Origin of the sequence: Polaromonas sp. (assembly GCF_049790275.1) — a bacterium.
Classification (GTDB): domain Bacteria; phylum Pseudomonadota; class Gammaproteobacteria; order Burkholderiales; family Burkholderiaceae_C; genus Polaromonas.
This window is the reverse complement of the sequence record NZ_JBAQYR010000117.1, coordinates 112,997-169,555: the sequence shown is the minus strand read 5'-3', so window position 1 is coordinate 169,555 and position 56,559 is coordinate 112,997. Positions and strand designations below refer to the sequence as shown.

General features: G+C 60.9%; 53 protein-coding genes (2 of these 53 only partly in view). 7 read left to right on the top strand and 46 right to left on the bottom strand.

The features are described from left to right. The 7 genes in view from WA904_RS16135 to WA904_RS16105 are tightly spaced (at most 24 nt apart) and all read right to left on the bottom strand, a layout consistent with a single transcriptional unit that may run on beyond the window. A protein-coding gene (locus WA904_RS16135) for an acyl-CoA dehydrogenase family protein (RefSeq protein ID WP_425198141.1) crosses the window boundary here: on the bottom strand, positions 1-1,094 show its 5' portion. 61 nt of this gene lie to the left of the window's left edge; the window shows 1,094 of its 1,155 coding nt (coding positions 1-1,094); the start codon lies at positions 1,092-1,094; its stop codon lies off the left edge, out of view. Further along, positions 1,094-3,034, bottom strand: coding sequence for a biotin carboxylase N-terminal domain-containing protein (locus tag WA904_RS16130; RefSeq protein ID WP_425198140.1), 1,941 nt, complete (start codon positions 3,032-3,034; stop codon positions 1,094-1,096). The genes WA904_RS16135 and WA904_RS16130 overlap by 1 nt, the downstream gene beginning before the upstream one ends. Then, entirely contained in the window at positions 3,031-3,819 is a 789-nt protein-coding gene (locus tag WA904_RS16125; protein ID WP_425198139.1) for an enoyl-CoA hydratase/isomerase family protein, read from the bottom strand. Before WA904_RS16125 ends, WA904_RS16130 begins: the two co-directional genes overlap by 4 nt. Before the next feature lie 11 nt (positions 3,820-3,830). Then, complete coding sequence (locus WA904_RS16120) at positions 3,831-5,012, bottom strand: acyl-CoA dehydrogenase family protein (protein WP_425198138.1); 1,182 nt, start codon at positions 5,010-5,012, stop codon at positions 3,831-3,833. A gap of 24 nt (positions 5,013-5,036) precedes the next feature. Continuing rightward, positions 5,037-6,680: an acyl-CoA carboxylase subunit beta gene (locus tag WA904_RS16115; protein ID WP_425198137.1), complete on the bottom strand. Its 1,644-nt coding sequence runs from the start codon at positions 6,678-6,680 to the stop codon at positions 5,037-5,039. Next, positions 6,677-7,561 carry an SDR family oxidoreductase gene (locus tag WA904_RS16110; RefSeq protein ID WP_425198136.1) on the bottom strand — a complete coding sequence of 295 codons (885 nt, stop codon included), beginning with the start codon at positions 7,559-7,561 and terminating at the stop codon, positions 6,677-6,679. The genes WA904_RS16115 and WA904_RS16110 overlap by 4 nt, the downstream gene beginning before the upstream one ends. Next, a complete protein-coding gene (locus tag WA904_RS16105; protein ID WP_425198135.1) occupies positions 7,558-8,286 on the bottom strand; it encodes a TetR family transcriptional regulator in 729 nt (242 codons plus the stop codon). The genes WA904_RS16110 and WA904_RS16105 overlap by 4 nt, the downstream gene beginning before the upstream one ends. Before the next feature lie 173 nt (positions 8,287-8,459). Between WA904_RS16105 and WA904_RS16100 the strand changes: the two genes are divergently transcribed. Then, a complete protein-coding gene (locus WA904_RS16100; RefSeq protein ID WP_425198134.1) occupies positions 8,460-8,858 on the top strand; it encodes an RcnB family protein in 399 nt (132 codons plus the stop codon). A 114-nt stretch (positions 8,859-8,972) separates the two neighbouring features. On the opposite strand, the gene WA904_RS16095 is transcribed toward WA904_RS16100, so the two are convergent. The 23 genes from WA904_RS16095 to WA904_RS15985 all read right to left on the bottom strand — a co-directional run bounded on the left by WA904_RS16095 (position 8,973) and on the right by WA904_RS15985 (position 30,608). Continuing rightward, positions 8,973-9,386, bottom strand: a complete 414-nt coding sequence (locus WA904_RS16095; protein WP_425198133.1) for a DCC1-like thiol-disulfide oxidoreductase family protein — start codon at positions 9,384-9,386, stop codon at positions 8,973-8,975. Positions 9,387-9,408: 22 nt separating this feature from the next. After that, complete coding sequence (locus WA904_RS16090; RefSeq protein ID WP_425198132.1) at positions 9,409-10,200, bottom strand: SDR family NAD(P)-dependent oxidoreductase; 792 nt, start codon at positions 10,198-10,200, stop codon at positions 9,409-9,411. Positions 10,201-10,260: 60 nt separating this feature from the next. Then, entirely contained in the window at positions 10,261-11,544 is a 1,284-nt protein-coding gene (locus WA904_RS16085) for an RNA polymerase sigma factor (protein ID WP_425198131.1), read from the bottom strand. 139 nt (positions 11,545-11,683) lie between these two features. Beyond that, a complete protein-coding gene (locus tag WA904_RS16080; protein ID WP_425198130.1) occupies positions 11,684-12,076 on the bottom strand; it encodes a VOC family protein in 393 nt (130 codons plus the stop codon). 41 nt (positions 12,077-12,117) lie between these two features. Beyond that, positions 12,118-12,657 carry an SRPBCC family protein gene (locus tag WA904_RS16075; RefSeq protein ID WP_425198129.1) on the bottom strand — a complete coding sequence of 180 codons (540 nt, stop codon included), beginning with the start codon at positions 12,655-12,657 and terminating at the stop codon, positions 12,118-12,120. A gap of 8 nt (positions 12,658-12,665) precedes the next feature. Beyond that, positions 12,666-13,091 (bottom strand): YciI family protein, encoded by a 426-nt coding sequence (locus tag WA904_RS16070; protein ID WP_425198128.1) that lies wholly within the window; start codon positions 13,089-13,091, stop codon positions 12,666-12,668. Positions 13,092-13,234: 143 nt separating this feature from the next. Continuing rightward, complete coding sequence (locus WA904_RS16065; RefSeq protein WP_425198127.1) at positions 13,235-13,588, bottom strand: YciI family protein; 354 nt, start codon at positions 13,586-13,588, stop codon at positions 13,235-13,237. A 50-nt stretch (positions 13,589-13,638) separates the two neighbouring features. Continuing rightward, on the bottom strand, positions 13,639-14,838 hold the full coding sequence (locus WA904_RS16060; protein ID WP_425198126.1) for a tetratricopeptide repeat protein: 1,200 nt from the start codon (positions 14,836-14,838) through the stop codon (positions 13,639-13,641). A 51-nt stretch (positions 14,839-14,889) separates the two neighbouring features. Continuing rightward, positions 14,890-15,729, bottom strand: coding sequence for an SDR family oxidoreductase (locus tag WA904_RS16055; RefSeq protein WP_425198125.1), 840 nt, complete (start codon positions 15,727-15,729; stop codon positions 14,890-14,892). 178 nt (positions 15,730-15,907) lie between these two features. Beyond that, positions 15,908-16,684 (bottom strand): enoyl-CoA hydratase, encoded by a 777-nt coding sequence (locus WA904_RS16050; RefSeq protein WP_425198124.1) that lies wholly within the window; start codon positions 16,682-16,684, stop codon positions 15,908-15,910. A 55-nt stretch (positions 16,685-16,739) separates the two neighbouring features. Next, positions 16,740-17,552 (bottom strand): acyl-CoA thioesterase, encoded by an 813-nt coding sequence (locus WA904_RS16045; RefSeq protein WP_425198123.1) that lies wholly within the window; start codon positions 17,550-17,552, stop codon positions 16,740-16,742. Between the two features lie 27 nt (positions 17,553-17,579). Continuing rightward, a complete protein-coding gene (locus WA904_RS16040; protein ID WP_425198122.1) occupies positions 17,580-18,476 on the bottom strand; it encodes an alpha/beta fold hydrolase in 897 nt (298 codons plus the stop codon). Positions 18,477-18,659: 183 nt separating this feature from the next. Continuing rightward, positions 18,660-19,859 (bottom strand): acetyl-CoA C-acyltransferase, encoded by a 1,200-nt coding sequence (locus WA904_RS16035; protein ID WP_425198121.1) that lies wholly within the window; start codon positions 19,857-19,859, stop codon positions 18,660-18,662. Between the two features lie 21 nt (positions 19,860-19,880). Continuing rightward, positions 19,881-20,387 (bottom strand): DUF4442 domain-containing protein, encoded by a 507-nt coding sequence (locus WA904_RS16030; RefSeq protein ID WP_425198120.1) that lies wholly within the window; start codon positions 20,385-20,387, stop codon positions 19,881-19,883. A gap of 160 nt (positions 20,388-20,547) precedes the next feature. After that, on the bottom strand, positions 20,548-22,971 hold the full coding sequence (locus tag WA904_RS16025) for a 3-hydroxyacyl-CoA dehydrogenase/enoyl-CoA hydratase family protein (RefSeq protein WP_425198119.1): 2,424 nt from the start codon (positions 22,969-22,971) through the stop codon (positions 20,548-20,550). Positions 22,972-22,973: 2 nt separating this feature from the next. Continuing rightward, on the bottom strand, positions 22,974-23,846 hold the full coding sequence (locus tag WA904_RS16020; protein WP_425198118.1) for an alpha/beta hydrolase: 873 nt from the start codon (positions 23,844-23,846) through the stop codon (positions 22,974-22,976). Between the two features lie 24 nt (positions 23,847-23,870). Next, positions 23,871-24,305, bottom strand: coding sequence for a DUF2147 domain-containing protein (locus WA904_RS16015; RefSeq protein ID WP_425198117.1), 435 nt, complete (start codon positions 24,303-24,305; stop codon positions 23,871-23,873). A gap of 38 nt (positions 24,306-24,343) precedes the next feature. Then, entirely contained in the window at positions 24,344-26,140 is a 1,797-nt protein-coding gene (locus WA904_RS16010) for an acyl-CoA dehydrogenase C-terminal domain-containing protein (RefSeq protein WP_425198116.1), read from the bottom strand. A gap of 21 nt (positions 26,141-26,161) precedes the next feature. Next, on the bottom strand, positions 26,162-26,929 hold the full coding sequence (locus tag WA904_RS16005) for a TetR/AcrR family transcriptional regulator (RefSeq protein WP_425198115.1): 768 nt from the start codon (positions 26,927-26,929) through the stop codon (positions 26,162-26,164). 146 nt (positions 26,930-27,075) lie between these two features. Next, on the bottom strand, positions 27,076-27,924 hold the full coding sequence (locus WA904_RS16000) for a fumarylacetoacetate hydrolase family protein (protein ID WP_425198114.1): 849 nt from the start codon (positions 27,922-27,924) through the stop codon (positions 27,076-27,078). Positions 27,925-27,978: 54 nt separating this feature from the next. Continuing rightward, positions 27,979-28,725, bottom strand: a complete 747-nt coding sequence (locus WA904_RS15995) for an SDR family NAD(P)-dependent oxidoreductase (RefSeq protein WP_425198113.1) — start codon at positions 28,723-28,725, stop codon at positions 27,979-27,981. Then, complete coding sequence (locus WA904_RS15990) at positions 28,722-29,465, bottom strand: SDR family oxidoreductase (RefSeq protein WP_425198112.1); 744 nt, start codon at positions 29,463-29,465, stop codon at positions 28,722-28,724. The genes WA904_RS15995 and WA904_RS15990 overlap by 4 nt, the downstream gene beginning before the upstream one ends. Positions 29,466-29,489: 24 nt before the next feature. After that, on the bottom strand, positions 29,490-30,608 hold the full coding sequence (locus WA904_RS15985; RefSeq protein WP_425198111.1) for a mandelate racemase/muconate lactonizing enzyme family protein: 1,119 nt from the start codon (positions 30,606-30,608) through the stop codon (positions 29,490-29,492). A 123-nt stretch (positions 30,609-30,731) separates the two neighbouring features. On the opposite strand from WA904_RS15985, the gene WA904_RS15980 reads away from it, so the two are divergent. From WA904_RS15980 to WA904_RS15955, 6 genes are all read left to right on the top strand, one after another. After that, on the top strand, positions 30,732-31,454 hold the full coding sequence (locus WA904_RS15980; protein WP_425198110.1) for a FadR/GntR family transcriptional regulator: 723 nt from the start codon (positions 30,732-30,734) through the stop codon (positions 31,452-31,454). A 53-nt stretch (positions 31,455-31,507) separates the two neighbouring features. Next, complete coding sequence (locus WA904_RS15975) at positions 31,508-32,494, top strand: sialic acid TRAP transporter substrate-binding protein SiaP (protein ID WP_425198109.1); 987 nt, start codon at positions 31,508-31,510, stop codon at positions 32,492-32,494. Positions 32,495-32,580: 86 nt separating this feature from the next. Continuing rightward, entirely contained in the window at positions 32,581-33,150 is a 570-nt protein-coding gene (locus WA904_RS15970) for a TRAP transporter small permease (RefSeq protein WP_425198108.1), read from the top strand. Positions 33,151-33,158: 8 nt separating this feature from the next. Continuing rightward, positions 33,159-34,553: a TRAP transporter large permease gene (locus tag WA904_RS15965; protein WP_425198107.1), complete on the top strand. Its 1,395-nt coding sequence runs from the start codon at positions 33,159-33,161 to the stop codon at positions 34,551-34,553. Between the two features lie 114 nt (positions 34,554-34,667). Beyond that, positions 34,668-36,194, top strand: a complete 1,527-nt coding sequence (locus tag WA904_RS15960; RefSeq protein WP_425198106.1) for a UxaA family hydrolase — start codon at positions 34,668-34,670, stop codon at positions 36,192-36,194. A 75-nt stretch (positions 36,195-36,269) separates the two neighbouring features. Further along, a complete protein-coding gene (locus WA904_RS15955) occupies positions 36,270-37,331 on the top strand; it encodes a malate/lactate/ureidoglycolate dehydrogenase (protein WP_425198105.1) in 1,062 nt (353 codons plus the stop codon). Between the two features lie 60 nt (positions 37,332-37,391). On the opposite strand, the gene slmA is transcribed toward WA904_RS15955, so the two are convergent. The 16 genes from slmA to WA904_RS15875 form a co-directional block, all read right to left on the bottom strand. Then, complete coding sequence (slmA, locus tag WA904_RS15950; protein ID WP_425198104.1) at positions 37,392-38,027, bottom strand: nucleoid occlusion factor SlmA; 636 nt, start codon at positions 38,025-38,027, stop codon at positions 37,392-37,394. A 150-nt stretch (positions 38,028-38,177) separates the two neighbouring features. Continuing rightward, positions 38,178-39,599, bottom strand: coding sequence for an ATP-binding protein (locus tag WA904_RS15945; protein WP_425198215.1), 1,422 nt, complete (start codon positions 39,597-39,599; stop codon positions 38,178-38,180). Positions 39,600-39,672: 73 nt separating this feature from the next. After that, a complete protein-coding gene (locus WA904_RS15940; protein ID WP_425198103.1) occupies positions 39,673-40,365 on the bottom strand; it encodes a response regulator in 693 nt (230 codons plus the stop codon). Between the two features lie 99 nt (positions 40,366-40,464). After that, positions 40,465-41,376 carry an acetylglutamate kinase gene (gene argB / locus WA904_RS15935; RefSeq protein WP_425198102.1) on the bottom strand — a complete coding sequence of 304 codons (912 nt, stop codon included), beginning with the start codon at positions 41,374-41,376 and terminating at the stop codon, positions 40,465-40,467. Positions 41,377-41,433: 57 nt separating this feature from the next. Further along, positions 41,434-43,314, bottom strand: coding sequence for a polysaccharide biosynthesis protein (locus WA904_RS15930; RefSeq protein WP_425198101.1), 1,881 nt, complete (start codon positions 43,312-43,314; stop codon positions 41,434-41,436). A gap of 70 nt (positions 43,315-43,384) precedes the next feature. Then, positions 43,385-43,945 carry a sugar transferase gene (locus WA904_RS15925; RefSeq protein WP_425198100.1) on the bottom strand — a complete coding sequence of 187 codons (561 nt, stop codon included), beginning with the start codon at positions 43,943-43,945 and terminating at the stop codon, positions 43,385-43,387. Between the two features lie 83 nt (positions 43,946-44,028). Beyond that, entirely contained in the window at positions 44,029-44,853 is an 825-nt protein-coding gene (locus WA904_RS15920; protein WP_425198099.1) for an NAD-dependent epimerase/dehydratase family protein, read from the bottom strand. A gap of 63 nt (positions 44,854-44,916) precedes the next feature. After that, positions 44,917-46,770, bottom strand: coding sequence for an NAD-dependent epimerase/dehydratase family protein (locus tag WA904_RS15915; RefSeq protein WP_425198098.1), 1,854 nt, complete (start codon positions 46,768-46,770; stop codon positions 44,917-44,919). Between the two features lies 1 nt (position 46,771). Next, positions 46,772-47,323, bottom strand: a complete 552-nt coding sequence (epsC, locus tag WA904_RS15910; RefSeq protein ID WP_425198097.1) for a serine O-acetyltransferase EpsC — start codon at positions 47,321-47,323, stop codon at positions 46,772-46,774. Beyond that, positions 47,320-48,774 (bottom strand): hypothetical protein, encoded by a 1,455-nt coding sequence (locus tag WA904_RS15905; RefSeq protein ID WP_425198096.1) that lies wholly within the window; start codon positions 48,772-48,774, stop codon positions 47,320-47,322. Before WA904_RS15905 ends, epsC begins: the two co-directional genes overlap by 4 nt. Before the next feature lie 8 nt (positions 48,775-48,782). Further along, positions 48,783-50,063, bottom strand: a complete 1,281-nt coding sequence (locus WA904_RS15900) for a hypothetical protein (RefSeq protein ID WP_425198095.1) — start codon at positions 50,061-50,063, stop codon at positions 48,783-48,785. Between the two features lie 145 nt (positions 50,064-50,208). After that, on the bottom strand, positions 50,209-51,342 hold the full coding sequence (locus tag WA904_RS15895; RefSeq protein WP_425198214.1) for a glycosyltransferase family 4 protein: 1,134 nt from the start codon (positions 51,340-51,342) through the stop codon (positions 50,209-50,211). 105 nt (positions 51,343-51,447) lie between these two features. Further along, entirely contained in the window at positions 51,448-52,776 is a 1,329-nt protein-coding gene (locus WA904_RS15890; protein WP_425198094.1) for a hypothetical protein, read from the bottom strand. Continuing rightward, on the bottom strand, positions 52,754-54,754 hold the full coding sequence (gene asnB, locus WA904_RS15885; RefSeq protein WP_425198093.1) for an asparagine synthase (glutamine-hydrolyzing): 2,001 nt from the start codon (positions 54,752-54,754) through the stop codon (positions 52,754-52,756). The genes WA904_RS15890 and asnB overlap by 23 nt, the downstream gene beginning before the upstream one ends. Before the next feature lie 55 nt (positions 54,755-54,809). Further along, positions 54,810-55,664 carry a class I SAM-dependent methyltransferase gene (locus WA904_RS15880; protein ID WP_425198092.1) on the bottom strand — a complete coding sequence of 285 codons (855 nt, stop codon included), beginning with the start codon at positions 55,662-55,664 and terminating at the stop codon, positions 54,810-54,812. A 12-nt stretch (positions 55,665-55,676) separates the two neighbouring features. Continuing rightward, positions 55,677-56,559, bottom strand: partial view of a glycosyltransferase gene (locus WA904_RS15875; RefSeq protein ID WP_425198091.1) — the 3' portion only. 254 nt of this gene lie beyond the right edge of the window; only the last 883 of its 1,137 coding nucleotides appear in the window; its start codon lies off the right edge, out of view; its stop codon occupies positions 55,677-55,679.

Here is a 56,559-nt window from a genome sequence, read left to right as displayed (position 1 = left end):
ATCATGACCTTGACCTCGCGGTAAATGCGCTCGCTTTTGGTGCCGCGCATGAAACCCATGCCGCCCAGGATTTGCACCGCCTGGTCGGCGCAGAACTGCATGGTTTGCGTCGCGTGGTTCTTCAGCATGCAGACATGGGCCACCCAGTCAGGGCCCTGGTCGCCGGCGTCGGCGCGGTCCGCCACCGCATCGACCCAGGCCTGGGTGGAGGCGATGCGCATCTGCATGTCCACCAGCTTGTGGCGAATCACCTGCTTGTCGACCAGCATGCTGCCGAAAGTCTTGCGCTGGCGCGCCCAGTCCAGTGCCTCGTCGTAGCAGGCTTGGGCAAAGCCCAGGGCCGCGGTCGACATGGCCATGCGTTCGCCGTTGAAATTGCCCATGATGATCTTGAAGCCGCTGCCCTCTTCGCCAAGCAGATGGCCGGCCGGCACCCGCACATTGTCAAAACGCAGGTGGGCTGTGTCCGAACACCACCAGCCCATTTTTTCCAGCCGGCTGCGGGACAGGCCCGGGCTGTCGCCCGGCACAAGGATCATCGAGATGCCTCCGGAGCCTTTGCTGCCGGATTCACCGGTGCGCACTGCCACCGTGATGAAGTCGGCGCGCATGCCCGAGGTGATGAAAACCTTCTCACCGTCGATCACATAATTGGCCCCATCGCACCGCGCTGTCGTTTGCAGCGCCGCGACGTCCGAACCGCCACCGGGTTCGGTAATCGCCAGCGCCGCAATTTTTTCACCGCGCAGGACCGGCGGAATCACCACCTGCTGCAGGGCTGCAGATCCATGGGCCAGCACCGGCGGCAGACCGATGTTGTGTGAAAACAGACTGGCCAGCACACCTCCGCTGCCGCCATAACGGCACAGGGCCAAGGTCATCGCATTGCGCAGGCGCCAGGAAGCCGGTGTGCCGCCCAGCGCTTCCGGGTAGCCGAGCGCCAGCAGGCCCAGTTCAGCCGCCTGGCGGTACAGGGCACGCGGGAATTCACCGGCATCGTCCCACTGGCCGACATGCGGCGCAATCTCCCGCTGGGCAAAACGCTTGACCGACTCCGTGATGTCGGCCCATGCCTCCATATCAGCGACCGACATCATGCTTCGAACCTCAGCAAGACCTGACCCGGCGCCGTCTGCTGGCCGGGCTCCACCGCAACGGCTGCCACGACGGCATCACGCGTCGCACAGACCGCATGTTCAAGCTTCATCGACTCAATCACGAGCAGCGTGTCGCCGCGCTTGATTGACACCCCGGCAGCGACCCTGACCGCGATCACCTTGCCGTTGAAGGGGGCCTTCAGTTCCATCGCCGGGCTGCCGGAAGAAGCCCCTGCCGCGGGTTCAAAACTCGCGTCTTGCAGCCAGACGTCGGTGGCACCGACCTGCACATGCCAGCGCCCATCGGCCACCCGGCAAGCCTGCACCGTGCTGCCGAGACCATCGACCGTGACCCACGTCTGCCCGGGACCGATGCGCACACAGGTGGCCGCGTGCTGCGCCGCGCCGGCAGAAACCTCCAGCCGGCCCTGGCCGGTTTCCGTCACGCGGACAGCGAACACCTGCTCGCCGAGCAAAACGCGCAGGGTTTTGCCAAACGGGCATGGTAAAAATTGCGCCGCACCATCGCCAAAATGCAGACCCAGCACGGCAGGCAGCAACAGCTGCACCTGCCGCTCCTGCAAGCTTGCGCGGATGCTGTCGCCATGCTCAGCCAGAAAGGGAATCAGCGCCTGGCCTGCGCGGAACACCGGATGTGCCAGGCAGGCTGCCAGGAAGGCACGGTTGGTCGGCAAGCCCAGCACCTGCGTGCCGTCCAGCGCGGCCAGCAGCCGGTTGATGGCTTCGGCCCGCGTGGCGGCGTGCACGATCAGCTTGCCTAGCATGGAGTCATAAAACGGCGTGACCTCGCAACCGGCCTGCAGCGCATGGTCAAAACGCGCATGCCCGGGCTCGGTGAAATGCTGAACCCGTCCGGCACGCGGCGCAAAGTTGTCGTCCTCGGCGCAGAGGCGCACTTCGATCGCATGGCCTTGAAAAACCACGTCTTCCTGGCGCAGCGGGAGCACCTCGCCTTGCGCGATGCGCAGCTGCCACTCCACCAGGTCCAGGCCAGTCAATGCTTCAGTTACCGGGTGCTCCACCTGCAGCCGAGTATTCATCTCCATTAGAAAGAATTCACTCTGCTCATCGAGCAGAAATTCCACCGTCCCAGCGCCCACATACCCGGCCGCCTGAGCCAGTGCCACCGCACAGGCGCCCATGCGCTCACGCAAGTCAGCGTTCACTGCGGGACTTGGCGACTCTTCCACCAGCTTCTGGTGGCGCCGCTGGACCGAGCAATCGCGCTCACCCAGATGAATGCAGTGGCCGTGCGCATCGGCAAACACCTGCACCTCGATATGACGCGGCTGCAGCAGTGCGCGTTCGAGCAGCAGGTCGCCGCTACCGAAAGAGGACAGCGCTTCAGAGCGTGCACTTGCCAGCGCTGCCTGCAGTTGGGACGGCTCCAGCACCAGGCGCATGCCGCGGCCTCCGCCGCCCGCCGTGGCCTTGACCATCACCGGGTAGCCGATGCGTTCGGCCTCCGCGACCAGGCGGGCATCCGACTGGTCCGGCCCCTGGTAGCCCGGCAGGCAAGGCACCTTCCTTTCGAGCGCCACTTCCTTGGCGCTGGCCTTGTTGCCCAGCGCGCGAATGGCGGCCGGCGGCGGGCCGACCCAGATCAAACCTGCGTCCAGCACTGCCTGCGCAAAATCGGCGTTCTCGCTGAGGAAGCCGTAGCCTGGATGTACTGCATCGGCACCTGCCGCCCTGGCTGCAGCCAGCAGTTTGTCTATACGCAAATAGGAGTCGGACGATAGCGCACCGCCCAGCGCCACCGCGTTGCCCGCTTCCTGCACATGCAGGGCCTGCGCGTCGGCATCGGAATACACCGCAACTGTGGCCATGCCCATGCGGTGGGCGGTACGGATGATGCGGCGCGCGATCTCACCGCGGTTGGCGATCAGCAGGCGGCGGAGGGTTGTGCCTGTCATGCCGCCCACCCGGGTTTGCGCTTGCCGGCAAACGTCGCCAAACCCTCGGCGGCCTCGGCACTGCGCAGACTTGCTGCAAATTTGATAGCCGCCTGCGCAGTCAGGTCCTGGGCCGGAGTCTGATTGAGCATATGAAGCAGAGCCTTGGTATGGGCCACGGCGCCCGGTGCTGCACGGCGCAGCGTGGCGATCTGTTGGGCCAGCGCAGCCGGCAGGTCATCGGCCAGCTGGTCCACCAGGCCCAGCGTCAGTGCCTGCTGCGCGGAATACTTTTCCCCGGACAGCAACATCTGCCGCGCCAGCCTGTCGCCGAGCCGGCGATGCACAAAAGGCGCGATCTGCGCCGGCACAATACCCAGCGTCACTTCCGGTGTGGCAAACACGGCCGATGGCGTGGCCAGCACAAAGTCGCCGCAACACACCAGCCCCAGGCCCCCGCCCATGGCCGGTCCGTCCACCGCCACCAGCAGCATCTGCGGCAACGCGCACAAGGCATTGAGCAAGTTGCCGAAGCCGGCATTCATGACGATCAGGGGATCGGTTTCTCCGGCTGGCAGCGCCTGACCTATCGATTCGGCAAAACCGCCCAGGCTGCCGCCCGCGCAGAAGGAGCCGCCGCTGCCTTGCAGCACGACAAAGCGCAAGGCCGTGTCCTGCGTTGCGCGTTCGCAAGCCTGTGCCAGTGCATCGACCAGCTCGCCGGTCAATGCATTGCGTGTGGCCGGGTCGTGGAGGGTCCAGTGTTCGGTCTCGCCGGAACGGGTGACCTGCAGCTTGCCTGTCATGGCGGCGCCCATCAGGCCGAAGGCTTTTTGCTGGTTTTGGCCAGCCCCATGTACTTGGCGATGATGCCCATCATCACTTCGTCGGCACCGCCGCCTATGGAGGCCAGCCGGCCGTCGCGGTACATGCGGGCCACCTTGTTCTCCCAGGTGAAACCCATGCCGCCCCAGAACTGCAGGCAGGTATCGGGCACCAGACGGTTCAGCCGCCCTGCCTTGAGCTTGGCCATGGAGGCCAGTTCGGTTACGTCCTGGCCCTGCACATAGAGCTCGCAGGCGCGGTAAGTCATGGCGCGCAGGCCTTCGACCTCGGTTTTCATCTCGGCCAGCTTGAACTGCACCCACTGCTGGTCGGCCAGGGTGGCGCCGAACAATTTCCGGTCGTGGGCCCACTCCACCGTCCAGTCAATGCAGTTGGTGAGCGACTGGATGCAGCTGGCCGCGCACCAGAGCCGCTCTTCCTGGAACTGCATCATCTGGTACATGAAGCCCGAGCCTTCGGCGCCTATCAAGTAGCGTTGCGGCACACGTACTTCGTCGAAATAAATCAGGCCGGTGTCGCTGGCGTTCATGCCTATCTTTTTGATCTTCTTGCCGACTTCGATGCCCTTGCGCAGCTTGCCCTTCTCGCGCATGGGCACCATGACCAGGCTTTTGTTCTTGTGCTGCGGCCCCTCGCCGGTATTGACCAGCATGCACATCCAGTCGGATTGCAGACTGTTGGTGATCCACATCTTCTGGCCGCTGATCACATAGTCGCCGCCGTCCTTGCGGGCATGGCTCTTGATGGAGGCCACGTCGCTGCCGGCGCCAGGTTCGCTCACGCCGATGCAGCCGACGGTGTCACCCGCGATCGCTGGCGCGAGGAATTCGCGCTTGAGTTCGTCACTGCCGAAACGCGCCAGCGCCGGTGTGCACATGTCGGTCTGCACGCCGATGGCCATGGGAACACCGCCGCAGTCGATGTGGCCCAGGGCTTCGGCCATGGCCACGCCGTAGGAGTAATCGAGTCCGGCGCCGCCGTAAGCCTCGGGCTTGGTCAGCCCCAGCAGGCCGAGATTGCCGAGTTTTTTGAAAACTTCATGGGCAGGAAAAATCTCGGCCGCCTCCCACTCATCGACATGCGGGTTGATCTCGGCCTCGATAAAACGCTTGAGGGTTTTCTGGATTTCGAGATGTTCGTGGGTGTATTGCATTTTTTGTCTCCTTGGGAATCCGTTTCACATGCGCGCCACGCCGAACTGCAGGGGCCGCAAGGCGCGGACTTCGGCCTCGGCACACATGGCCAGGCACTGCACCAGCACCGCACGCGTATCGCGCGGATCAATCACGCCGTCGTCCAGCAGCAGGCCCGAGGTGTAAAAAGCGTCGGCCTGCGCCTCGAACACGGCCACGATCTTGTCGAACTGCGCCTGCGATTGCGCAGCATCAATCGGGATGCCCTTGCGTGCCATTCCAGCCTCAGTGACGATCTGCATGGTGCGCGCCGCCTGCTCGCCACCCATGACCGCGGTTTTCGCGCTCGGCCAGCTGAATAAAAAACGCGGCGCATAAGCTCGCCCGCACATGCCGTAGTTGCCGGCGCCAAACGAAGCGCCACACTGGATGGTGATCTGCGGCACGCTCGCGTTGGTCACTGCCTGGATCATCTTGGAGCCGTGCTTGATCATGCCGCCCTGCTCGCTGTCCTTACCCACCATGTAGCCGGTGGTGTTCTGCAGATAGACGATGGGATGGCCCAGCTGACACATCATCTGGATGAAATGCGTGGCCTTGTTCGCGCCCGCCACGTCGATCGGGCCGTTGTTGCTGATGATGCCCACCGCATGGCCGCCAATCGCCGCCTGCACGCACAGCGTAGCGGCGCCATACAGGGCCTTGAAGGGCAAGAAGTCCGAGCCATCGACCAGGCGCGCCATCACCTCGTGCATATCCACCGGCTGGCGCAGGTCATCGGCCATCAGTCCGAGCAGATCATCGGCCGGGTACAGCGGCTCGTTTGCTCCTGAATTAATAGCTGCTTGCGCCCGCGCTATATGGGGAGAAACCCGATTTGACCATGCTGTCCGGGCCACCTGCTGCCTGGCCAGACCCAGCGCCTGGCGGTCATCTTCGGCCAGTTGCTCGCCCAGGCCGGACACACCGGTATGCATCTCGGCGCCGCCGAGTTCTTCCTCGGTCGCTACCTCGCCGGTGGCCGCCATCAACAGCGGCGGCCCTGCCAGGAAAGCGCGGGAGCGGTTCCGCACCATGATGACCACGTCGCTCAGGCCCGGCATGTAGGCGCCACCGGCCGTGCCCGAGCCATGCTGCACAGTAATGACGGGTATGCCCGCGGCCGACAGGCGTGCCAGGTTGCGGAACAGGGCGCCGCCATGAATAAAACCTTCCACGCGGTAACGCATGAGGTTGGCGCCGGCACTCTCCACCAGGTGAATGAAAGGCAGCTTGTTCTGCAGTGCGATTTCCTGCACACGCAAAATCTTGTCCAGCCCCATGGCCTGGATGGCACCGGCCTCGATGCCGGAGTCACTGGCCACGACCATGCAGCGAGCACCTTCGATAAAGCCGATACCGGCCACGATGCCGCCGCCGGGCACCGACTGCGCCGGGTCCTTGCTGTCCTGCATGAAGCCGGCCAGGGAGCAAAGCGGAAGATAGGGAGCCCCCGGGTCCAGCAGCAGGGCCACACGTTCACGCGGCAGCAGCTGGCCACGCTTGTCAAACACCGGCCTTGATTTTTCCGAGGCCTGCGCAGCACGTGCCTCCAGTCCGCGCAAGGCTGCGATGCGGGCCAGCATGGCCTCGCGCCGCTGCGCAGCCACACCGCCCTGAGCATTCCACGCCGACTGGAAAATGGTCATGACTGGAACAGCTTCGGTGTGCTGGCCAGATGGAAACCGTCAAACGGCCTGATCGCCTCGCGCTGCTGTTCTTCGGCATCGGGCAGGCGCATCGGCCAACCCATGCGCGCCTGCGGCCGCGCGCCGTCCACCCGCAGCACGGTGCCGCTGATGAAGCTGGCTGCCGGGCTTAGCAAAAACACAATCGCGGCCGAGGTTTCCGCTTCGGTGCCGAAGCGGCCCAGCGGAACGGTCTTGCGCATCTCACGCAGCATCTCGCCGGCTTCAGGCGGGTAGTGGTCCATGCCGCTGGAAGCGATGTAACCCGGCGCCACCGCATTGACGCGCACACCGCTGTGCGCCCACTCGGCGGCGGCCGTTTCGGTGAAGCTGACCATGCCGGCCCGCGCCGCGCCGCTGTGGCCCATGGACGGCATCGACCCCCAGAAGTCGGCCACGATGTTGACCACGCTGCCGCCGTGCGCGGCCATGGACTGCAAATAACACTCGCGCGCCATCAGGAAGCCGCCGGTCAGGTTGGTGTTGATGACCGCTTCCCAGCCTTTGGCACTGATGCTTTCCAGCGGTGCGATGTACTGGCCGCCTGCGTTGTTGACCAGGCCGTCGATGCGGCCATGCGCCAACACCACTGCCGCCACCGTGCTCTGCACCGCTTCTTCCTGGCGAATATCGCAAGGGTGAAAACTTGCACGGCCGCCGGCGGCCACAATTTCACCGGCCACGTCATGCAGCTTGGCGAGTTTGCGTCCTATCAGCACCACATGGGCGCCCAGCGCCGCCAGTTCATGCGCGGTGCAGCGGCCAATGCCGGAACCTCCGCCTGTCACCACCACCACCTTGCCGGCAAACAGGCCGGGGCTGAACACGGACCGGTAACTCATGCGCGGGTTCTCCTCATGGGTTTCTGGCTTTCCCCGATGAACAGCGCCATCGCCGCATCGGCCAACTCATCCAGCGACGCGCCTTTTTTGGCATCGAACCACTGCACCGACCAGTTCAGCGCCCCGAAGATCAGCAGCCGTGCCAGCTTCACCGGGCACTGCAGCCTGCCCTCGCTGCTGAGCGCTTGGAGCACGGGCTCCCAGACCGATTCGTAGTCGCCCTGCAGCCTGGCCAGCGAAGCCCGCTGCTTGGCCGTGATGGAGCGCGACTCGTACAACATCACGGGAATGAAATCGCTGCCCGCTCCCAGCAGCACATCAAAATGGTTGCGGATCAGCACCCGCAGCAGGGCCGCTGCGTCGGCGTCGGGTGGGGCCTGCGCCGCTGCTTCCAGCGCCGCCGTCTGCCGCAGGATGGCCGAACGCATGCCTTCGTCCATCACCGCATACAACAGCGCGCCCTTGCTTTTGAAATGGTAGAAGGGCGAGCCGCTGTGCATGCCCACGGCGGCAGCGATGTCGCGCGTGCTGGTGGCGTCGAATCCCTTGCGCCGGAACAGCTTCGCTGCGGCATTGACCAGCTCGACCCGGCGGTTACCGTCGTCGCGCTCGTCGATGGTTTTGCGCGGGCGGCCGCGCGGCCTTTTTTCCGCGACGGCGATCAGGGAATGGCCGTCGGCAATAGCCTGAGCGGCGGAACGGGTGCGCAGGGCGGGTTTGTCCATGGACACAGACCATAACAAAAGCCGATATTTTTAGCAAGCACGTGCTTTGTAAAAATAAGACTGCACAGGCCACCACAGCTGGTGGCAACTCTTTACACAAAGGCGTCGGGTCTTTGTGAGGCATACACCTGGCGAGCAGACCATCAAGGCTCACCAACCACCGGAGTCGCTCCATGAAATCGAAAGCCCTTGTTTGCGCCATTACCCTCGCCGCCCTGAGCTTTGGCTCGCTGTCTTTCGCCCAAGGGGACGACCGACGTGGCCGCGGTGCCGAGCCACAACGCTTCGAACAGCGCAGCTCCTTGCACCGGGACGGCCGTGATTTCAGCGTCCGCCATGTCGACCGCCGGGACGCGCGCCATGACCGGTACGCCGATGCGCGCGGCCCGCGCTTCCACCGCGGCGACCGCGTCCCCACGGAGTACCGCCACCGGGGCCACGCCATGAACAACTGGCGTGCGCAGCACCTGAACGCGCCGGCCCACGACCAGCAGTGGGTACAGGTGGGCGCGGACTATGCGCTGATCGCCATCGCCACCGGCGTGGTTGCGCAGCTGGTGCTCAACCACTAGCGCGGTGGTGCATGCGGAATCCGTTTTCGCATGCACTACCTTTTTGATAGCTGCCTGCGCCCGTGAAATAAGGGCTGGAACCTGTTTTCGTTGAGTTTCTGCAGGATCGCTGCACTAAAACCTGTCGTTGCCCTGCAAGCCCAGGTTGTTGATCTTCGTCTTGCGCAGCATTTTCAGCAGCAGGTTGCGGCAGCTGCGCAGCAGAGGATAAAGCAGGCGTGCCCGCCCTTTCGAGCGGAACATCCAGTGGTTCAGGCGATTGAAAACACCCGAGGGACTGCCCATCAGCGACAGCGCGTGAATCGCGTCCGCGCCGTAGTACAAGGCATCGCCAACCTTGAGCACCATGCCCTGGTCAATGTCCAGTCCCTGGCGTGTGATCTCCTGCATGACCTCGCTGGACTCCCGCGCATTCACGAGCTTCAGGGTCCCGACCGTGTCGCGGATCCGCACCATCCTGCAGTAGTTGTCGCAAGCGGGGCATTCGTCGTCGTAAACCAGCAGGATGTCGGGGTGTTGGGTTGGCATGGCGGTCTTGGCATGTATCCCGCTAAATTTCCACCGGCTTGCGCAAGGTCGGCAAGCCCACACCGGCAGCGTCGAAGCCGCCATCAACGGCCAGGACCTGGCCGTTGACGTAACTTGCCGTCTCACTGCAGAGGAAACCCGCGACCGAGGCAATCTCTTCGGTGGTGCCATAGCGGTTCAGCGGAATGGCATCGTGGTAGTCGCGCCGGATGGCCGCACTATGCACCAGCCTGGCCATCTCGGTCTCGACAGGACCCGGTGCAATGGCGTTCACGCGAATACCGACGTTGCCCAGTTCAACGGCCTGTTGCTTCGTGAGATGAATCAGCGCAGCCTTGCTTGTGCCGTAGGCAGAACGCAGCGTACTGGCGCGCAGCCCGGAAATGGAAGCGATGTTGACAATACTTCCGCCACCCGTCTTCTGCATCACCGGTGCACAGGCCTGGGTGCAGAGAAAGACCCCGTCCAGGTTGGTCGCCATCACGTAACGCCACTCCTCGAATGTTGTTTCGGCAAGGGGTTTGAAAACGGCAACACCGGCATTGTTCACCAGGGCATCGATCCGGCCAAACACGGCTTCCACCTTCTCAACCGCCGCCTGCACCTGTTTCGGGTCAGACACATCGCAGTGAATGGCAAGTACATGGCCGGACCGGTCCAGCGCGCCTGCCGCTTGCGCGAGCGTGCCGGCGTCGATGTCCACCAGCACGACGCGATAGCCGTTCTCCAGGAACCACCGGCCCATGGCCAGGCCGATGCCGCGCGCGCCACCCGTGACCACGGCAACCGGCAAAAATGACTCGTCAGGCTTCATGGCATGTGTTCAAAAAAGGAGATGCTGAGGCAAAAGAACCCGTGGGCGCAACTATATCGGCTACGGCGCCAGTTTCCGCGCACGTTCCAGCAGCAGCTCGCGCTCGCGCGTGTTCTGCGCCAGCGTAGCAGCACGCTCGAATTCCGTGCGTGCCTCGGCATGGCGCCCCAGCTTGGCAAGCAGGTCGCCGCGCACACTCGGCAGCCACTGGTAGTTCTGCAGGGACTTTTCCTCGCGCAAGGTATCGATGATCTCCAGGCCGGCGGCCGGCCCAAAGGCCATGCTGACGGCCACCGCGCGGTTGAGTTCCACCACGGGCGACGGCGCCGTCTGCGCGAGTGCGTCGTACAAGGCCGCAATACCGGCCCAGTCGGTCTGCACGGCTACAGGCGCGCTGGCATGGCAGGCAGCAATGGCCGCCTGCAGCGCATACGGGCCCAGTGCATGCACGGACGACCCGGCCAGGGCCTGTGCCCGGTCCAGCGCCGCCAGGCCGCGCCGTATCAGCAGGTGGTCCCAGCGTGTGCGGTCCTGGTCGGACAGCAGCACCGGCCGGCCGTCGGCGTCGATGCGGGCCGCCATGCGCGAGGCCTGCAACTCCACCAGCGCAAGCAGTCCATGCACTTCGGACTCGTCGGGCGCCAGCCCAGCCAGCATGCGGCCCAGGCGCAGTGCCTCGTCCGTCAGTGCGGGCCGCATCCAGTGGTCGCCGGCGGTGGCGGTGTAGCCTTCGTTGAACACCAGGTACACCACCTCCAGCACCGAGGCCAGGCGCGCGCCGAGTTCGCCGCCGCGCGGCACTTCGAAGGGTACGTGCGCTTCGGTCAGCGTGCGCTTGGCGCGTACGATGCGCTGGGCAATCGTCGGTTCAGACACCAGGAATGCACGGGCAATCTCGTGCGTGGTCAGGCCGCCCAGCAGCTTGAGCGTCAGCGCCACCCGGGCCTCCGTCGAAAGCACGGGATGGCAGGCGGTGAAGATCAGACGCAGCAGGTCATCGCCGATGTCGTCCTGGCGGGCCTCGTCCAGTGCGTCCACAAAATCCGGCACGATCAGGGCCTCCTGGGCTTCAAGGTCATGGCCCATCTGCTCGAGCTTCTCGCCCTGCATCTTCTGGTGCCGCAGATGGTCCAGCGCGCGGTTTTTCGCGGCGGTCATCAGCCAGGCGCCGGGCTTGTCCGGCACCCCCTTGCCGGGCCAGCTCTCCAGCGCGGAAACCAGCGCGTCCTGCGCCAGTTCCTCCGCCAGCCCGATGTCGCGCACCATGCGCGCCACCGAGGCCACGATCTTTGCGGACTCGATGCGCCAGACGGCTGAAATCGCCTCATGGGTGGAGGAATGCATGAATCAATGGTACCGGCACGACGAGCGAACGTGGAGGCTCTTCATACCAGCAGGGGCCGCGGATCTGGCTTCGCCAGTCCGCAGGCGCAGCGCCCCCTCGGGGGGCAGAGAGCTACGCGGAGCGAGCGAACGTGGGGGCTCAATTAGACATCCAGAAAACCTCCCAGACGTGCCCATCCAGGTCGGTGAAGCCGTGGCTGTACATGAAGCCGTGGTCCTGCGACGGGTTGGGCGCGGTGCCGCCGGCGGCCAGCGCCTTCTTCACCAGTTCGTCCACCTCTGCGCGGCTTTCGCACGACAGGGCAATCAGTACCTCGGTGGTCTTGGTGGCATCGGCGATCGGCTTCTTCGTGAAGCCCTGGAAGAATGGCTCGACCAGCAGCATCACGAAGTTGTGGTCTTCACTGATCACCATGCAGGCGCCCTGCTCGTTGGTGAATTGCGGGTTGAAGGAAAAGCCCAGGCTTTTGAAAAAGGCCTGACTCTTTTCCATGTTCTTGATGGGAAGATTGACGAAGATCTTGCGCGTCATGATGGTTCCTTTGAATGGTTTGAATGAGGAGGCAGCGGCGCTCAGGCTTTTTCTGCCTTGGCCTTGAGGTTGGCGAGGCCGGCTTCAAAGTCGGCACCAATCATCTTGTCCATGTTGAAAATCACGCCCATGAACTTCGAGAGGAACGGCGCGGGGCCTTCCATGGCCCACGTGACCTGTGTGGCTGTGCTCTCGGGTGCGATGGTGAAAGTGATCACGTTCTGCGCCTTGAATGGGGCGGTCATGTCCAGCCGCATCTTCACCTGCGACGGCTCCGCAGCCTGCACGATTTCAAAGCTGCCGCTGCCTGACTTTTTGCTTTCGAAGTCGTAGTGGGCGCCGGGCCCGATGAACGGGCCGCTGTAGCTGCCTTTCATCTCCGGGGCTTTCAGCGCATACGGATTCCAGGAATTGAAGGCACGCACGTCGTTGATCAACGGAAATATCTTCCCGGCCGGCGCAGCAATGCTGGTGCTGCGCGACACACGGAAGGTGTCCGGCCGCCGCGAGGCCATCACGGCAATAACGATAACGGCCAGCACGATCAGCGCCAGGATGATAAGCAATGTGTTCTTGACCATAGCGTGCCTCATTTCTGGCTGGGTGTGTTCATTTCGCGGAAACGCTCAACCTGATCGCTGGGCGTGAAGTCGTCCAGTTCGTACAGCTGGCGCACCTCGATCACAGCCGGTTCGTTTTCGCCCACCGGGTTGGGGTAGCGGCGCGACCATTCCATGGCCTCCTCGCGGCTGCGTACCTGGATGGTGGTGAAGCCGGCGATCAGTTCCTTGGCCTCCGCGAAGGGGCCATCGATCACGGTGCGCTTCTGGCCGTTGTAGTGGATGCGCCAGCCCTTGCGGCTGGGCTGCAGCCCGCTGCCATCGAGCAGCACGCCGGCCCTGGACAACTCTTCGTGGTAGTCGGCCATTTCCTTCATCAACTTCTCGTCGGGGGTCTGCGGAGTCGTCTCGGCCTCGAACTCGGGCGTGGACTTGACGATGATCATGAAACGCATGAGGTTCTCCTTCGTAGTGAGCCTGGAAGCCGGGGCCCGGCGGGCCCGCAAAACAAGGGCTTCTACCTCCACGACGAACCGGGCACTGCGAAATCGACAGCTTTCACCAGAAAAAACCTTTTGTTACTTTTTGGCGTTCGCGCTCAGGCGAAGCAGGGGCCGAGCGAGCGCACTTCAATGGTGGCCCACTCCGCCGCCGGGCACTGGCCGGCAATTGCAAGCGCTTCTTCGCGGGTGGCGCAATCCACCAGAAAAAACCCGCCCACCATTTCCTTGGCCTCGGAAAAAGGACCATCCAGCACCTGGGGCCGGCCGCCCCTGACCTGCACCTGGGCCGCATCGTCCTGCGACGCCAGTGACTCAGCGGCGAGCAGCAGGCCGCGCGCTTTCAGGTCGGCGCCGAAGCGCAGCATGCGCTCATAAACAGCGCGTCCCTCGGCCTCGGTACGCGTCAGCCGCTGGCCTTTCGGTTCATGAATCAGAAGCATGTAAGCCATGGCATTTCCCGCAATAAAAGTTGCTGGCGATGATAGCGCGCTACCCCGTCTCAAGCGCCAGAAAGGTAGACATACAAACCCTCGACCGGCCGCTGCTGATCCTCGCGCAGCGGCGCGCGCAGCAAGGCCTTCACCCCAAAGCCGTGCTCGCGCGCCAGCCTGCGGATGTAGGCTTCGGAATGTGCATAACGCAGGCTGGGCAGCAGCACCAATTCTTCGTCGCCGGACGCGCGCTCGACGGTGAAGCAGAACAGGCCTCCCGGTTGCAGGATGCGGGCGACCCCCGCAAACACCGCAGCGAGATCACCCACGTAGATGAAGACATCGGCCGCCAGCACCAGGTCGTCGCTGCGCTCGGCGCCCTGCAGGTACTCTGCCAGGTCCGCGTGAACCAGCGTGTTGTAAACGCCCAGCGTGCAGGCCTTGTCCAGCATGCCGCGCGAAATGTCCACGCCATCCACGCGATCGGCCAGCGGCGCTATCAGCGGCCCGCACAAGCCGGTGCCGCAGCCCAGGTCGAGCACGGAGCTGAAGCGGTGCGGCTCTGCCTGCGCAAGATGCCGGATCAGGACCTCGTGGGCCCGGTAGCGCAGCACGCCCACCAGATGGCTCTGGAAGTCGGCAGCGTAGTCGTCGAACAGGTATTCCACATACTCGCGCGGTGCCGTGGCCGGCGCCTCGGCGCCGCGCACCGAAGCAAGAAAATAGCCGTTGACCTGCGGATCGGCGCCCAGCGCAAGCGCTTTCCCGAAACACTCGGCGGCTTCCTGCAGGCGATGGAGCTCGCGCAGCAAAGTGCCGCGGTGGCTCCACGCCTCGGCCAGCCCGGTGTCGCGCGCCAGCGCTTCCTCGAAGGAGGCCAGCGCTTCTTCGGGCCGGCCCAGCCGCACCAGGGCCTGGGCATGCTGCATCCAGAGCAGCGCGTTGCCGTCATCCAGCGCGAGGGCCTGTTCGTAACAGGGCAGGGCCTGCGCATGCTGCGCCAGACCGGCGTGCGCCAGGCCCAGGTAAGACCAGGCCTCGGTATTTCCGGGTTCGGCCACGGTGGCCTGCTCGAGCAGTGCCAGCGCTTCAGATTCCTTGCCGAGCTTGACGCGCGTGGCACCCAGGTTGGTGAGGGTGGAGGCGCGGCCGGGCACCAGTGCCAGGGCAAGCTCAAAACAGCGCTCGGCCTCGGGCAGCGCCCCGGCCTGAAAATGCGCAAGGCCTTCCAGGAAACTTTGCCGGGCGCGCTCAAACACTTCGTTCATGAAACCCCTTATCCAACAGGCTTCATTGTCTGCCGAACACCCGATGACGGACTAATCCACGAAAAAGTCGGGAATGAATTTTCTGGTTCCGGGTGTCACCGAATACTTCTCCAGGTCGGTCACACCGTACGCAGCCAGCAATTCATCGTCGATGTAGAAGTTGCCAGTGGCCGGAACCGCACTGGTGAGGATCAGGTAGGCCGCGTCGGACAGGATTTCCGGCTTGCGGCACAGCTTCAGGTCCACGCCGGGAATCATCTGCAGCGCGGCCGTGGCAATGGCCGTGCGCGGCCACAGGCTGTTGACGGCGATGCCGTATTTTTTGAATTCGCCTGCATGGCCAAGGGTGCACATGCTCATGCCGTACTTGGCCATGCTGTAGGCCGTGTGGTTCTCGAACCAGTGCTGCTTCATGCTCAGCGGCGGTGACATGGTCAGCACCTGCGGCTTGCGCCCGGCCTGCGCGGATTTTTTCAGCTCCGCCAGGCAGGCCTGGGTACACAGGTAGGTGCCCCGCGCATTGATGCCGTTCATCAGGTCGTAACGCTTCATCGGCGTGTGTTCGGTGTCGGTCAGGCTGATGGCGCTGGCGTTGTTGACCAGGATATCGATGCCGCCGAAAGTCTCCACCGCTTTGGCTACTGCAGCCGCCACAGCATCTTCTTCCCGGATGTCCACGGCCAGCGGCAAGGCCTGGCCACCCGCAGCTTTCACCGCTTCGGCAGCGCTGTAAATCGTGCCGGGCAACTTGGGGTTGGGGTCGGTGGTTTTGGCCAGGATCACGATGTTGGCGCCATCGACCGCGGCACGTGTGGCAATGGCCAGGCCAATGCCACGCGACGCACCGGTGATGAACAGTGTTTTGCCTTTGAGACCGGGAACTGAACTCATGACGACTCCTTTACGCTACAAAATCAATAGCTGCTTGCGCCCGCCCGATCAGGGGAAAGCGCATTTTTTCTCTCAATACCCGGGGGGAAGCAGGTTTTCAGACCTTGCTGAAGTCCGGTTTGCGTTTTTACCGAAAGCTTCCGGCCCGCTACGCGGTCCCGTCCTTCGGACGCCGACTTCAGACCTTGCTGAAGTCGGGCCGTCGCTTTTGCATAAACGCCCCAAAAGCCTCGCGGGCAGCGGGCTCGCCCAACATGCGGCCAAAGCTGGCACCTTCTTCGTCCATTTGTCGCAGCACCGTCTGCTGCTGGCCTTTTTTCATCAATCGCTTGGTTTCCACCAGCGAGCTTATCGGCTTGGCGGCCAGCTTTCGTGCCACGGACTGGGCCACGCCATTGGCCTCCATGGGAGGCACCACGCGGTTGGCAAGGCCGACCTCCAGCGCAGCCTCTGCCATGAATGGTTCACCGAGCAGCAGCGCTTCTGCTGCCCGGTGGTACCCCAGCATCTGCGGCACCAGCAGGCTGGAAGCCGCTTCCGGGCACAGGCCGAGGTTGACAAAAGGCATGGAGAAAGCAGCGTTGTCGCCTGCGTAAACCAGGTCACAGTGAAACAGCATGGTCGTGCCCACGCCTACCGCCGGGCCGCACACAGAAGCCAGCAAGGGCTTGGGAAAGGCCGCGATGCCGCGCAGGAAACGAAACACGGGGGAATCCATCCCGGCCGGCGGCTTGTTCAGGAAGTCGCCTATGTCGTTACCCGCACTGAAGATGGTTTCGTGGCCCTGGATCACCACGACGCGCACGGCCGCGTCCGCCTGGGCGACTTCCAGCGCATCTGCCATCGCGGCATACATGGCCGCGGTGAGGGAGTTTTTCTTGTCCACACGGTTCAGGGTGATGGTCATCACGCCGGCTTCGGTGTGGGACAGGATGTCTTTGAAAGGCTCGCTCATGGAAATTCCTGAAGTGTTGTTGTTGACGTTGTGTTGATGTTGGCGAAGGCCACATTCATTCCTTAAAGTAGACAACCTGGTGTGAGGTCACGAGCAGTTCTTTTGCTTCGTTCCACAACTGCGCCGTCTGGTCGAAATAGCCGTTGCGAAAAGCCTGGGCCTGGGTCTGCCCCAGCAGGTAGCCATTGCCTGTTGATTGCAACAGGCCTGCATCGGCATGGTAGTACACCGTCATCGACACGGTGCCGATCGGCACCAGCACCGGCCGGCGGCGCCAGACGCGTGGGAAGAACACATCCGACATGGCCGTGAGCGAGGCGAAGTCCAGCGGCCGCGGCGGGTCATCGCGCAGCCACAGGCGGCTGCGGCTCGCCCCCTGATCGGCACCATGCCACTCGGTGGGAATCGCACCTTCGGCAAAACGCATTTCATAACGCTTGACCCATTCCACCCGCGTCGGGCCGCCGGCGCGAGAAACTTCGGCGGGAGTCGGAACTTCGGGCATGGCCTGCTCGTCGGCGCCCCAGGTGTCGCGCCGCAAACCAAAAAAAGCGGTACCGGTCAACACCGTCTCGCCCTGCTGCTTCGTCTCGATCACCCAGTGCTGGGTGGATCGGTTGGTACGCGCGGGCCGCGCCGTCACCGTGAACGGGCCGTCGGCCAGTGCCGCAGCAAAGTTGACGGTGAGCGAGATCGGATCGCCCAGGCGCTGCGGATGCTGCAGCACGGCGTTCAGCGCCTGGGCGGCGGTGACACCACCGAACGGCCCGACCATGTTGGCGTAGGCAGCACTGGTGTGGCCGAGAAAGCTGCCGTCGGCCTGCGCCTGCAAGGCTACCGCAGCGTCAAAGGGATGGAGACTGCTCATGGCCAAAGTATGCCGTTGCCAGGCAGATCAGACAGTCGTGCCGGCGACGCTGGCTTTCAGTGGAACTGGCCGCATGCCTTCAAGAACCTGAACCGTGCGCGGCCAGAGGTTGTGGCTGAACTGTTCACGGAAAAAACCAAAGTGACCAATGCGTTTGACGCCGACATCGGCCGGGGCGATACGTTCAAAGCTGCGCTGGGTACCGGTGTACAGGTTGATCAGGTTTTGCGTGCCGCGCCAGGTCATTAGCTCATCGTCGGTGATGGACAGCGCCAGCACCGGAAACGTCGCCTGCGCATAAGCCAGGCGCGCGCCCTCGCCCTCGGCACCCACGCTGTAGAGCGGATCCAGGCACCACTTGCGCCACTGCAGCATCACGCCTGCCGGCAGGTCGCCGACCTTCTTCAACTTGCGCCCTGGGAAATAGCCACACAGGCGCGTGGCCAGCGGCACCAGCACGTACCAGAAATACAGGATCATGCGCCGGAGCTGCGGCGCGTTGTCGCGCCAGTAGCCGCTGCCGGCGGCGATGCTGACCAGCCCGTCCACCTTGCCCTGGTTTTTCAGAAAACCCGGCAATTGCGCACCCAGGCTGTGGCCCAGCAGGTACAGCGGCGCATCCGGCAAAGCCGCCTTCGCGGTATCGACAACCGCCTCATAGTCGCTCGCCCAGTCAAAAAGATCGGCCTTGAAGCCGCGCAGGCTGCCGTCCCGCGTACCCGGCAAAGACTCGCCCGAACCGCGGTAGTCAAACGTCGTGACGCGAAAGCCCTGGCCAGAGAGCCACTCGGCAAACGGCGCGTAGTAGTCCTGGCGCACACCCATCGCCCCACCAATGACCACACTGGCTCGCGCCGGCGTGGCCGCGTCGTAGACACGTAGCGAAAGTGGCGAAGAACCCGAATCGAGAGTCTGCTTTTGCATGTCTGTCTCCAAAAATAAGTTGCGCGCCAGTCTTCGCTGGTTGAGATACCTGCGGCCCTAGGGCGTAGCGAGCGGGATGAGATGCAAGGCGGACGGAGCGGACCCACCGGAACGTACTTCAGGTACGTGAGGATGGGGAGCACCGGACCAACGCCGCAGATCGCCCGCGCAGTAGCCCCGCTACTACACGCGTTCGAAGATGCCGGCGGCGCCCTGCCCCATCCCCACACACATCGTCACCATGCCGTACTTCAGCTGATGCCGGTGCAGCGCATGGATCACCGTCGCAGCGCGAATCGCGCCGGTGGCGCCCAGCGGATGGCCCAGCGCAATCGCGCCACCCATCGGGTTCACTTTCGCGGCATTCAAACCCAGCGTGTTGATGACCGCCAGCGACTGTGCGGCAAAGGCTTCGTTGAGTTCGTACCAGTCGATGTCGTCCTGCTGCAGGCCCGCATAACGCAGCGCGGCAGGGATCGCCTCGATCGGGCCTATGCCCATGATGTGCGGCGGCACGCCCTTGGCCGCATAGCTGACAAAACGCGCGAGTGGCTTCAGGCCATGCTCCCTGACCGCTTTTTCGCTGGCCAGGATCAGTGCGCCGGCACCGTCTGACGTCTGCGAGCTGTTGCCGGCCGTGACCGAGCCACGCGCGGCAAACACGGTTTTGAGCTTGGCCAGGCCTTCCAGCGAGGTGTCGGGGCGCGGGCCTTCATCCAGGCTGACCGTCCGTGTTTTGGCAATCACTTCGCCGCTCTCCAGATCGGGCGAGCGGTCGGTGACTTCCACCGGCGTGATCTCGGCCGTGAACTCGCCGGCCTGTTGCGCCTTGATGGCTTTCTGGTGCGATTCGAGCGCAAACTGGTCCTGCGCATCGCGCGAGACCTTCCACTGCTGCGCCACTTTTTCTGCGGTCAGGCCCATGCCGTAGGCAATGCCGATGTTCTCGTCATTGGCAAACATGGCGGGCGACAGCGAAGGCGAGTTACCCGACATCGGCACCATGCTCATGCTTTCGGTGCCGGCGGCAATCATCACATCTGCTTCACCGACACGGATGCGGTCGGCCGCCATCTGGATGGCGGAGAGGCCGGACGCGCAAAACCGGTTCACGGTGATGCCGCCCACGCTGGTCGGCAAGCCGGCCAGCACAGCGCCAATGCGCGCAATGTTCAGGCCTTGCGGACCCTCGGGAATCGCGCAGCCGCAGATGATGTCCTCGATGGCTTTCGCGTCCAGCGTGGGTACTTGCGCCAGCGCGGCCTGCAACGCGCGCACCAGCAGTTCGTCGGGGCGGGTGTTGCGGAAAAAGCCCCGGTGCGAGCGCCCGATGGGCGTGCGCGTGGCGGCAACGATGTAGGCTTCCTGGACTTGTTTGGCCATGATGTCAGTTCCTTTGATTCTTTAACTTTTTCGCGGACCGGACGGAATCCAGGCCCACACAAATTCACATTCGACCGGGTTCACGCCGGCCTCGTCGGTCACGGTGACCGCCACGGTCACCTCACCCTTGTCGCTGGCCTGCATGGCGGCGCGCTGCTCGTCGCTCAAGGTGGCCACGGCCCGGAGCGATCCGGTCGCGCGTTTCCTGAACGCCATCTTCAGCTCCTTGGCCACCGGCGTGCAGTCATCACGCACATTCATGCCCACCACCATGCCAGTCGCGGTTTCCGCCAGCAGGTTCATGGCCGAGGCGTGTATGCCGCCTATGTGGTTCTGGACCTTCTTTTCATTCTTGATGCCGATCTCCACCCTGCCCGTCGTCATCTGCAGAAAGTCCAGCCCGGCCGTTCCGGTGAAAGGCACGGCGCGGTGCATCACCACACCCCGGAACCAGGTGCGCGCAAAGGCCGGCAGGTCAGAGAGCCGGTCTAGTTGGCGTTCGAGGCGGTTGGGAGAATGAGTGGTCATGGCCTTCATTGGTTGAATAGGAGAGAAGTGCGCGGCTGAGCAAGCGTAGCGAGGGATCGTCAGGCTAGGCGCGGGTGCCCGAGAGCAACCGGAGCGTACTTCTGTACGTGAGGATTGGTCTTGGGCTGCAACGACGCATGGCGATTCCGCAGTAGCTTGATCAGTTGCGCACAGGTTTGCCGGTGCTCATCATGCCCATGATCCGCTCCTGGGTCTTGGGATGTTCGAGCAGTGAACAGAAGGCCTTGCGTTCCAGCGTCATCAAGTACTCTTCCGTCACCAGCGAACCGGCATCGACATCGCCGCCGCAAACCACGTTGGCGATCAGGCTGGCGATGTGGAAGTCATGCGCGCTGATGAAACCGCCGTCACGCATGTTGACGAGCTGGCCCTTGATGGTGGCCAGACCGCTACGGCCCGCCACCGGGAAAGGCCGTTTGTGCGGCGCGCGGTAGCCGGAATTGAACAGGGCACGCGCCTCGTTCAACGCCACGTACAGGAGTTCGTCCTTGTTCGGCACGATCACATCGCTGTCGAGCAGGTAACCGATCTTGCGGCTTTCGATGGCGCTGGTTCCAACCTTGGCCATGGCCGCGGCGGTGAAACCCTCGGTCAGGAAAGGCAGGATGTCCTTGTTGGTGGACGCGGCGGCATTCTCGGCCGCGCGGCGTGCAATATAGGTCAGGCCGCCGGCACCGGGCACCAGACCGACACCGACTTCGACCAGGCCGATGTAACTCTCCATTGCAGCCACGCGTTTGGCCGAATACGCCGCCATCTCGCAGCCACCGCCCAGTGCCAGGCCGCGAACGGCCGAAACCACGGGCACCGACGCATAACGCAGCTTGAGCATGACGTTCTGCATCTCGGCCTCGGCGCCTTCCACGGCCGAAACACCGGCCATCATGAAGGCAGGCAGCATGGCCTGCAGGTCGGCGCCGGCCGAGAACATCTCGTCGTTCGACCAAATCACCAGGCCCTTGTAGCCTTTCTCCGCCAAGTCCACACCCATGGCCAGGCCTTCCACCACATCGGGGCTGATGGCATGCATCTTGGTCTTGATGCTGGCGATGACAACATCGCCCTGCTCACCGTCCAGCGTCCAGAGCCGGATGGCGTCGTCTTCGTGCAGCGTGGTGCCTGCCGTCTGGAACGCGGGGGCGTTGGAGCCCAGCACGTTCTCCGGGAAGAACTGGCGCTCGTAGACAGGCAGCTCGCGGCGTGCAATGAATTTGTTGGCGGAAGCACTCCATGAGCCTTCGGCCGTGTGCACACCACCGGCGGCGACCACCGACCCCTTGAAAACCCAGTCAGGCAGGGGGGCCTTGCTCAGCGCGCGGCCGGCGTCAATATCTTCCTTGATCCAGTTGGCCACCTGCAGCCAGCCGGCTTCCTGCCAGAGCTCGAACGGGCCCTGCTTGGCGCCGAAGCCCCAGCGCATCGCAAAGTCGATGTCGCGCGCGGTTTCGGCAATGCTGGCCAAGTGCACGGCGGCGTAATGGAACTGGTCGCGCAGGATGGCCCACAGGAAACGAGGCTCGGCGCCTTCGGCTTCGCGCAGCAGCTTCAGCCGTTCGCCGGCCGGTTTTTTGAGCATGCGGCCCACCACTTCATTGGCCTTCGCGCCGCCAGCAACGTACTCCATGCTTTCCGGGTCCAGGCGCAGGATGTCGCGGCCCACTTTTTTGTAAAAACCGGCGCCTGTTTTCTGGCCTAGGCTCTTGGATTCCAGCAGTTTTGTGAGCACAGCCGGCGTGCCGTAAATATCGGAGAACGGATCTTCCACTTTTCCACTGCCGACGGGGCCGAGGTTGTCCTGCAATGTCTTGATGACGTGGGCCATGGTGTCCAGGCCCACCACGTCGGCGGTGCGGAAAGTGCCGGAGCTGGCACGGCCCAGCTTCTTGCCGGTCAGGTCGTCGACCACGTCATACGTGAGGCCAAAGTTCTCGGCTTCCTTGATGGTGGCCAGCATGCCGGCAATGCCGACGCGGTTGGCAATGAAGTTGGGCGTGTCATGTGCGCGGATCACGCCCTTGCCCAGTCCGCTGGTCACAAAAGCTTCCAGGTCGTCCAGTACTTTGGGTTCGGTGGTCGGCGTATTGATCAGCTCGACCAGGGTCATGTAACGCGGGGGATTGAAAAAGTGGATGCCGCAAAAGCGCGGCTTGATGGATTCGGGCAGCGCTTCGCTGAGCTTGGTGATCGACAGGCCCGAGGTGTTGCTGGCGACGATGGCGCCTTCGCCGATGAAGGGTGCAATCTTGTGGTACAGGTCGGTCTTCCAGTCCATGCGTTCGGCGATCGCCTCGATGATGAGGTCGCACTCTTTCAGAACATCCATGTGTTCTTCGTAGTTGGCCTGCTGGATCAGCGCCGCGTCTTCCGGCACGCCGAGCGGTGCGGGTTTAAGTTTTTTCAGGCCTTCAACGGCCTTGATGACGATACCGTTCTTCGGACCTTCCTTGGCAGGCAAGTCGAACAGGACGACAGGCACCTTGAGGTTGACCAGATGGGCGGCGATTTGCGCACCCATCACGCCGGCGCCGAGCACCGCAACTTTTTTGACTTGGAAACGTGACATGGTTAAGACCTGGTTGGGGTTGTCTGGTTGAAAAATTCGAACACGGCGCTCCAGTAGCGTTGTGGTTCGTCGCGCATGCCATGCGTGTGGTCGGCGTGTTCAAGGACCAGGCGCTGGATGCGCTCCGGCCGCGAAGCCGCCTGTTGCAGTGCGTCGCCGAAATGCACCGGCGTCCAGCGGTCGGCCCGGCTGTGGATGAGCAGCACGTCCACATCGCGCATGCTGGCGAGGTGATGAACCGGCCGCAGGTGCAGTTCACTCTCGGGATTGATACGCCGGCCCAGGGTGAGCACCGCATGGGCCAGGGGGTAGGCTTTCCAGAAATCGGGCAGCGTGGGCGGGCAACCCTCGGCCACGACCTTGTCGAAGGGGAAATCCGCCTCGGCGATGGCACTGAGCGTATTGATCGCGCCAAAGGAAGCCGTCAGCGCATGCACCGGCAGGCCGGGGAAGGCACCGCGCGCCCACTGGCCCACGGACAACACATCGCCCGGAAAATCAAAGTTGGTCGAAGGGCTTTCGCCGAAGCCGTTGAAGTCGAACGCCACCACATGGAAGCCCGCGTCCAGCAGCTTTTGCGCATGCCCGTGGCGCAGCCAGAAGCCCTTGCAGGCCAGGCCCATGGGATGGGCACACACCACCACGCCATGCGCGGCAAGCGACGTGCGCGCCACGATGGCTTCCAGCCGGCTCGCGCTGCGGCTGGCAACCCGCACCCGCTCCCAGCCTTCCTGCGGTACGTCCGCTGGCCAGCGCCAGGGTTTCATGAAGCGGCCGAAAAACGGCTTCTTGAGCAGGTGGTGCCCATACCAGCGGCGCTCGGCCGGGCCGCTGCCCTGGCCGATACGCAGGGTCCTGGAAATGGCCTCACCCATGGTTAACCACCGCCTGGGCCGGGTTCATGGCACACGCACCCAGGTCTGGGTCCGCCCGAAGGGCCCGAAGGAGCCGCGCACTTCCAGCTTTTTGCCACCCTCAATGGGTGTCAGGCGCAAGGTGTAGTTGCGGCCGTTTTCAGGGTCAAGAATCTTGCCGCCCTCCCACACGTCCTTGCCTTCCGCCTTTTTGGCGCCGCGGATGATCTCCAGGCCCTGGATGGGCTGGTCCTTGCGGTCATCGCTGCATTTGTCGCAGGTGTCGTCGGGCTTGACGTCCTTCCCGAGGCGCTTGTCGATCTTGCCGCTGAGGACGCCGCCGTTCTCGACAATCCGGATTTCGGCTTTTGCCTCACCCGTCTTGTCGTCGATGTTGCGCCACAGACCCACTGGTGTCAGCTGGGCCAGCGCAGGCAAGGACAATACTCCCAAAATGATAGCTAGTGATGCACGGTACATAAGGGCTCCTGTGCCAAAAAGCTTGAAAGATCGGGCCATCAGGCGAGTGCGGCGTCGGTGTCCATCAGCACCTTGCTGCCGCTGCGCGCGGTGCGCATCAGCGTTGCGGTCTCGGGGAACAGCTTGGCAAAGTAGAAACGCGCCGTCTGCAGCTTGGCCTGGTAGAAGGGGTCGGTGTTGCCGGCAGCCACTTCGCGCAGGGCGACCTGCGCCATGCGGGCCCAGAAATAACCGAACACCAGGTGGCCGGCCACGCGCAAATAGTCCACGGCAGCGGCACCGACTTCGTCCGGGTTCTGGAAACCCTTGAAACCGAGTTCGGTCGTGAACTTGGTCATCTGGTCGGCCAGGTAGGCCAGCGGGTTGATGAACTCGGCCATTTTCTCGTTGACGCCTTCCTCGGCGATCAGCGCAGCAATGATCTTGCCGAACTTCTTGAGCGTCGCGCCGTTGTTGCCCAGCACCTTGCGGCCCAGCAGGTCCAGCGACTGCACGGTGTTGGTGCCTTCGTAAATCATGTTGATGCGGTTGTCGCGCACAAACTGCTCCATGCCCCATTCCTTGATGAAGCCATGGCCGCCAAAGACCTGCATGCAGGCGTTGGTGGCGATGTGGCCGTTGTCGGTCAAGAAGGCTTTCACGATGGGCGTCAGCAGGGCAACGATTTCGGCCGAGTCCTTGCGCACCTTCTCGTCAGGGTGGTGGATTTCCTTGTCGAGCAGCATCGTGCAGTAGATCGCCAGCGCGCGGCCGCCTTCGGCATAGGCTTTAGCGGTCAGGAGCATCTTGCGCACGTCGGGGTGCACGATGATCGGGTCGGCCGGTTTGTCTTTGGCCTTCACGCCCGAGAGGCTGCGCATCTGGATGCGGTCCTTGGCATAAGCCAGCGCATTCTGGAACGCCACTTCGGTCAGGCCCAGCGACTGGTTGCCCACGCCCAGGCGCGCGGCGTTCATCATCACGAACATCGCGGCCAGGCCCTTGTTGGGCTGACCGACCAGGCTGCCGTTGGCGTTTTCCATGACGATCTGCGCCGTGGCATTGCCGTGGATGCCCATCTTGTGTTCCAGGCCGGAGCAGAAGATGCCGTTGCGCTCGCCCAGCGAACCGTCGGGCTTGACGTTGAACTTGGGCACGACAAACAGGCTGATGCCCTTGCTGCCCTGGGGCGCGTCCGGCAGGCGGGCCAGCACCAGGTGCACGATGTTGGCGGCCATGTCGTGTTCACCGGCGCTGATGAAAATCTTGTTGCCGGTGATCCTGTAGCTGCCATCGGTCTGCGGCTCGGCCTTGCTGCGCAGCAGGCCCAGGTCGGTGCCGCAATGCGGTTCGGTCAGGCACATGGTGCCAGTCCACTCGCCGCTAACCAGCTTGGGCAGGTAGGTCTTCTTCTGCTCGTCGGTGCCGTGCGCGTGCAGCGCTTCATAGGCGCCGTGCGACAGGCCGGGGTACATGGTCCAGGCCTGGTTGGCCGAGTTCAGCATCTCGTACAGGCACTGGTTCAGCACGAAGGGCAGGCCCTGGCCGCCGTACGCCGGATCGCACGAGAGTGCCGCCCAGCCGCCTTCGACATACTTGGCGTAGGCTTCCTTGAAGCCTTTGGGCGGGGTCACCTCATGCGTGGTTTTGTCGAGCTTGCAGCCTTCCGTATCGCCGCTGATGTTCAGCGGGAAGGTCACCTCGGCCGCAAACTTGCCGGCTTCCTCAAGCACGGCATTGATCGTCTCGGCATCCACCTCGGCGTGTTTGGGCAAGGCCTTGAACTCGTCGGTCACCTTGAGCACTTCGTGCATGACGAATTGCATGTCGCGCAGTGGCGGGTTGTATTGAGGCATGGGGAAGTCCTTTGAAGGGGATTAAACAGAAGAAGAGGAGGAGGAATCAGGCACCGGCCGGGCTGCGCCGCCGGTGAGCGATGCGGAAGTGATGGGTGGCGACAGCGCCAGGGCGGCGTCGTTGCCGTAACGCGCCAGGATGCTCTGGAAAGCACGCAAGGTGCGGTCTATCGAGCCCGGCGTCTTGAGGAAGCGTGCCTCGTAGTGCAGTGCCAGGATCAGGCCGTGGATTTCGAAGGCGATCTGGCGCTCGTCGGCATCCGCATGCAGGTGGCCGGCCTCCTTGGCCAGCACCACGGCGCGGTACATGGCGGCCAGCCAGGTTTGCACGGAGGTGGCCAGCGCATCGCGCACCGGGCCGGGCCGGTCGTCGAACTCAACGGCGCCGCTGATGAAAATGCAGCCCGACTGCAGTTCCACCGCCACACGTTTCATCCAGTTGCCGAACAGGGCCTGCACACGCGGCAGGCCTTTGGGCTCTTTCAGGGCGGGGTAGAAAACCTCTTCCTCAAAACGCGCAAAATACTCGCGGATGACGGAAATCTGGAGTTCTTCACGCGAACCGAAGTGGGCAAACACGCCGGACTTGCTCATGCGCATGACTTCGGCCAGGGCGCCTATGCTCAGGCCCTCAAGACCGATCTGCGTGGCCAGGCCCAGCGCCGCATCAATGATGGCAGCCTTGGTCTGCTGGCCTTTTTGCTGGCTTTTGGCAGCGCCGGCCACCGGCAGCCCCGAAACAGAGCGGGCGGCACGGGCAGGTTTGACAGGCAATTCAGTGACGGACATGGCATCCAGACAAATAAAACGAACGGTCGTTCTATTTTGCAGTATTTCCATGCCCCCACGCAATCATGGGGATTTTCTAGAGAAGTTTTTCTAAGCCAACCCCGGGTAAACCCTTGGGACTGGCTTTGAGACGTTTCAGCCCGGGTTCAAAGCTTGAAAGGCACCACCACCTGGCGCTGCTCGCCAAGGCCTTCAATACCCAGAGTCATCACGTCGCCTTTTTTCAGGTACAGCGGCGGTTTCATGCCCAGGCCGACACCGGGCGGCGTGCCGGTGGTGATCACATCACCAGGCAGCAGGGTCATGAACTGGCTGACGTAGCTGACGATTTTGGCGACGCTGAAAATCATGGTCTTCGTGCTGCCCGTCTGCATGCGCTTGCCGTTGAGGTCCAGCCACATGGCGAGCTTCTGCGGGTTGGGCACGTCGTCGCGTGTCACCAGCCAGGGGCCGAGCGGGCCGAAAGTGTCGCAACCCTTGCCCTTGTCCCAGGTGCCGCCGCGCTCGATCTGGAACTCGCGTTCGCTGACGTCGTTGATGGTGCAGTAGCCGGCGACAAAATCAAGCGCATCTTTTTGCGACACATAACGTGCACGGGTACCGATCACCACGCCGAGTTCGACTTCCCAGTCACTCTTGACCGAGCCCTTGGGCAGCATGACCGGGTCATTGGGACCCTGGATGCAGCTGGTGGCCTTCATGAACACCACCGGCTCGGGAGGAATTGGCAACCCCGACTCGGCGGCGTGGTCGGCGTAGTTCAGGCCGATGGCGATGAACTTACCCACACCGGCGACCGGGCTGCCGAAACGCGGCTTGCCCTTGACCAGCGGCAAGGTGGCAGTTTTCAGCCTGCGCAGCTTGGCCAGCGCAGCATCGCCGAGCTGGTCGGGGCCAATGTCGGTGACCACGCCGCTGAGGTCGCGCAGCTTGCCATCCGCATCAATGAGACCGGGTTTTTCCTTGCCCGGGTTGCCATAACGAACGAGTTTCATGGTTTTTCCTTTTTAGTTACACAAGAACAAATGAAGAGGTGCAAGAGATGGCGCTCAGTAAGTGGAGCGCCCACCCGACAAGTCAAACACCGCACCGGTCGAGAAGGAGCACTCTTCAGTACACAGCCAGCCCACCATCGCGGCCACCTCTTCAGGCGTGCCGAAGCGGCTCATGGGGATTTTCGACAGCATGAAGGCGATGTGTTCGGGCGTCATCTGGTCAAAGATGGCGGTTTTCACGGCGGTCGGCGTCACGCAGTTGACGCGCACCCCGGTATCAGCGAGTTCCTTGCCCAGCGACTTGGTCAACGCAATCACGGCGGCCTTGCTGGCACTGTAGGCACTGGCATTCGGATTGCCCTCCTTGCCGGCCACCGAGGCGATGTTGACGATGCGGCCGTAGTTGTTGGCGCGCAGGTGCGGCACCCATTCGCGGCAGCACATGAACAAGCCGTTGAGGTTGACGTCCATCACCTGGCGCCAGTCGTCCACCGGATAGTCCCAGAGCTTGACGTTGGGCCCGGTGACACCCGCGCTGTTGACCAGCGCATCGACCCTGGGCGCGTGTCCAAGCGTCGCCTGAACCGCGGCGCAAACCGAGGCATGCTGCGACACATCCACCGCCACCGCCCAGGCCCGCGCACCCAGCGCAGCAGCCGCCTTGCCGGCGGCCGCTTCGTCGCGGTCCCACAGGGTGACGCTCCCGCCGGACGCGATCAGACGCTGGGCAATGGCAAACCCCAAACCGGTCGCCCCGCCGGTGACCACCGCATGGCGGCCGCCGAAATCGAGCTGGTTCATATAGTCATGCCGCCATCAACGTTGTAGTTCTGGCCGGTGACAAAGGCCGACTCGTCACTGGCCAGGAAAGTCACCACCGGCGCGATTTCATGCGCCTGTGCCAGTCGCCCCATGGGCTGGCGTGCAATGAAATTCCTGCGCGCTTCCGCCGGGTCCTCGAACACATTGATGCGGTCCTGCAGCGAGGGAGTATCCACGGTGCCGGGGCAGATGCAATTGCAGCGCACGCCCTGCATCACATAGTCGGCCGCCACACTCTTGGTCAGGCCGATCACGGCCGCCTTGGAGGAGCCATACACAAAGCGGTTCGGCAGCCCCTTGATGCTGACGACGCTGGCCATGTTGATGATGCTGCCGCCGCCCTTGCCGCCGTTGTTGGCAAGCATGCGCGGCAGGGCCGCCTGGATGGTCCAGAACTGGGAGCGCACGTTGAGGTTGAAGGCGAACTCCCACTCTTCATCAGTCGCCTGCAGCACGGTGCCTGCGTGCACGAAGCCCGCGCAATTGAAAAGCACATCCAGCGCCGGCATGCTGGCCACCAGTTTATGAATGGCCGCCTTGTCGAGCACATCGAGCTTCATCACGTGGATGTTGGACATGCCCGAATAAGCCTCGAGCAGCTTCGCATTCACGTCGGTGGCCCAGACCTGCGCGCCTTCTGCTGCCATGGCCAGCGCGCTGGCCTTGCCTATGCCCTGCCCGGCAGCGGTGATCAGTGCGGTTTTTCCCTGGAGTCTCATGTGTTTCCTTTTTGCTTGGTTTGTTTACTTTTTCCGGAGGGTCAGGTCGGCGAGTTGCCGCTTGTCAATGACGGGCCAATCCCAGGCGATGCCCAGGCCTGGTGTGTCGGGTGGATAGGCGTAACCACCTTCGACGCGGATGCGGCTGGTGGTGATGTCGTCGAGCTGCGGAATGTATTCGACCCAGGCCGCGTTGGGCACACCCGCGCACAGGCTGACATGCAGCTCCATCAGGAAATGCGGACACACCGGCACACCAAAACCCTCCGCCAGGTGAGCAACCTTGATCCAGGGCGTGATGCCGCCAATGCGCGCCACGTCGGGCTGGACGATGCTGCATGCGCCCTGCTCCAGGTACTCGCGGAACTGGCTCAGGTGGTACATGGACTCACCCACCGCCACGGGAATGGCGGTCTGCGCGCGCAGTTGGCGATGGCCCGCCACATCTTCGGCAGGCAGGGGCTCTTCGAGCCACGCCAGGTCCAGCCCGGCAAAGGCCGCGGCACGGCGCAGCACCTCGGGCCGGTTGAAGCCCTGGTTAGCGTCGGTCATGATGTCAAAACCTGGCCCAACGGCTTCCCGTACGGCCGACAGGCGCGCCACGTCTTCACTGACATGCGGCCGCCCGACCTTGATCTTCGCACCCCGGAAACCCTGCGCCCTGGCTGCCAGCGTCTGAGTCACCAGCTCGTCGGTGCTGAGATGCAGCCAGCCGCCCTCGGTGGTGTACACCGGCACACGTGACTGCGCGCCGCCCAGCAATTGCCACAGGGGCAGGTCCTGGCTACGCGCGCGCCAGTCCCACAGCGCGGTGTCCACGCAGGCCATCGCCAGGCTTGTGATGGCGCCGACAGCCGTGGCGTGGGTGTGAAAAAACAGGTCTTTCCAGATCGCCTCGACATGCAGCGGGTTGCGGCCCAGCAAACGCGGCGCCAGGTGGTCATGCAGCAGGGCCATGACCGAGGAACCGCCGGTACCTATGGTGTAGGCATAACCGGTGCCTTCCAAGCCGTCGCTGCAGCGCAGGGTCAGCAGCAGGGTCTCCTGCGTCACAAAGGACTGGATGGCGTCCGTGCGCACCACCTTGGGCGGCAGGTTGACCTGCCGCAGACGAATGGATTCGATGGTGATCGGGAGCTTCATGCAGTGGATGCCGAGGGTCTAGGGTTTAGCCGGATGCCCGGCTGGCTGGAATCATGGGATTATCAATTGGTCTGACCACTTGTCCAATTCTGGCTAACCCTTAATACCCCGCCCACCTTTCTCATGCCGCTGCAAACCGTCGAACCGCAACGCCTGTACCGCCAGATCGCCGAGCAATTGCGCTCGCTGATCAGCAAGGGGGAGTTTGCCCCGGGCACACGCCTGCCGGCCGAACGCGACCTGGCCAATCAACTGGGCGTGAGCCGCCCTTCGGTGCGCGAGGCGCTGATTGCCATGGAAGTCGAAGGCTGGGTGGAAGTGCGCACCGGTTCCGGTGTTTATGTGCTGGACCGCTCCAAGCGAACAGAGCGACACAAGGGCCCGCAACTGACCCCCGCTGAATGGGGTCCGCTGGAGCTGATCCGCGCACGCCGCGTGGTGGAAGGTGAAATTGCCTCCATGGCCGCAGAGCAGGCCAAACGCAAGGACACGGACGCCATGCGCGCCGCGATCGACGCCATGATCAGCGATGCCAACCGGGGCGTGCTGCCGCTGGAAGGCGACCGCGCCTTTCACACCGCCATTGTCGAGTCCTGCGGCAACGTGGTGCTGATCGAGACCGTCCAGACTTTCTGGGATTCGCGCCGCGGCCCGCTGTTCACGCGGCTGGGGGGTTATTTCGAAACCATGAAGTCCTGGCAGTCGGCGATTTCAGAGCACGAAGCGATTTTTGCCGCGATCTGCGCGCACGACGGCGGCGCCGCCCGTGCAGCGATGCATGCCCACATGGACAAGTCCCATGCCCGATTCAGTGCGAGCTGGCGCCGCGCTAAGACGACGAGTTGATTTCCGCCAGCGTTTCCATTCCTGCTTCCCTTTCTTTCAACCGAGGAGACAACATGACAAAACGATTGACGATCAAAACCATTGCCTGCTGCGCCATCCTGGCGAGTGGCCTGGGCAGCCTGGGCCTGGCCCAGGCGCAGACCAAGCTCAAATGGGCACACGTGTATGAAACGTCGGAGCCGTACCACAAGTGGTCGGTCTGGGCAGCTGACGAGTTCAAGAAGCGCACCAACGGCAAATATGAGATCCAGGTTTTCCCGGCTTCCAGCCTGGGCAAGGAGAGCGAGATCAACCAGGGCCTGCAACTTGGCACGGTGGACATCATCCTCACGGGTGCATCCTTTGCATCCAACTCCTACCCGCGCCTGGCGGTCAGCTACTACCCGTTCACTTTCCGCGACGCCGACCACGTGATCGCCTATGGCAAGAGCGACATCTTCAAGGAGCTGACCGAGGGCTACAAGAAAGCCACCGGCAACACTGTGACGGCCCTGACCTACTACGGCGCGCGCCACGCCACCAGCAACAAGCTGTTCAAGAACTGCGACGAGATGAAGGGCATCAAGATGCGCGTGCCCGATTCGCCTGCCTACACCGCCCTGCCTCGCGCCTGCGGCGCCAACCCGACGCCAATCGCCTTCGCCGAGGTCTACCTGGCGTTGCAGAACGGCACCGTCGACGCGCAGGAAAATCCGCTGCCGACCATCGAGGCCAAGAAGTTTTACGAAGTGCAGAAGAACATCATCCTGACCGGCCACATCTCCGACGCGTTGCTCACGGTGGTCGCGCCCAGCCTGATGGGCAAGCTGACACCGACCGAACAGAAGATCCTGTCGGACGTGACGCAGGAAGCCGCGGTGAACGCCACCAACGACATCCGCAAGCGTGAAGGCGAACTGGTGGAAGAGTTCAAGAAAAAGGGCAACAACGTGGTGACAGTTGACCGCGCCGATTTCCAGCAGCGCGTTCTCAAGGCGATCACCTTTGAATCCATGAAGCTCGACAAGAAAGACTGGGACCGCATCATCGCCATCAAGTAAGTAACCGAAGTCACCCCTCGGGCCGGGCCTGCCGACACACCGGCAGCCCGGCACTTCGACAAGTTCAGGACGATCGGAACCAAAAGATGGAAACCATTGACGACATGGCCCCCGTGATGGGGGCGGACGGGGAGTTCCACGCGCAGGACGAAGCGGTTGATCTATCCGGCACCAATCTCGAAGCCTGGGTCGCCCTGGGCTTTTTCTGGATCCTGGGCGTGACGGTCTTCTACCAGTTCTTCACCCGCTACGTGATGAACGATTCGGCCGCCTGGACCGAGGAGATCGCCCGCTACCTGCTGATCGCGGTGGTGTTCACCGGTGCCACCATCGGGGTGGTCAAGAACAACCACATCCAGGTGGATTTCTTCTACAAGTTCATGCCCAAGCCGGTGGCACGCGCCATGGCCACCGTGGTGGACGTGCTTCGCGTGGGCTTCTTTGCCACAGCAGCCGTCCTCACGGTGATGATGATGATCAAGCTGGGCAGCAATTCGCGCATGACCATGGTCGACCTGCCGATGAACTGGGTTTACGGCATCTGCATGCTGGGCTTCGCCGCCATGGCCTTCCGCTCGGTACAGGTTGCCCTGTTCCACCGCAAGCGCGGCTTCACGGTGCTGGAGCGCCCCGAATCGTCCATGGACGACAAATAAGAAGACCCATGCTAAAAATCATTTTTCTCCTTCTCATGAGCGGTGGCATCCCGGTGGCGATCGCCATGGCCGGTTCGTCCCTGATCTACATCTGGTGGACAGGCAACCTGCCGGCCTTTGTGGTGATCCACCGCATGGTCAGCGGCATCGACAGCTTCCCGCTGCTGGCCGTGCCCTTCTTCATCCTGGCCGGCAACCTGATGAACAACGCCGGCATCACCAACCGCATCTACAACTACGCCCTGGCCCTGGTGGGCTGGCTCAAAGGCGGCCTGGGCCACGTCAACGTGGTCGGCTCGGTGGTGTTCGCCGGCATGAGCGGCACGGCGATTGCCGATGCGGCCGGCTTGGGCACGATCGAGATCAAGGCCATGACCGACCATGGCTACAGCAAGGAGTTCGCTGTGGGAGTGACGGCAGCCTCGGCGACGCTAGGCCCCATCATCCCGCCTTCGCTGCCTTTCGTGATCTACGGGATGATGGCCAACGTGAGCGTTGGCGCACTGTTCCTGGCCGGCATACTGCCGGGCGTGCTGATGGCCGGCCTGATGATGCTCACGGTGGCCTACTTCGCCCACAAGAACAACTGGGGCGCGGACACCAAGTTCGAATGGCCCCGCGTGATCAAGGCCCTGGCCGAAACCCTGGTAGTGGTCGGTTGGCCGCTGGTGCTGTGGGTGCTGATCGCCAAGTTCGGTTTCCCGGCGCAAATCACGGTGTTCGCCGGCTTGGTGGTGCTGTTCGCCGCCGACAAGTTCTTCAACTTCCAAGCGGTGCTGCCCATCATGACCCCGGTGCTGCTGATCGGCGGCATGACCACGGGCATCTTCACGCCTACCGAGGGCGCGATCGCCGCGTGCATCTGGGCCATGGTGCTGGGCCTGGCCTGGTACCGCACGCTCAATTGGAAGATGTTCATCAAGGTCTGCCTGGATACGGTGGAGACCACGGCCACGGTGATGTTCATCGTGGCAGCGGCCAGCATCTTTGGCTGGATGCTCACGGCCACTGGCGTCACCGCCGCGATCTCGCAGTGGGTCCTGAGCTTCACCCAGGAGGCCTGGGTCTTCCTGCTGCTGGCCAACCTGCTGATGCTGTTCGTCGGCTGCTTCCTGGAGCCCACCGCCGCGATCACCATCCTGGTGCCTATCCTGATGCCCATCGTCCAGCAACTGGGCATAGACCCGGTGCACTTCGGCCTGGTGATGGTACTGAACCTGATGATCGGTCTCCTGCACCCACCCATGGGCATGGTGTTGTTTGTATTGGCACGGGTGGCCAAACTCTCGGTCGAGCGCACCACGATTGCCATCCTGCCCTGGCTGGTACCGCTGCTGGGCTCCCTGGTGGTCATCACTTACTTTCCCAAGCTGGTGCTGTGGCTGCCGAAAATGTTTTACTAAAAATGACCCCACCCCCGAAACGCCTTCGGCGTCTCCCCCTCGAGGGGACGCCACCAGCGGCCCGGCAAAGCCGGTTCCGTGGTGGCCGCTGATGAAAACATAGAGAGCTAAACCATGACTCCATTCATTCGCCTTCACCCCGCCGATGACGTGCTGATCGCCCGCCAGCAATTGGTGGGCGGCACGGTTGTCGAAGGCGTGCCGGTTCGCGGGCTGATCCCGGCCGGCCACAAAGTGGCCACGCGCGCCATAGCGGCCGGCGAGCCGGTGCGCCGCTACAACCAGATCATCGGTTTTGCCAGCAAGGCCATCGCGCCCGGCGAGCACGTACACACGCACAATCTCGACATGGGCCCCGACAAAGGCGACTTTGCGCGCGACTACGCTTTTGGTGCCGACGTCAAACCCGAGCCGGTGCGGCTGGAAGCCACCTTCATGGGCATCAAGCGCGCTGACGGCCGCGTGGCCACGCGCAACTACATCGGCATTCTCTCCAGCGTGAACTGCTCGGCCACCGCAGCACGCGCCATTGCCGATCATTTTTCAAGGCAGAACAATCCCTCGGCATTGAAAGACTTCCCCAATGTGGACGGCGTGGTGGCGCTCACGCACGGCACGGGCTGCGGCATGGATTCCGAAGGCCTGGGCCTGCAGATTTTGCAGCGCACCCTGACGGGCTATGCCACCCACCCCAACTTTGCCGGCGTGCTGGTGGTGGGCCTGGGTTGCGAGTCCAATCAGATCAACGCCTGGCTGGCCCATGGCAGCCTGCGCGAGGGTGAAACGCTGCGTGTTTTCAGCATTCAGGACACTGGCGGCACAGCCAAGACTGTGGCCAAGGGCATTGCGATGATCAAGGAGATGCTGCCCCAGGCCAACGAGGTTAAACGCGAACCCTGCAGCGCGGCCCACATCACCATCGGCCTGCAATGCGGCGGCTCGGACGGTTATTCGGGCATCAGCGCCAACCCGGCGCTGGGCGCGGCGGTGGACCTGCTGGTGGCACACGGCGGCACCGCCATCCTTAGCGAAACCCCTGAAATCTATGGCGCCGAGCATCTGCTGACGCGGCGTGCCGTACGGCCTGACATCGCTGAAAAACTGATCTCGCGCATCAAGTGGTGGGAGCATTACACCGAGATCAACGAAGGCGAAATGAACAACAATCCGTCACCGGGCAACAAGGCCGGCGGCCTGACCACGATTCTCGAAAAGTCACTGGGCGCCGTTGCCAAGGGTGGCACTTCGAACCTGGAAGCCGTCTACGAATATGCCGAGCCGGTCGCTGCACACGGCTTTGTTTACATGGACACGCCGGGCTACGACCCGGTCAGTGCCACCGGCCAGGTCGCGGGTGGTGCCAACCTGATTTGCTTCACCACCGGCCGCGGCTCGGCCTACGGCTGCGCACCCTCGCCTTCGCTCAAGCTCGCCACCAACTCGGCCTTATGGCAGCGCCAGGAGGAAGACATGGACATCAACTGCGGCGAGATCATCGACGGCGGTGTGTCTGTCCAGGAAATGGGCCAGCGGATTTTTGAAATGGTGCTGGCCACCGCCTCGGGTGCGCAGAGCAAAAGCGAGAAACATGGTTACGGGCAAAACGAGTTTGTGCCTTGGCAAGTGGGCGCGGTGATGTAGCTGGGCCAAACCCGTCATGGCGGGACGGATCCCGGACCAAACCCGAGACCCTCCGTACAACCTGAACGCTTTTATATGCAAAAAATACTCCAAGCCCCTGTACTTCAAGCGCAAGTAGCTACTGTTTTAATAGCAAGCGGCAGCTCTCCCGAAGAAGCGAACGCGGTCGCTGCCAACCTGGTGCTGGCCAATCTGAGCGGCCATGACTCGCACGGCGTGGGAATGCTGCCGCGTTATGTTGACGCGGTGCTCGAAGGCGGCCTGAAGCCCAACAGCAACGCCAAGATCGTGCTCGACACCGGCTCACTGCTCACGCTGGACGGCCAGCGCGGCTACGGCCAAATCGTCGGCGCACAAGCCATGGCGCTGGGCATGGAACGCGCCAAAACGCATGGCAGCTGCATCATGACGCTGGCCAACGCGCACCACCTCGGTCGCATCGGGCACTTTGCGGAAATGGCGGTCGATCGCGGCCTGGTCTCGCTGCATTTCGTCAATGTGCTTTCCCGGCCCGTGGTCGCACCTTTCGGCGGTGCCGACGGCCGCTACGGTACCAACCCCTGCTGCATAGGTGTGCCTCTCGCAGGACGCGCCCCCTTTGTGTTGGACTTTGCCACCAGCCGCGTGGCGCAGGGCAAGATGCGGGTCGCCCACAACGAAGGCCGGCGCGTGGAGCCCGGCACCTTGATTGACGAGCAAGGCCGGCCGACCACCGACCCCGGCGTGGTAGTGGTGCCGCAGGGCAATGGCTTGTTTGGCGCGCTGCTGGCCTTTGGCGAACACAAGGGCTACGGCATGGCGGTGGCCTGCGAGCTGCTGGGCGGAGCGCTGACGGGCAGCGGCACCTGGCACAAACCGACAGACCCGGCCGTGCGGGCCGTTGTCAACGGCATGCTCACCATCCTGATCGATCCGGCCAAACTCGGTACCCAAGCGGCGTTTGAAGAGGAAGCGCTGGCTTTTGTGGACTGGCTTCAGGCCGGCCCGGTGGCGCCGGGCTATGACGCGGTGAAAATCCCCGGCGATCCGGAGCGCGCTTACCGGGTGCAGCGGCAAAGCGAAGGCATCACGGTCGATGCCCAAACCTGGCAGGAAATTGTGACGGCGGGAGCCAAGGTGGGCGTAACCTTGACATAGATTCGGCCTCTAGCCCTTTAGATTCGGGCGCAAACAGCTCACTTATTGATAGCGAGCCGATCAGCCCAGCAGCATGGCCAGGCTGGCGTCCAGGTGTTCGGACGGCAGGCGCTTGAAGCCGGAGCGCGAGAAGCGCTGCAGGCGGCCCATCATGAAAGCCACGATGACCGACGCTTGGACCTGCGCCTGCACGGTCGGTGCGGCGGCCCCATCGGAATTCGCGCCTTCGCGCAGGTTCTGCTTGAGGCTGGACTCCAGCTTGTCGAAAAACTGGTTCATGCGTTCTTGCAAACGTTCGTTTTCAAACACCAGGGCGTCACCAGCCATCACCCGGGTCATGCCGGGGTTTTTCTCGGCAAACTGCAGCAGCATGATGACCAGTTTGCGGGTGCGCTGGGCCGGGTCGGTTTCGCGCTCGGCAATCTGGTTGACCAGGGTGAACACCGTCTGTTCGATGAACTCGATCAGGCCTTCGAACATTTGCGCCTTGCTGGCGAAGTGGCGGTACAGCGCCGCCTCGCTGACGTCGAGCCGGGCCGCCAGGGCCGAGGTGGTGATACGCTCCGAGCCGGGCTGCTCCAGCATGGTCGCCAGGGCCTGCAGGATCTGCACGCGGCGCTCGCCCGGTTTGGGGCGCTTGCGCGGGGCGGCTGGCGTGGAGAGCTCGGGGCTCACATCAGACTCAGACTCGGACATAAGGCGTGCAGTGCGTTGTTGTAAGAGATGTTTCAAAAACCAGGGCGTCGCTTTGATTCTCGCACAGCCACCGCACCCTCCAGCCGGGCACCGGCCGGGGGCAAACCCGGGTAGCGCAAGCGCCGGCGAAGCGGTTTTTCGCCCCCGGGATCAGGCCGAGAGCTGGAGCACCAGCCTCACCCGCAAGCCCCATGCCATGCCGTCCCGGCTGCCGGCAGGCTCCAGCGTCAGCGGCGCGCGGTGAACGCGGGCAATTTCGTCGGCAATCGCCAAGCCCAGGCCATTGCCTTCCCCGACGGTGCCGGGCACCCGGTAGAAGCGCTCCAGCGCCAGCGTCCGCTCCAGCGCCGGGATACCCGGACCGTCGTCTTCCACCTCGAGAAACACCCGCGCCTGCACTGGCAGCCCATCCGGCGGGCCCTGCAGGTGCCCGCAGCGTATCGTGACCGTACCGCCCGGCGCCGTGTATTTGACGGCATTGTCCACCAGGTTGCCCAGCAGCTCGCGCAGCAGCCATTCATGGCCGGACACCTGGGCAAAACGCACCTCCAGCCCCAGGTCAATGCCCTTGGCTGAAGCTGCATCCAGATGCAGGGCCAGCACCGACTCGCACAGGTCCTTCAGGTCCACACGCTGCATGGCCTGGCCCGACATGTTGGACGCATCGGCCCGCGACAGGGCCAGCAACTGGTTGGCCAGCTGCGAGGTGCGCCGCGTTGCACTGCGCAGCCGCATGATCTTGTCCGCCGACAGGGTCAGCTGACCGCCGGCCGCGGGCGCATTGGCCGCCTGCGCCCAAGCCTCAACCTGGGCCTGCAGGCCGGCCAGCGGCGTGCGCAGCTGATGCGCGGCATCGGCCACAAAACGGCGCTGGCCCTCGGCCTGGTCGTTGACCAGCGCAAACAGCCGGTTCAGCGACGCCACCAGAGGCTGGACCTCGGTTGGCGTGCTCCGGGGGTCGATGGCGCCGAGGTCACGCGGGGACCGCCGCTCGACCGCCTCCTTGAGCGCCAACAGCGGCCGGAGGGCCCGCGTGACGGCCCAGTTGACGGCAAACGCGGCCGCCAGCACTAGGATCAGGTTGGGCAGCAGCACCTTGAAAAACACCGAACGCACCCATTGCTGGCGTGCATCGGAGCCGTCGGCCAGCTGCAGGATCAGCTCGCCGGCGACAGTGCTCACGCGCTGCGCCACCACCCGGTAGGTCACGCCGTCCTCCTCCATGCTGTGAAACTCCGGCTCGCGCGTGGTGGGCACCATCGGGCTGATCCAGGCATCGCCAGCAAGGTAGGCGCCGGTGGCATTCGACACCCGGTAGCCGGCAAACCCGGCGCGCCCCTTGATGTACTCGGCGACCGATGGCGCCAGCAGCATCACCGGGCCGTCTGAGGGCGTGTTGCCGCCCGCTATCACCGAATCGGCCAGCAGGGGCGCAAGCCGGCGCAGTTGCTGGTCCTGCTGCAGGGCGGCATCGCCGGCCGCCTGATAGTCGAAATAAATGCTGACCGCTGCAAACAGGCTCAAAGGCGCAAGCAGCAGCAGGAGCAGGCGGCGCTGCAGGCCGAATTTCATGGCTGCGGGCCTGCTGGCGGCGACTGTTGCCAGGGCGGCGTCGGCTCGGGAGTCCTGGGCCATGCAACAGGGTTTATTCGGGCACTGCGCCCGCCGGCCCGGCAACCAGTTCCAGCCGGTAGCCAAAACCCCGTATGGAACGCAGCGCGATGCCATGCGGCTCCAGCTTGCCGCGCAGGCGGGAAATGTAGACCTCGATGGCGTTGGGTGTGATTTCCTTATCCCAGCCGGTCAGCGCGGCCAGCAGTTTTTCCTTGTTGGCGGGTTTGGGAGCGTTGATCAGCAGATACTCCATCACCGTCCATTCGCGTGGCCCCAGCTCGATAAGCTGGCCATGGGCCCGCGCTTGGCGGTTGGCGGAGTCCAGCTCCAGCGCGCCGAAACTCAGAATCGCACTGGTGGCCGCCTGCGACCGGCGCAGCAGGGCGCGCAGGCGCGCCAGCAGCTCCGGCAGCTCAAACGGCTTGACCATGTAGTCGTCGGCACCCAGATCCAGGCCCTGCACACGGTCCTGCAGCGCATCCCGCGCGGTGAGAATCAACACCGGCATGGCCACCCCGCGCGTGCGCATCCGCCTCGTCAGCTCCAGGCCGTCGATCTTCGGCAGGCCGATGTCGATGATGGCGGCGTCAAAACTCTCGCCCTGAAGCACCTCTTCGGCACGCTCGGCGCTGCCGACCCAGTCCACCGCATAACCGGCATCGCTGAGCCCCAGCTTGATGCCACTGGCCAGCATCACATCGTCTTCAACCAGGAGGAGTCGCATAGTTCAGAGCATAGGGGGCGCCGCCAACCGGGCTCATGGGGGATTACACCAGCGAACAGGTCACCGACAGCTTTGCGTCAGCGAGGCAACCACAAAACGTCAATGCGAGCGGATCATGGTGCCGTAGGCCTGATCGGTCAGGATTTCGAGCAGCATGGCGTGCGGCACGCGGCCGTCGATGATGTGGACCGAGTTCACGCCGCTTTTGGCCGCGTCCAGCGCACCCTCGATCTTGGGCAGCATGCCGCCGGAAATCGTGCCGTCGGCAAACAGGTCGTCGATCTCGCGGGCGCTCAAGTCGGTCAGCAACTCCCCGGCCTTGTTGAGCACACCCGGCGTGTTGGTCAGCAGCACCAGTTTTTCGGCCTTGAGCACAATGGCCAGCTTGCCGGCCACCACGTCGGCGTTGATGTTGTAGCTTTCATTGTGCTCGCCAAAACCGATGGGGCTGATGACGGGAATGAAAGCGTCGTCCTGCAGCGCCTTGACGACACTTGGGTCGATGCTCAGGATGTCGCCGACAAAACCAATGTCGTGTTCGCGCGCCGGGTCGTCCTTGTCAACCATCTTGAGTTTTTGCGCCCGGATCAGGCCGCCATCGCGCCCGGTCAGGCCGACCGCCTTGCCGCCCGCCTGGTTGATCAGGCCCACGATGTCCTGCTGCACCTGCCCGGCCAGCACCCACTCCACCACTTCCATGGTTTCCTCGTCGGTGACCCGCATGCCCTGGATAAATTCGCCCTTTTTGCCCAGCCGGTTCAGCGCCGTCTCGATCTGCGGTCCGCCGCCATGCACCACCACCGGGTTCATGCCCACCAGCTTGAGCAGCACCACATCCTCGGCAAAATCCGCCTGAAGCGCCGGGTCCGTCATGGCATTGCCGCCATATTTGATGACCAGCGTCTTGCCATGGAACTTGCGGATGTAGGGCAGCGCCTGCGCCAGTATCTCGGCCTTGTCGCGTGGGCCTACGTGGGAAAGGTCGGGGTCGGTGGTGGAAGGATGGGTCATTGGGGCGGTAATTGAGTGGATATCAAATTGTGCCGCATCCCCGCGAAAACCGGGAAATCATGTCGCCTGAGGAGCTGGCGCGCCATACCCATGCACACATGTTTGAAGCACCGCCTTGATGGCGAGCACATCGCTGCTGTCCGCAGCACGACGCAAAGTCTGCAGGTGCAATTCGAGTTCAGGCCAGGCCAGATAGTCCTCATGGGCCTTCATGATTCGCGGATGTGCGGTTGGTGTGGGGTTGTCTCCGATGAGCAACTCTTCGTACAGCTTTTCGCCAGGACGCAAGCCTGTGACGGCAATCTCGATATCCCCTCCCGAATTGCCTTCATCGCGCACGGTCAGTCCGGACAACTCCACCATGCGTCGGGCCAGATCCATGATTTTGACAGGCTCACCCATGTCCAGAACAAACACGTCCCCGCCGGTGGCCATGGCTCCGGCCTGCAATACCAGTTGGGCTGCTTCCGCAATGGTCATGAAATAGCGGGTGACTTCCGGATGCGTCACTGTCAGCGGGCCCCCACTGGCAAGCTGGCCGCGAAACAAAGGCACGACGCTGCCGCTGGATCCCAGTACATTGCCGAAACGCACCATGCCAAAACACGTGGCCACATTTGTGGCCTGACCAGCCAACGCCTGCAGAACCAGTTCCGCCATGCGCTTGCTTGCCCCCATGATGTTGGTCGGGCGCACGGCCTTGTCGGTGGACACCAGCACAAACTGTGCAACACCATTGTCGATGGCTGCCCGTGCCATATTGAGCGTGCCGAACACATTGTTCAAAATGCCTTCTGCCGGGTTGGACTCCACCATCGGCACATGTTTGTAGGCCGCTGCATGGAAAACCGTTGCAGGGCGGTAAGCCTGGCAAATTTCCTGCAGGCGCTGGGGATTGGCTATGCTGCCCAGCAGCGGAACGAGTTCTGAAGGGAGTCCTTCGGCGCTGCATAAAGCCTGCAATTCCTGGTGGATGCTGTACAGGCCAAACTCGTTGTGGTCCAGCAGCAATAGCTGGCGAGGACGTTCCAGCAGTATCTGCCGGCAGAGCTCGCTTCCAATGCTGCCTCCGGCCCCGGTCACAAGCACCACCTTGTTGGCCAAATTGCGGGCCAGAAGGTCCGTGTTGGGTGGCACGGGGTCTCGACCCAGCAGATCCTCAATATCGAGCTCTTTGAAGTCCTGGACAGTCACGCGCCCCGTAGCCAGATCGGCCAGGCCCGGTAAAGTGCGAATATGTACGGGCACCGAGCGCAGACTTGCAATGATCCTGTTACGCCGCTCCCGCGAAGAGCTGGGCAAGGCCAGCAGAATGTCTGTAACACCCCGCCGGGCCACCAGATCCGGAATGTCCGACGGTGCAAACACCGGTACACCGTTGATGCTGCGTCCGACCTTGGTCGCATCATCATCAAGAAAGCCCAGCAACACAAATTGCCGGGATATAGCAATTGCCGAAGCAGTCTGCGCACCCGCCGTGCCCGCACCGTAAATCAGCAGGCGGCCATCGCTGCGTCCCCGCGAACCATCGAGGTTCGCCAGCCAGAATCGCGCGAGAGCGCGGCTCGAACCGACAAGCAACAGAAACAACAGGGGCTGCAGGATACCCACGCTTCGAGGCACGCCAGGCCATTGCTGCCACAACAACACACCCAGCAGGGCCATGCAATGGACCGCCACGGCCTGCCCTGTGGCTTTCAACGCCGCCTGTCCCGTATACCTGAAGATCGCCCTGTACAAACCAAATTTGACAAATACAGGAATGGCCAGAACCGGCGCAAGCATGTACACCCACCATTGCGCACCCACGGGGTAGTGCAATTCATCCAGGCGCAGCGTAAAGGCTACCCAGGTGGCAAGCAAGGCCAGGACCACGTCGACCGCAATAACCACCGCTATCTTGGCTGAACGCGGCCAGCCCAAAATAGTGCGCTGCATTAAGTTCCTTCTTATATCCATCGCCGGAAGCTGCCCCAGCCCCATAAGCCGTCAACCCGGTTTGCCTCTCTCAATGCGCGACCCCGTCACGGCGCAAGACTTTCAGAACCGTCAACCAGATTATGCGGAGGTCCAGACAAAATGACCGCCGCCGCAGGTAGTCAACATCGAGCCTGACCTTATCAGGAATCGGTAGTTCATCCCGGCCATTGACCTGAGCCCACCCGGTCAGGCCCGGCAACAAGGTGTGAACACCGCTTTGCGTTCGCAGCGCGATCAGATCCTCCTGATTGAACAAAGCAGGGCGCGGCCCAACAAAACTCATGTCGCCGCGCAGAATGCTCCACAACTGCGGCAATTCATCCAGACTGCTCTTGCGCAAAAAACTACCTATTGGTGTGAGATAACTGTCCGGATTGCTCAGTAAATGGGTAGCCACTGCCGGCGTGCCTATTCGCATACTGCGAAATTTTGGCATCCTAAAAATATGGTTGTTGCGCCCGACCCGATCGGACCAATACAGCACTGGGCCCTTGGAAGTCAAGCGCACCAACAGCGCAACCAGCAAAAGGGGCAGCAGCAGCAAAATGCCAGCCATAAGGCCCAAAGCCAGATCGAATGCTCTTTTCATGGTTTTTACATTCGATGGCAATGAAGTATAAGGTGCTAATCAGAAATTTTTCAATTGTGCCGTATGGCGTCGCCGGGCTTACATCAGTGCAGCGTAGTCAGGTAAGCTGGGTCAAAGCGGCCAGGGCGATAGCCGAAGTCGCGCGTCGCATCGCCATGGTCAAAAACCAGGTCGACCTGCATTCGCAGGGCCATGTCGGGCGTTAGATGTGCGAGGCGCGGATGTAGACGGGCCAACGACACCGCCAGCCTGAAGGCCACGAGGGGAATACGGACGAACCTGGGCTGCCGGCCCAAAGTCTCGAAGATGCGTCTCACCATGTCGATGTAAGTCAAGATTTCACCACCGCTCAGGTTGTAAGCCCGGTTGTGGCTAGCCGGGGATGACAGGCTTTGCACGCAGGCAGTCGCTAGGTCTCTTGCATGAACAGGCTGCCTGCGTCCGCTGGCCGTACCCAACAACGGGAAAAAGCCGAAGCGGCGGATTAAGCGAGCAATGTCCGCCACATTGCGATCGCCACCGGCGCCACCGTAGATCAGCGTGGGTCTGAAAATGGTCCACGCAATGCCTAGACGTTCGCACTCGGAGACTACTCGCTCCTCTGCAGTTATGAGTTTATGGGTGATTTCCTGCTCATAAGGACTAGCCGAGGCCAATTTGGTGAATCGACTGGTAGAGCTGAAAGCGATGACGCGGCGAACACCCAGGGCATGAAACTTTTCAAGCCAATCCGGCAGGAACCAGAGACTAGCAGCATGAATCAGAGTGTTAGCCTCCAAGGCTGGTAAATCGTTCGTTTTATTTGAAAGATCGACAAAATGCCATGAAACTCCAATAGAGTTCTCTGCCGGACGGCGTCCAAGAGCAAAAACTGACAGATCATTATTCTGCAAAATCGGAATCAGCAATGATGCTACGGTGCTTGTTGCACCAGTCAAGAAAATAGAATTCCGCGGCCTTTGAAGCATGTCTTACTTATTTAGCAAATACTGTGAAGTTTTCCGCAGTGCGGCGTCAACGGAAATCGGTGGAGTCCATCCCAGCAAGCGTCGCGCCTTGGAAATATCAACCTGTAGCGTGTCGCAAAGCCGCTTGATGACCGCTTCCCTCCCAAATAGTCGTCCTGCCGCCCTTAGCAAAAATATCGGTACGGGCAGCAATCTAGCGGGCTTGTGAAAAGCCGCAGCAGTTCGTTGCAGCAAGCCAGTAACGGTCAAGTCCTCGCCATCGCTCACGAGGAATATTTGATTAGCGGCTGCAGGATGGTCCAAGCAGGTGACGATTAGATCCACCAGGTTATCTATGGCGACAAAGCTGCGCTGATTATCCAGAGCCCCAAGTGGCAATGGCACACCTTTGACCACCCAGCGCATCATAGTGTGAAAGTTGGCTTTTACACCTGGTCCATATACCAGCACGGGTCGAATGATCACAATTTCCATATCTGTGTGCTTGGCCAATTCCATCAAAGCTAACTCTGCCTCAAGCTTTGACACACCATAGGGATCTAACGGCTCTGGAACATCATCCTCAGTAAACGGCTGCCCAAATGGTGTCGTTTCTCCATTGACCTTGATTGAGCTGACAAAAACAAAACGCCGAACCCCTGCTTTGGCCGCTTGACGCGCCAAATTCTCGGTAAGCGCGACATTGGTCCGGCGAAACTCAGCAAGCGGGTCAGTCGCTGTTTCGCGCATCAGATGCACACGAGCCGCCAAGTGGACTACGCAGTCCACGTTCGAAAATTCGGCCGTCCAATCCGAGTGCTCGCACATATCTCCTATGGCAAGATATTCCAAAGCTAAAGGTTGAGCGGTAGCAGGCTTCCTGCGAACAGCGGCCAAGACAGAATATTTATCCATAACCAAACGAGCACAAAGCGCTTGACCGACAAATCCATTGGCGCCAGTAACGAGCACACGCCAATTCGAACTCGCAACCGCGCTTCTACAGGAGAGTCGGCCATGACCCGGCAATACCACCACTGACTTACTCTTGAGAACGCCACCCCACTTGCGCCAATAAAGCCATCCCGACCTGACCGTGACTAACTTGGACCGCAACGAACGATGCGTGTCACGCGCCCATTGATGAACAACGCGGACTGTCGGTACATATACGACACGTGCGACACCAAGCATCCGCCTGCCGACATCAGCGTCTTCATAGTGCAGAAAGAAGTCTGAATCAAAACCACCAATAGCTTGGAGCGGTGCAGTTCGGAAGAACATGAAACACCCCGTCGGGTACTCTACTGGGTATATTAGTTTTTCATAATCGCAATCGCGCATCTCAAATTCGTCTATTAAGGATCTCAATTTTGATTGAAGCCAACGCGGGGAAAAGCTTCGCAAGAACATAATCAGTAAGGTTGGATTACGCTTGCAAAGATAGTGACGCTCGCCATCTTCACCATAAACTGCAGGGCTGAGTAATCCAACGTCGCCGTGATCCTCCATAAAACGTAAGGCCTCAAGCAATGCGTCAGGTTCAACAAAAAGATCAGGATTTATAACAAGGTGATACACAGATTCAGCCTTGAAAATAGCGTAATTGTTGCCTCGACCATATCCCACATTGCCGGGAGAACGCTCCAGCTGCAACGCCCAACTCGGCACTGAACTTCGAAAGCCTTCCAGCCAAACAGTCAGACTATGATGCAAAGCATCGTCGCCCGAGTTATCTACCAGGACGAGGCTGAATTGAAGTGAATATTGCTGTCTCGCTAGTCGGCCGGCTTCTTCTAGCGCAAGAAGTGTTCGCTCGATTGTCGGCAAGTCAGGTTTGTAAAGAACAAGCGAAGCACTAATAACCAATGGAGTCATGTCAACTCTCAGCGCTATCAGGCTTCTGTGGAGACAAAGTTTTTGCCGGCACGCCCACTGCCAACGCGTAAGCTGGCACGTCGCACAAAACCACAGCGTTAGCGCCAATTTTGACATGGTCGCCTATCACGATAGGGCCTATCACCTTGGCACCCGCGCCTATGAGTACATGATTGCCAATAATAGGCCGCGCCAGCACAGTGAAGCCCATATCCGGCTCTCTGGTTCCCAGAGTTACTCCTTGCATGATGGTGCAGTTGTCACCGATATGGCTCGCACCAATGACTGTACCAACGGTATGCGGAAGGAACAAGCCTCCACCTATGCGCACTTGCGGGGATACTTCAATGCCAAAAATAAGGACATTGAGCATCGAGAAAAACTTTGCCAAAATTCCCATGCGTCGCTCATAGAAAAACTCAGCGAGCCGTAAAAGTACCACCGGCGCCATTCGAGGATTAAAACATGTGTAAAACAGCATCGGCGAAGAAACTACCCCGCTATATCCCCTCAGCATGCAATAGCGCTCTATATCCAATCGCAACTTTTTCACAGAATTACTTTCTTGTACACAATAAGAGTAATAAGGCCAACGATTAGGCCGATAGCTATGCACAACCACTCGAAAAGCCCAGAGCGAACCCACTGTGGCTCAGCGAAGGCTAAAGCGAGATAAATCAAGGGCAGCGTGCCCGCGACTAAAAACGGCCAAATCTTGCGCCGTTGCAGTAGCCGGTTCTTCATGCGAGCATATTCGATCACGAATATAAGATACAGAAAATTGGGTAGTACAAAAGCCCAGCCCAATGCCTCTAGTGATGCATCGCTATTTAGCGCGTAACGGGTCATCACAAGTAAGCATAAATTGAGCGCTAAATCAGAAAGCAGAAGCACACGCGAATTCCGTGTCGCGAGAATCAGGGTTCCATACACCCAGGAGACTCCTCTGAAGATTACCGCAATGACTAGTACAACCAATAATTGGCTAGAGGCTTGAAATTGAGAGGTATAAAGCAAATTTATCAGCGGCTCCCTAAGCAGTACCATTCCATAGCATATTAGGATACTGGAACCCAATACAAAGTATGCCATCTTGAGCATGCAAGCTTTTTGAGCTTCAAGGCGAGTCGCAGCGGTGAGTACTGGCAAATATATGGCACTGCAAGCAGTCAAAAATAGGGTGGTGTAGTTGAAAGTCAAAGTCCAACCGGCGTCGAAAAGTCCTGCGAAGGCAAGGCCCTTGATCTCAATCACCCAAGAGCGGATGAGTAGTAGTGCAATGGTCGTTGATAACGCTGCTACGAGGTTGGACATTGCAAATTGAATAAATGCATGGCGTTGCACTTTTGGTAGAGCCTTTATAGCCGAGCCATCCAAAAGTTTGGGCAACCGTGATACACCGAACGCACCCACAAGAAAAGTCAAACCAAAACAGAGCACAAAAGCACCTGCCAATTTTTGTGGCTCTGGCGGTAGATGCCATAACGAGGTCACTATCAATAGCACCATCATCGCCGCGGGCCCGGCCATTTGTGCAAGTGCAAGATAGGAATAAGAACGATAGCCATTGAGCACAGCAAGAGCATAAGTGCCGCCAACATTAAGCAGCACAGCCAGCGCTATCCATCGCACAGTAGCAACAAGAGTGGGCGCGCTGGATGACAGGAGAAACCATGTCAGTTCAGGAGCTCCCGCGAGCATTGCCAAGGCAAGAGTGGCACCAGTCAGTCCAATGATAGGAGCCGCTGTTGTGCGAAATTGCCGGCGCGCAGAATCATCATCTCGCTCGGCGAGGCCCTGGACAACTGAATTAGTTCCGCCAAACGTCGCACCTACAGTGGCAGCTTGAGCTATCTGTCGGAGCTGCGAAAATAAACCAACACCTTCTGGTCCCGCCCAATAAGCAATCGCCTTGAAACTTAAAAGCCATAGAAAGGCTGAACCGAAGACGCCTGCTGCGCTGACCAAAACTCCGCTTTTCAGTCTTGTCGAAAATGCACGCATGAAAACACTCAAGCCTGACCCGGCACTTCGGACTTAGGTATTACCGGTGCTTGACAAATTTTCGAAAGAAGCAAGCCCCAGAGGAAATAGGCGAAAATTCCTGGATAAGGTTGGCGCAATGTTACTTTGAAATTGCTATCCACAATAACCAAGTAAAACACAATGGCGCTTAACCACCAAGTTTGTGCAGTCAGTGACTTTCGCTTTCTCCAGCACGTACTAGCTGTGTAGACAATCAAAGCCAATATGGGAAATAACCCAATCAAGCCAAATGTATAAGTTATATCCAAATACCAGTTGTGGGGACTCGACTTTATCTCTCGAGGCATCGGTTGAGGATGCCCTACCAATATAGATTTTTTGCTCTCTACAATCGCATAACCAAAGAGTGTCCAATCATCCAGACGCTCTTGAACGTTTGTAGGTATCTTTCCTTCCGATAAACCTTTAAATTTTCCATAAAATGAACCCTGCTCACCTTCGACAGAGGTACGCTGGCCGGCCATTTTTCCAAAATAAGTAGCACCACCCAAAGCAGCCACCGCGATCAAACTTGCCGAAGCTGCCACCCATATCGCATTTGCACGATATATCCACAGCTTATGTGTCACAAAGGCAAGAAAAAGAGACGAATAAGCAAAAATCGTCAAGAAAGACAGGCTTGCTGTAATGTAAATAAACATCGGTATAGCAAGAATACAAAGCCAAACCTTGTATTCTTCCCATAAAGTTGTCAACGAATAAGCAAAAGCACACACAAAAATCAAAGTGACATATTGAAAGTGGGAATAGATGCTGAATGCATACAAGTAATGCGTCAAAATCAAACCGCCCTGGAGCCAGGTCGCCAGTAATTGAAGCGGAACCACAATCGAAATAACTACTAAAAATGCCCGACCAACAATGTTCTCCTTGTCATCAATTAGTTGTCCGAGGAGCAACCCTGACAAGGGCAAGAGTAGCTGCGCTATCGCTGTCAACTTGCGAAGGGGTGGAGTGGTGACCTCGCTACCTAGCCAAAGAGATAAAAAGCTGACTGCTATTGTTCCGAGAATCATTGCAAGCGCAGGCTTAGATCTCCTCAGGTCGCGAGCGAACAAGCAAAGCCCCAATAGGCAAGCCAATATGGAAACGGGAAGGGGCAAACGTGCCAGCGCACCTTGAGAGTCAGTCATGGGATTGATATCTCTGTAAATCCCACTGCCAAGCTGAAAGAATAACGGAAACAGAATTCCAACACCGATGCCCCACAACCACGCTGTTCTTTTTTTAAAAATCATTCTGGACATAGTGAGATGTAAAAGTTAGATTAGGGATCGCAGAGATTAGCCTACTCGGCTTAACATCAACCGCCAATATTGGGTTACAAGCGCGGCACTCTAACATGATCGATGTGTCCGGATTTCCCGAGAAATCAACTCTATTTCGGCATCTTCATGATTTTTCGATCAACTCTTTGTAGATCTGTAGGTGCAACGCAACTACCTGCCGCACATCAAACGCTCGTTCAGCCAAGGCGCGGCCTGCATTGCCCATGGCCTGACAGCGTGCAGGATCATTGAGCAGCTCTTCAAGAGCGTCGGCCAGCGCCTCAGCGTTGCGTACAGGCACCAGCATGCCAGTAATTCCAGAGTCTATGGCATCGCGACAACCGGGTACATCGGTAGTAATTACGGCTCGACCGCAAGCAGCAGCCTCCATGAGAACCTTGGGCAAGCCTTCTCGGTAGGATGGCAGCACCACGAGATGCGCCGAACTCAGCGCACTCTGCATATCCGCGCAGTGTCCCCATAGTTCAATCACACCAGCAGCCGCCCACTGCGCCAGCTCAGCGTCTGTGAGGCTAGCCGGATTGGCGGGGTCGACCGTGCCCGCCAGGCAGAACCTTGCGACCACCCCTCGCAGTTTCAACAATCGAGCGGCGTCCGCAAATTCGCGCACGCCTTTGTCAATCAGCAGCCGCGCGGCCAGCAGCACAACAGGGGTACCCTGTGGAATCGGCGTGTAGCTAAATTGGGCCAAGTCGACACCGGAGCCTCGAATGATTTCTATTTTGCAATCCTTCAAATGTGTCACCTGGGCCAAGCTGATTCGATCGCTTGGATTTTGAAAGATCACCTTTAGGTTGCGGTGACCGAAAGCCAGACGATACAACATCTCCACCAGCCAGCGACGCACCGTCGCCTTGGCGCCAGAGGCCACAAATACAAAGCCCAAGCCGGAGATTGCAGCCACCATCGCCGGCACCCCAGCTATCCGTGCCGCCATACCGCCAAGCAAAACAGGTTTGATGGTGACCAAATGTACGACACTCGGCTGCACAGCTTTATATATTCTCCACAGTTCTATAATGGTATGCCAAGCGTTGTCGAGCCCAGCGCTGCTGCGATCCATCCTCAATAGAGGGTGCACCACGAACCCGTAGCTCTGCAGCTCATCCAGCCTGTCGGTCAGCCCCGTTGCAATGTGGATCTGGTAGCCCCTGCGTTGTGCCTCAAGCGCTATCGGAAGGCGGTGAGACAGAAAAAACCAGTCGACATTCACGACAAACAGCAATATGTGCTTCATATGTGGCCAGCCCGCAGCTTCGCGTGGAACACCAGCATGTTCAAACCGGGTCGCCGGAATGCCGTGCGGCATTCATCCATAAGGCGGTGAGATCGATCATCACGATCATTGGCAGTCCCTTGTAGTTCTTGACTGTCGCCACAGTACACACCATCCCAATATTCCCAAGCCATTCAAGATTTGCCAACTGCCGTAGCGCATTCGATAAAGAGTACCTACATTGGAAACAACCAGCGCCAGAAGAAGGGTCAATACCAGCGCGATCAGCACTACGGTGAACAAAGTCGGTCGATTGCCCTTGAAGCGGTACAAAAACACCAAAACACCAACAAGCAAAACATAGGTAACCGCCATTTCCATACCTGAAATGAATCGCATTACACCGCCACCAGGAGAAACACCATCGCCCAGCCACATCGACGGAAACGGAGCCAGCAATCCAACTTGAAGCGCGCGAGGCACATAGGGAGCCACCCGCGCCGGGGAGTTAAAACGGACCTCAGTATCGATATTGCTGCCGGCGTTTGGATAACCATCTGCAAAACCAACACGCGCCGCATTCAATTTCGCGACCATCCTCTCTAGATAAGAGCCTTGGAGGGAAGCCGCGGACGTCGAAGGCAATGCTGGCACTGTGGGCTCGGAAGATGCGGAGAATAAGGATGTATATCCGACCTGCACAAGCATACACAGCAAGAGGCCAGTCCACCACAGACGCCCCCTTCCTCGACCAGCCGTAACAGCCAACAGCGCAATCACCAGCAGCGACATAGCAATGAGTGATTGCATCAGATATGGCCGCACGGTCCAAACCAGCAGACAACCCACCGCGACAGAAGCACCGCGAGCTACCAACTTGCGCCAATCCATCTCGGCACGTTCTGCAAACCGGACCCATACCAAGGCAATCAAGAATGTCCCCGCAATGGAGAAAACATCTTTCTGAATTTGACCGTAAATCAAGGTAGCACTTGGGAACAGCACAAACGGAAAAATAGCGACAAACGCCAGGCGGTCGGGCGCGAGCGCCTTGAAAATTGTGTACAGGCAGACAGCAGCCAGACCGAACATCGCAGCGTTGACGGGCAAGGTCACCCACGGTTCAAAAATACCCGTCAAAGAGTACACCGCGGCTGTGATACCGATGGGCGCATTACCAAGTGGCCGTAACTCCCACACACGCCAACCTTGATGCTGCATCAATGCTGCCAGCTCCGCTGCCTCGCGGTGAAATCTGACCCAGTCGCCGCCCTTCAACAGCCCATTGCCCGCATGCAACTCCGGCAATGCGGGCAAGACCATCCATTGGAGAACAAACCCGGCCATCAATGCCCAGATAAAAGCCAGGGAAAAAACCCCAAATGGCTTAAAAGCAAATGCCTTGGCCCTGACCAACAAGTCGCTCGCGGGTTTATCCTGCATGATTTCTTTCATCCCTGTTTCCTAACCATGCCTGGAACATCAGGACACACCAAAGCTGGTGATGCCAGTCCCGTTTTCCGCTCAAGTGCTCCATCCATTTGCGCCGGATCGGCACGGGGTTGAAATAGCCTTCCCGTTTTAAGCGTGTCTCACTCAACAAGTCCTCCGCCCAAGCGCGCAATGGCCCGCGCAACCAGCTGTCAATAGGCACACCAAAACCCATTTTTGGTCGCTCAATCAAGCTTTTGGGAACATGACGGTATAACACCTGACGCAATGCCCATTTGCTGGTGTAGCGGCCTCCTTCATGGCGCAGCTTGTCATTGAGCGGGAGTTGCCAGGCAAATTCCACCACACGATGATCCAGAAACGGCACCCGCGTTTCCAGGCTAACGCCCATGGCAGCGCGGTCCACTTTGGTCAAGACGTCATCTGGCAAATACGTCAGCATATCGAGCGCCATCATGCGCTCCACGTCCTTGAGCCCAGCCAGGTTTGGTTGATCTCCGTTGAATCCAGCAGCCGGCTCTGCGCCTCCCAAAACCACCGCAGCAGGATCAGCCCACTGCGACACCATGCCCGAATACAACTCCGCCGTCGAACGCGCGGCCATCACCCCCGCGCCCTTGTGCAACTTGTAGCCCACATCCGACCAGCGTTTGGCCATCGGTGTATGACGCGCCAGCGAGTTCCAGGTTTGCGGTGAAAGCTGGGTCAAAGCCCACGCCAGCGTACGGCGTACCGGCAACGGTATAGAACTCAATCTGGGCCACAAACTGGCCGTCAACTCGTAACGGCTATAACCGCCGAACAATTCGTCACCCGCGTCACCCGAAAGCGCCACCGTGACATGTTGCCTCGCCAACTGGCTTACCAGGAACGTAGGTATCTGCGATGAATCTGCAAACGGCTCGTCATACAAGGTCGGCAGATGCGGAATAACCGCCATCGCTTCAGCAGGCGTCACGTACATCTCGGTATGGCTGGTGCCCAAATGCCGCGCCACCGCCCCCGCGTGCTCCACCTCGTTGTATCCCGCCTCGTGGAAACCGATGGAAAAGGTATTCACGGGCCGCTGTGCCTGCGCCTGCATCAGCGCCACCACCGCAGAAGAGTCCACTCCACCTGACAGAAGGGCTCCGAGTGGCACATCGGCCACCATTTGCTGTCCAACCGCATCCTTTAGCAAAACCTCAAGGGCATCAACGGCATCGTTCGACGAACCGGCAAATGGATTTGCCACACCCCGCCTTGCCACTGCCGCGCCATCCCAGTAGGTGTGCAGCACGGGCTCGGGCACCTGCCTGGATACCGTCAGGAGCGTGCCCGGCATCAACTTGTGGATTCCCTTATAAATCGATCGCGCGCCACCTACGTTCCCGTGCCTCACATAGAGGCTGAGCGCTTCACGGCTGATATTGCGACCGAATGCCGGGTGCACCCGCAGCGCCTTGAGTTCCGAGCCAAACAGGAATACTGCCGACTTTCCGCTGTTCTGCCAGCCGTAGTACATGGGTTTTTCACCCAGCCTGTCACGACCCAGCGTGAGAGTGCGCGTTTGACGGTCCCATACGGCAAAAGAAAACATGCCGATCGCACGCTCAACCGTGGCCTGAATGCCCCAGGCCTCAAACCCCGCCAACAGCACCTCGGTATCCGAGTGCCCACGCCAGGCCGTCAGGCCTTGCTGTTTCTCCAGTTCGAGCCGCAGGAGCCTGTGGTTGTAAACCTCGCCGTTGTAGGCGATCACATAACGCCCGCCGGAAGACTGCATGGGTTGCGCGCCGGCAGGCGACACATCGACGATCGCCAATCGACGATGGCCCAGGGCGATGCCCGCATCCTGGTCCTGCCAATAGCCGTCAGAGTCCGGGCCCCGGTGAGCGATGGCATTCGTCATCATGTTGAGCAATGTCCCCGCACTGCCACAAGCCCCGTCGCCGGCCTCGCAAAGCGGGGTGCTTCCCAAATAACCCGTAAGCCCACACATATTTATCAGCCCTCTGGTTCATTTGATCCGTCAACAACCTCTCCACCACGGCTTATCAGCGATTTTCCTGCTCAGCCAAGGGGGTGAATCCGACGGCGCACCAATAAGGCGTGGCCTCCCGAAATGAAATATCGCGCAAGCCGGCGGCTTGCATCATGGCCTGTATCTGCGCCCGGGAAAACCGTTGCTCAAGGCTGGTGCCGAATCGGTCCAGCGCATCGGTACGCATGACATAAAAGCTGCAGTTCCGGTATGCGGAAAGGGGGAAGTTACTCACGCCTGCACCGAGTTTTTCTGCAAGCCAGGCCAACCGGGCGAGTGGCCAGTAAATAACTGCCGCAAGAATTTGACTGGACACATAGCGCAATCCGTGAGGCATGCTGGAAATCAGCTTGCGCAGCAGATCACTCAAACGCCACGCGGCCCGGAACCACCACGGTTTGTTGTCGAGCGCGTAGTAAAGGTACAGTAAAAACGGGGCGCCTGATTTGAGCTTGCTTACACACGCCGTCAATGCGGCTTGTGTATCGGGAATGTGATGCAGGACGCCAAGGCTGTACCCAAAGTCCATGGACTTCTGCGCCAGAGGCATATCGTCGACGCCCGCCTGATGGAGTTTGCAATTGGGCAGGCCTGCCAGATTTTTTCTCGCCACCTCTATGGCCGAACTGGGATCAATGCAATGCAGTGTGCCCACGCGCCGCGCTGCCAGCCGTGCCCATCGCCCACTCCCGCATCCCAGGTCGAAGCCTACGGAATTGGCGGGAAGCCGGTCCCAGGGAAAAACGGAAAAATAACTGTCGAACAAGCGCTGGGTTTCCGCCTCCGCCATCCCGGTTTGATCAAACCGCGTCCACTCATCACCGAAACCGGCCACCGTCTTGGCATCGGAGTTTTTCTTGTCATTCATAGTGTCAAAACTTTATTGGGTCTCGCATTGCGTAAGCTCGCCATACACGGATTCATACTGGTGGCGAATGGAGTCGATATCGTATCTGGCCCGCACCTGCTGCGCGCTTTTTTGTCCGATCAGGGCTCGCCTGGACGCCGGCAGACGACACGCTTGCACCAATCCCCGGCCCAACGCAACGGAATTTTTTACAGGGATTACCCATCCCAAATCGCCCACAATGGCCGCGGCATCGCCTGCATTCGTCACAACGCAGGGCAAGCCTACGGCCATGGCTTCGACAACCACATTGGGAAACGCCTCCTGCCTGGACGACAGACAGAAGATATCCATGGCAGCGAGGTACACAGGTACGCGAGCCTGCTCTCCGACCAGGCTGAATTTTTCATCCAGGCCCTCAGCGGCGATCCATCCGCGCAAAACTGAATTATTGACGTCCAGACCGCGGCCGACCATTAAAAAACGGGCCTCGGGGCACTCGAGGGCCGTGAATTTCGCTGCCAGGACGAAATTCTGAAAATCTTTCAGCGCATCAAAGCGGCCCACGACGCCAATGACAATATCGGACTCGCTAAAGCCGGTGCGCTCGCGAACCTGTTGCCGGTCAGCCTGGTTGTAAGAAAAGTCCGAGAAGTCATAACCATTGGGAATGACAACCATTTTCCTGGCGGCAAATCCAAGGGCAGCGTGGGCCTTTTTTGCGGAGTCTGCACAGCAAATAATTTTGTGCGGCAGGAAGTGTGAGCAGATGGCGTTGACGCGAATCAGCCACCACGTCAGGGAAGCGGGCCCCTGAGGAATGCCCGTGGAACGGATACCCCATACGACTTTGCAACCCAGAAACCACCCGACCCACCCGCCCAAAAAATCCGCGTGGTACATCCAGGTTTGAACA

What these genes read in the sequence shown, in the direction of transcription:
- WA904_RS16130 (WP_425198140.1), bottom strand. Translation starts at nt 3,034, where the DNA reads ATGACAGGCACAACCCTCCGCCGCCTGCTGATCGCCAACCGCGGTGAG.
- WA904_RS16125 (WP_425198139.1), bottom strand. Translation starts at nt 3,819, where the DNA reads ATGACAGGCAAGCTGCAGGTCACCCGTTCCGGCGAGACCGAACACTGG.
- WA904_RS16120 (WP_425198138.1), bottom strand. Translation starts at nt 5,012, where the DNA reads ATGCAATACACCCACGAACATCTCGAAATCCAGAAAACCCTCAAGCGT.
- WA904_RS16115 (WP_425198137.1), bottom strand. Translation starts at nt 6,680, where the DNA reads ATGACCATTTTCCAGTCGGCGTGGAATGCTCAGGGCGGTGTGGCTGCG.
- WA904_RS16110 (WP_425198136.1), bottom strand. Translation starts at nt 7,561, where the DNA reads ATGAGTTACCGGTCCGTGTTCAGCCCCGGCCTGTTTGCCGGCAAGGTG.
- WA904_RS16105 (WP_425198135.1), bottom strand. Translation starts at nt 8,286, where the DNA reads ATGGACAAACCCGCCCTGCGCACCCGTTCCGCCGCTCAGGCTATTGCC.
- WA904_RS16100 (WP_425198134.1), top strand. Translation starts at nt 8,460, where the DNA reads ATGAAATCGAAAGCCCTTGTTTGCGCCATTACCCTCGCCGCCCTGAGC.
- WA904_RS16095 (WP_425198133.1), bottom strand. Translation starts at nt 9,386, where the DNA reads ATGCCAACCCAACACCCCGACATCCTGCTGGTTTACGACGACGAATGC.
- WA904_RS16090 (WP_425198132.1), bottom strand. Translation starts at nt 10,200, where the DNA reads ATGAAGCCTGACGAGTCATTTTTGCCGGTTGCCGTGGTCACGGGTGGC.
- WA904_RS16085 (WP_425198131.1), bottom strand. Translation starts at nt 11,544, where the DNA reads ATGCATTCCTCCACCCATGAGGCGATTTCAGCCGTCTGGCGCATCGAG.
- WA904_RS16080 (WP_425198130.1), bottom strand. Translation starts at nt 12,076, where the DNA reads ATGACGCGCAAGATCTTCGTCAATCTTCCCATCAAGAACATGGAAAAG.
- WA904_RS16075 (WP_425198129.1), bottom strand. Translation starts at nt 12,657, where the DNA reads ATGGTCAAGAACACATTGCTTATCATCCTGGCGCTGATCGTGCTGGCC.
- WA904_RS16070 (WP_425198128.1), bottom strand. Translation starts at nt 13,091, where the DNA reads ATGCGTTTCATGATCATCGTCAAGTCCACGCCCGAGTTCGAGGCCGAG.
- WA904_RS16065 (WP_425198127.1), bottom strand. Translation starts at nt 13,588, where the DNA reads ATGGCTTACATGCTTCTGATTCATGAACCGAAAGGCCAGCGGCTGACG.
- WA904_RS16060 (WP_425198126.1), bottom strand. Translation starts at nt 14,838, where the DNA reads ATGAACGAAGTGTTTGAGCGCGCCCGGCAAAGTTTCCTGGAAGGCCTT.
- WA904_RS16055 (WP_425198125.1), bottom strand. Translation starts at nt 15,729, where the DNA reads ATGAGTTCAGTTCCCGGTCTCAAAGGCAAAACACTGTTCATCACCGGT.
- WA904_RS16050 (WP_425198124.1), bottom strand. Translation starts at nt 16,684, where the DNA reads ATGAGCGAGCCTTTCAAAGACATCCTGTCCCACACCGAAGCCGGCGTG.
- WA904_RS16045 (WP_425198123.1), bottom strand. Translation starts at nt 17,552, where the DNA reads ATGAGCAGTCTCCATCCCTTTGACGCTGCGGTAGCCTTGCAGGCGCAG.
- WA904_RS16040 (WP_425198122.1), bottom strand. Translation starts at nt 18,476, where the DNA reads ATGCAAAAGCAGACTCTCGATTCGGGTTCTTCGCCACTTTCGCTACGT.
- WA904_RS16035 (WP_425198121.1), bottom strand. Translation starts at nt 19,859, where the DNA reads ATGGCCAAACAAGTCCAGGAAGCCTACATCGTTGCCGCCACGCGCACG.
- WA904_RS16030 (WP_425198120.1), bottom strand. Translation starts at nt 20,387, where the DNA reads ATGACCACTCATTCTCCCAACCGCCTCGAACGCCAACTAGACCGGCTC.
- WA904_RS16025 (WP_425198119.1), bottom strand. Translation starts at nt 22,971, where the DNA reads ATGTCACGTTTCCAAGTCAAAAAAGTTGCGGTGCTCGGCGCCGGCGTG.
- WA904_RS16020 (WP_425198118.1), bottom strand. Translation starts at nt 23,846, where the DNA reads ATGGGTGAGGCCATTTCCAGGACCCTGCGTATCGGCCAGGGCAGCGGC.
- WA904_RS16015 (WP_425198117.1), bottom strand. Translation starts at nt 24,305, where the DNA reads ATGTACCGTGCATCACTAGCTATCATTTTGGGAGTATTGTCCTTGCCT.
- WA904_RS16010 (WP_425198116.1), bottom strand. Translation starts at nt 26,140, where the DNA reads ATGCCTCAATACAACCCGCCACTGCGCGACATGCAATTCGTCATGCAC.
- WA904_RS16005 (WP_425198115.1), bottom strand. Translation starts at nt 26,929, where the DNA reads ATGTCCGTCACTGAATTGCCTGTCAAACCTGCCCGTGCCGCCCGCTCT.
- WA904_RS16000 (WP_425198114.1), bottom strand. Translation starts at nt 27,924, where the DNA reads ATGAAACTCGTTCGTTATGGCAACCCGGGCAAGGAAAAACCCGGTCTC.
- WA904_RS15995 (WP_425198113.1), bottom strand. Translation starts at nt 28,725, where the DNA reads ATGAACCAGCTCGATTTCGGCGGCCGCCATGCGGTGGTCACCGGCGGG.
- WA904_RS15990 (WP_425198112.1), bottom strand. Translation starts at nt 29,465, where the DNA reads ATGAGACTCCAGGGAAAAACCGCACTGATCACCGCTGCCGGGCAGGGC.
- WA904_RS15985 (WP_425198111.1), bottom strand. Translation starts at nt 30,608, where the DNA reads ATGAAGCTCCCGATCACCATCGAATCCATTCGTCTGCGGCAGGTCAAC.
- WA904_RS15980 (WP_425198110.1), top strand. Translation starts at nt 30,732, where the DNA reads ATGCCGCTGCAAACCGTCGAACCGCAACGCCTGTACCGCCAGATCGCC.
- WA904_RS15975 (WP_425198109.1), top strand. Translation starts at nt 31,508, where the DNA reads ATGACAAAACGATTGACGATCAAAACCATTGCCTGCTGCGCCATCCTG.
- WA904_RS15970 (WP_425198108.1), top strand. Translation starts at nt 32,581, where the DNA reads ATGGAAACCATTGACGACATGGCCCCCGTGATGGGGGCGGACGGGGAG.
- WA904_RS15965 (WP_425198107.1), top strand. Translation starts at nt 33,159, where the DNA reads ATGCTAAAAATCATTTTTCTCCTTCTCATGAGCGGTGGCATCCCGGTG.
- WA904_RS15960 (WP_425198106.1), top strand. Translation starts at nt 34,668, where the DNA reads ATGACTCCATTCATTCGCCTTCACCCCGCCGATGACGTGCTGATCGCC.
- WA904_RS15955 (WP_425198105.1), top strand. Translation starts at nt 36,270, where the DNA reads ATGCAAAAAATACTCCAAGCCCCTGTACTTCAAGCGCAAGTAGCTACT.
- slmA (WP_425198104.1), bottom strand. Translation starts at nt 38,027, where the DNA reads ATGTCCGAGTCTGAGTCTGATGTGAGCCCCGAGCTCTCCACGCCAGCC.
- WA904_RS15945 (WP_425198215.1), bottom strand. Translation starts at nt 39,599, where the DNA reads ATGAAATTCGGCCTGCAGCGCCGCCTGCTCCTGCTGCTGCTTGCGCCT.
- WA904_RS15940 (WP_425198103.1), bottom strand. Translation starts at nt 40,365, where the DNA reads ATGCGACTCCTCCTGGTTGAAGACGATGTGATGCTGGCCAGTGGCATC.
- argB (WP_425198102.1), bottom strand. Translation starts at nt 41,376, where the DNA reads ATGACCCATCCTTCCACCACCGACCCCGACCTTTCCCACGTAGGCCCA.
- WA904_RS15930 (WP_425198101.1), bottom strand. Translation starts at nt 43,314, where the DNA reads ATGCAGCGCACTATTTTGGGCTGGCCGCGTTCAGCCAAGATAGCGGTG.
- WA904_RS15925 (WP_425198100.1), bottom strand. Translation starts at nt 43,945, where the DNA reads ATGAAAAGAGCATTCGATCTGGCTTTGGGCCTTATGGCTGGCATTTTG.
- WA904_RS15915 (WP_425198098.1), bottom strand. Translation starts at nt 46,770, where the DNA reads ATGACTCCATTGGTTATTAGTGCTTCGCTTGTTCTTTACAAACCTGAC.
- WA904_RS15905 (WP_425198096.1), bottom strand. Translation starts at nt 48,774, where the DNA reads ATGCGTGCATTTTCGACAAGACTGAAAAGCGGAGTTTTGGTCAGCGCA.
- WA904_RS15900 (WP_425198095.1), bottom strand. Translation starts at nt 50,063, where the DNA reads ATGTCCAGAATGATTTTTAAAAAAAGAACAGCGTGGTTGTGGGGCATC.
- WA904_RS15895 (WP_425198214.1), bottom strand. Translation starts at nt 51,342, where the DNA reads ATGAAGCACATATTGCTGTTTGTCGTGAATGTCGACTGGTTTTTTCTG.
- WA904_RS15890 (WP_425198094.1), bottom strand. Translation starts at nt 52,776, where the DNA reads ATGAAAGAAATCATGCAGGATAAACCCGCGAGCGACTTGTTGGTCAGG.
- asnB (WP_425198093.1), bottom strand. Translation starts at nt 54,754, where the DNA reads ATGTGTGGGCTTACGGGTTATTTGGGAAGCACCCCGCTTTGCGAGGCC.
- WA904_RS15880 (WP_425198092.1), bottom strand. Translation starts at nt 55,664, where the DNA reads ATGAATGACAAGAAAAACTCCGATGCCAAGACGGTGGCCGGTTTCGGT.